41 protein-coding genes and 2 pseudogenes (1 of these 43 only partly in view) are annotated in these 56,303 nt (G+C 70.5%); 28 read left to right on the forward strand and 15 right to left on the reverse strand.

What is annotated here, in order from left to right; genetic code table 11:
• Window positions 1-1,350, reverse strand: the 5' portion of a protein-coding gene (locus ACFU53_RS01405) for a helix-turn-helix domain-containing protein (RefSeq protein ID WP_383984652.1). The gene continues 792 nt to the left of window position 1, outside the view; only the first 1,350 of its 2,142 coding nucleotides appear in the window; the start codon lies at window positions 1,348-1,350; the stop codon falls past the left edge of the window.
• A gap of 455 nt (window positions 1,351-1,805) precedes the next feature.
• On the opposite strand from ACFU53_RS01405, the gene ACFU53_RS01410 reads away from it, so the two are divergent.
• The 5 genes from ACFU53_RS01410 to ACFU53_RS01430 all read left to right on the forward strand — a co-directional run bounded on the left by ACFU53_RS01410 (window position 1,806) and on the right by ACFU53_RS01430 (window position 7,796).
• Entirely contained in the window at window positions 1,806-2,537 is a 732-nt protein-coding gene (locus ACFU53_RS01410; RefSeq protein ID WP_383984655.1) for a TnsA-like heteromeric transposase endonuclease subunit, read from the forward strand.
• A 38-nt stretch (window positions 2,538-2,575) separates the two neighbouring features.
• Window positions 2,576-4,741, forward strand: a complete 2,166-nt coding sequence (locus ACFU53_RS01415; protein WP_383984658.1) for a Mu transposase C-terminal domain-containing protein — start codon at window positions 2,576-2,578, stop codon at window positions 4,739-4,741.
• Between the two features lie 82 nt (window positions 4,742-4,823).
• Window positions 4,824-5,855, forward strand: a complete 1,032-nt coding sequence (locus ACFU53_RS01420; RefSeq protein WP_383984661.1) for an ATP/GTP-binding protein — start codon at window positions 4,824-4,826, stop codon at window positions 5,853-5,855.
• A 155-nt stretch (window positions 5,856-6,010) separates the two neighbouring features.
• Window positions 6,011-6,685 (forward strand): hypothetical protein, encoded by a 675-nt coding sequence (locus tag ACFU53_RS01425; RefSeq protein ID WP_383984664.1) that lies wholly within the window; start codon window positions 6,011-6,013, stop codon window positions 6,683-6,685.
• Between the two features lie 223 nt (window positions 6,686-6,908).
• Window positions 6,909-7,796: a hypothetical protein gene (locus tag ACFU53_RS01430; protein WP_383984667.1), complete on the forward strand. Its 888-nt coding sequence runs from the start codon at window positions 6,909-6,911 to the stop codon at window positions 7,794-7,796.
• Window positions 7,797-7,901: 105 nt separating this feature from the next.
• Here ACFU53_RS01430 and ACFU53_RS01435 read toward each other — a convergent pair whose 3' ends face one another.
• The 3 genes from ACFU53_RS01435 to ACFU53_RS01445 all read right to left on the reverse strand — a co-directional run bounded on the left by ACFU53_RS01435 (window position 7,902) and on the right by ACFU53_RS01445 (window position 10,044).
• Complete coding sequence (locus ACFU53_RS01435) at window positions 7,902-8,513, reverse strand: hypothetical protein (protein WP_383984670.1); 612 nt, start codon at window positions 8,511-8,513, stop codon at window positions 7,902-7,904.
• A gap of 67 nt (window positions 8,514-8,580) precedes the next feature.
• Window positions 8,581-8,886 carry a hypothetical protein gene (locus tag ACFU53_RS01440; RefSeq protein WP_383984673.1) on the reverse strand — a complete coding sequence of 102 codons (306 nt, stop codon included), beginning with the start codon at window positions 8,884-8,886 and terminating at the stop codon, window positions 8,581-8,583.
• A gap of 426 nt (window positions 8,887-9,312) precedes the next feature.
• Window positions 9,313-10,044, reverse strand: coding sequence for a hypothetical protein (locus ACFU53_RS01445; RefSeq protein WP_383984676.1), 732 nt, complete (start codon window positions 10,042-10,044; stop codon window positions 9,313-9,315).
• Between the two features lie 532 nt (window positions 10,045-10,576).
• On the opposite strand from ACFU53_RS01445, the gene ACFU53_RS01450 reads away from it, so the two are divergent.
• On the forward strand, window positions 10,577-12,376 hold the full coding sequence (locus ACFU53_RS01450) for a hypothetical protein (protein ID WP_383984679.1): 1,800 nt from the start codon (window positions 10,577-10,579) through the stop codon (window positions 12,374-12,376).
• 9 nt (window positions 12,377-12,385) lie between these two features.
• Here ACFU53_RS01450 and ACFU53_RS01455 read toward each other — a convergent pair whose 3' ends face one another.
• Window positions 12,386-12,535: a hypothetical protein gene (locus ACFU53_RS01455; RefSeq protein ID WP_383984682.1), complete on the reverse strand. Its 150-nt coding sequence runs from the start codon at window positions 12,533-12,535 to the stop codon at window positions 12,386-12,388.
• A 90-nt stretch (window positions 12,536-12,625) separates the two neighbouring features.
• Window positions 12,626-13,981, reverse strand: a complete 1,356-nt coding sequence (locus ACFU53_RS01460; protein WP_383984685.1) for a hypothetical protein — start codon at window positions 13,979-13,981, stop codon at window positions 12,626-12,628.
• Between the two features lie 467 nt (window positions 13,982-14,448).
• Between ACFU53_RS01460 and ACFU53_RS01465 the strand changes: the two genes are divergently transcribed.
• The 4 genes from ACFU53_RS01465 (at window position 14,449) to ACFU53_RS01480 (ending at window position 20,781) form a co-directional block, all read left to right on the forward strand.
• Complete coding sequence (locus ACFU53_RS01465) at window positions 14,449-15,735, forward strand: hypothetical protein (RefSeq protein WP_383984688.1); 1,287 nt, start codon at window positions 14,449-14,451, stop codon at window positions 15,733-15,735.
• A 108-nt stretch (window positions 15,736-15,843) separates the two neighbouring features.
• Window positions 15,844-19,218, forward strand: coding sequence for a DEAD/DEAH box helicase family protein (locus ACFU53_RS01470; protein WP_383984691.1), 3,375 nt, complete (start codon window positions 15,844-15,846; stop codon window positions 19,216-19,218).
• A gap of 75 nt (window positions 19,219-19,293) precedes the next feature.
• Entirely contained in the window at window positions 19,294-20,244 is a 951-nt protein-coding gene (locus ACFU53_RS01475; protein ID WP_383984694.1) for an SEC-C metal-binding domain-containing protein, read from the forward strand.
• Between the two features lie 180 nt (window positions 20,245-20,424).
• Window positions 20,425-20,781, forward strand: a complete 357-nt coding sequence (locus ACFU53_RS01480; protein ID WP_383984697.1) for a hypothetical protein — start codon at window positions 20,425-20,427, stop codon at window positions 20,779-20,781.
• Window positions 20,782-20,977: 196 nt separating this feature from the next.
• Here ACFU53_RS01480 and ACFU53_RS01485 read toward each other — a convergent pair whose 3' ends face one another.
• A complete protein-coding gene (locus tag ACFU53_RS01485; protein WP_383984700.1) occupies window positions 20,978-23,191 on the reverse strand; it encodes a DUF262 domain-containing protein in 2,214 nt (737 codons plus the stop codon).
• 148 nt (window positions 23,192-23,339) lie between these two features.
• Window positions 23,340-24,251, reverse strand: a complete 912-nt coding sequence (locus tag ACFU53_RS01490) for a zinc-ribbon domain-containing protein (protein WP_383984703.1) — start codon at window positions 24,249-24,251, stop codon at window positions 23,340-23,342.
• Window positions 24,252-24,508: 257 nt separating this feature from the next.
• On the opposite strand from ACFU53_RS01490, the gene ACFU53_RS01495 reads away from it, so the two are divergent.
• Both ACFU53_RS01495 and ACFU53_RS01500 read left to right on the forward strand, forming a co-directional pair.
• Window positions 24,509-26,383, forward strand: coding sequence for a hypothetical protein (locus ACFU53_RS01495; RefSeq protein ID WP_383984706.1), 1,875 nt, complete (start codon window positions 24,509-24,511; stop codon window positions 26,381-26,383).
• Entirely contained in the window at window positions 26,383-28,035 is a 1,653-nt protein-coding gene (locus tag ACFU53_RS01500) for a UvrD-helicase domain-containing protein (protein WP_383984709.1), read from the forward strand. The genes ACFU53_RS01495 and ACFU53_RS01500 overlap by 1 nt, the downstream gene beginning before the upstream one ends.
• A gap of 109 nt (window positions 28,036-28,144) precedes the next feature.
• On the opposite strand, the gene ACFU53_RS01505 is transcribed toward ACFU53_RS01500, so the two are convergent.
• Complete coding sequence (locus ACFU53_RS01505) at window positions 28,145-31,264, reverse strand: hypothetical protein (RefSeq protein WP_383984711.1); 3,120 nt, start codon at window positions 31,262-31,264, stop codon at window positions 28,145-28,147.
• Window positions 31,265-31,580: 316 nt separating this feature from the next.
• Here ACFU53_RS01505 and ACFU53_RS01510 point away from each other — a divergent pair, with 316 nt between their 5' ends.
• Window positions 31,581-31,745 (forward strand): hypothetical protein, encoded by a 165-nt coding sequence (locus ACFU53_RS01510; protein WP_383984714.1) that lies wholly within the window; start codon window positions 31,581-31,583, stop codon window positions 31,743-31,745.
• 108 nt (window positions 31,746-31,853) lie between these two features.
• Entirely contained in the window at window positions 31,854-34,682 is a 2,829-nt protein-coding gene (locus tag ACFU53_RS01515) for a dsDNA nuclease domain-containing protein (RefSeq protein ID WP_383984717.1), read from the forward strand.
• A 352-nt stretch (window positions 34,683-35,034) separates the two neighbouring features.
• Here ACFU53_RS01515 and ACFU53_RS01520 read toward each other — a convergent pair whose 3' ends face one another.
• Both ACFU53_RS01520 and ACFU53_RS01525 read right to left on the reverse strand, forming a co-directional pair.
• Complete coding sequence (locus ACFU53_RS01520) at window positions 35,035-39,474, reverse strand: AAA family ATPase (protein WP_383984720.1); 4,440 nt, start codon at window positions 39,472-39,474, stop codon at window positions 35,035-35,037.
• Window positions 39,471-40,364 (reverse strand): endopeptidase, encoded by an 894-nt coding sequence (locus ACFU53_RS01525; protein WP_383984723.1) that lies wholly within the window; start codon window positions 40,362-40,364, stop codon window positions 39,471-39,473. The genes ACFU53_RS01520 and ACFU53_RS01525 overlap by 4 nt, the downstream gene beginning before the upstream one ends.
• Before the next feature lie 168 nt (window positions 40,365-40,532).
• On the opposite strand from ACFU53_RS01525, the gene ACFU53_RS01530 reads away from it, so the two are divergent.
• Both ACFU53_RS01530 and ACFU53_RS01535 read left to right on the forward strand, forming a co-directional pair.
• A complete protein-coding gene (locus tag ACFU53_RS01530; protein WP_383984726.1) occupies window positions 40,533-40,874 on the forward strand; it encodes a hypothetical protein in 342 nt (113 codons plus the stop codon).
• 360 nt (window positions 40,875-41,234) lie between these two features.
• A complete protein-coding gene (locus ACFU53_RS01535) occupies window positions 41,235-41,807 on the forward strand; it encodes a hypothetical protein (protein ID WP_383984729.1) in 573 nt (190 codons plus the stop codon).
• 114 nt (window positions 41,808-41,921) lie between these two features.
• Here ACFU53_RS01535 and ACFU53_RS01540 read toward each other — a convergent pair.
• The 4 genes and pseudogenes from ACFU53_RS01540 to ACFU53_RS01555 all read right to left on the reverse strand — a co-directional run.
• Window positions 41,922-42,546, reverse strand: a pseudogene (locus ACFU53_RS01540) (transposase); the annotation flags it as partial.
• A 247-nt stretch (window positions 42,547-42,793) separates the two neighbouring features.
• The gene (locus ACFU53_RS01545; protein WP_383984732.1) at window positions 42,794-43,498 is read right to left on the reverse strand and encodes a restriction endonuclease; all 705 of its coding nucleotides are present in this window, start codon (window positions 43,496-43,498) and stop codon (window positions 42,794-42,796) included.
• On the reverse strand, window positions 43,495-43,845 hold the full coding sequence (locus ACFU53_RS01550; protein ID WP_383984735.1) for a hypothetical protein: 351 nt from the start codon (window positions 43,843-43,845) through the stop codon (window positions 43,495-43,497). Before ACFU53_RS01550 ends, ACFU53_RS01545 begins: the two co-directional genes overlap by 4 nt.
• Before the next feature lie 788 nt (window positions 43,846-44,633).
• The gene (locus tag ACFU53_RS01555; RefSeq protein ID WP_383984738.1) at window positions 44,634-45,626 is read right to left on the reverse strand and encodes a ScbA/BarX family gamma-butyrolactone biosynthesis protein; all 993 of its coding nucleotides are present in this window, start codon (window positions 45,624-45,626) and stop codon (window positions 44,634-44,636) included.
• A gap of 263 nt (window positions 45,627-45,889) precedes the next feature.
• On the opposite strand from ACFU53_RS01555, the gene ACFU53_RS01560 reads away from it, so the two are divergent.
• The 12 genes and pseudogenes from ACFU53_RS01560 (at window position 45,890) to ACFU53_RS01615 (ending at window position 56,184) form a co-directional block, all read left to right on the forward strand.
• Window positions 45,890-46,615, forward strand: coding sequence for a ScbR family autoregulator-binding transcription factor (locus tag ACFU53_RS01560; protein WP_383984741.1), 726 nt, complete (start codon window positions 45,890-45,892; stop codon window positions 46,613-46,615).
• Between the two features lie 54 nt (window positions 46,616-46,669).
• Entirely contained in the window at window positions 46,670-47,368 is a 699-nt protein-coding gene (locus ACFU53_RS01565) for an HAD family phosphatase (protein WP_383984746.1), read from the forward strand.
• Between the two features lie 148 nt (window positions 47,369-47,516).
• Window positions 47,517-48,247, forward strand: a pseudogene (locus ACFU53_RS01570) (SDR family NAD(P)-dependent oxidoreductase).
• A 248-nt stretch (window positions 48,248-48,495) separates the two neighbouring features.
• Window positions 48,496-49,077: a TetR family transcriptional regulator gene (locus tag ACFU53_RS01575; RefSeq protein ID WP_383984749.1), complete on the forward strand. Its 582-nt coding sequence runs from the start codon at window positions 48,496-48,498 to the stop codon at window positions 49,075-49,077.
• A gap of 151 nt (window positions 49,078-49,228) precedes the next feature.
• Complete coding sequence (locus tag ACFU53_RS01580) at window positions 49,229-50,275, forward strand: NAD(P)/FAD-dependent oxidoreductase (RefSeq protein ID WP_383984752.1); 1,047 nt, start codon at window positions 49,229-49,231, stop codon at window positions 50,273-50,275.
• A 74-nt stretch (window positions 50,276-50,349) separates the two neighbouring features.
• Entirely contained in the window at window positions 50,350-50,646 is a 297-nt protein-coding gene (locus ACFU53_RS01585; protein WP_383984755.1) for a 2Fe-2S iron-sulfur cluster-binding protein, read from the forward strand.
• 53 nt (window positions 50,647-50,699) lie between these two features.
• Window positions 50,700-50,957 carry a hypothetical protein gene (locus ACFU53_RS01590; protein ID WP_383984758.1) on the forward strand — a complete coding sequence of 86 codons (258 nt, stop codon included), beginning with the start codon at window positions 50,700-50,702 and terminating at the stop codon, window positions 50,955-50,957.
• A gap of 8 nt (window positions 50,958-50,965) precedes the next feature.
• Window positions 50,966-52,195 (forward strand): fatty acid desaturase, encoded by a 1,230-nt coding sequence (locus tag ACFU53_RS01595; RefSeq protein ID WP_383984761.1) that lies wholly within the window; start codon window positions 50,966-50,968, stop codon window positions 52,193-52,195.
• Between the two features lie 48 nt (window positions 52,196-52,243).
• Window positions 52,244-52,705 carry a cobalamin-dependent protein gene (locus ACFU53_RS01600; protein WP_383984764.1) on the forward strand — a complete coding sequence of 154 codons (462 nt, stop codon included), beginning with the start codon at window positions 52,244-52,246 and terminating at the stop codon, window positions 52,703-52,705.
• On the forward strand, window positions 52,702-54,186 hold the full coding sequence (locus ACFU53_RS01605; protein WP_383984767.1) for a methylaspartate mutase: 1,485 nt from the start codon (window positions 52,702-52,704) through the stop codon (window positions 54,184-54,186). Before ACFU53_RS01600 ends, ACFU53_RS01605 begins: the two co-directional genes overlap by 4 nt.
• Window positions 54,186-55,148, forward strand: coding sequence for a quinone oxidoreductase family protein (locus tag ACFU53_RS01610; protein WP_383984770.1), 963 nt, complete (start codon window positions 54,186-54,188; stop codon window positions 55,146-55,148). The genes ACFU53_RS01605 and ACFU53_RS01610 overlap by 1 nt, the downstream gene beginning before the upstream one ends.
• 79 nt (window positions 55,149-55,227) lie before the next feature.
• A complete protein-coding gene (locus ACFU53_RS01615) occupies window positions 55,228-56,184 on the forward strand; it encodes a DMT family transporter (protein WP_383984773.1) in 957 nt (318 codons plus the stop codon).
• Window positions 56,185-56,303: the final 119 nt, after the last annotated feature.

The following is a 56,303-nucleotide window of genomic DNA, read 5'->3' on the forward strand; positions in this document are numbered from 1 at the left end:
ACGGATGTTGTTGCAGTCGGCGACGTAGGGCAGGTTGACGGCCAGGCAGACCACGTATGCGCACTCGGCTTCGGCAGGGGTGGGGGTGCGCCACCAGTTGAGGTCTTCGACGGCGAGGCTGTCGGCGGCCGCCCGGCCCGCGGCGAGATGGTGGCCGGCCGGTGCCTCGCACGGTGCGGGATCGACGCACTCGGTCAGTGCGCCCGGTGCGCCCGGGCACAGCAGGGCCCCGGAGACGGGGTGCTGGCGCGCTGGCGGGCGCAGGTCGCTCATCAGCCGGTGGCCGCAGTCTCCGGGCGTGCCCAGCGGGGTGCGCAGCAGGCTCGTGTACTGGCCCAGCAGGCTGGCCAGTTGGGCCGCGTCGAGGGTCTCGGGCAGCTTCCACGCGTCGCGGTACAGGGCGCCCCAGGCGGTGACGGCCAGGTGGATGCCGTCGCGGTGGGGGTCTTGGTTGCTGGGGTGGAGGGTGGACCAGGGGCCGAGTCCGTGGGTGTCGGTCTGCCAGCCGATCGCCCGCAGCTGCTGCAGCAGGGGGTGGTCGCTGCGCGGATGCCGCTGTGCCCAGGCGGGCGGGGCCAGCGGCAGGGCCAGGTGGGCGGTGGCCGCCTCGGTCAGGACGAGCAGCGGGCCGACGTCCAGCCCGGCCCCGGGTTTGACGGCGGGCGTGCCCAGGCCTGCGGTGACGGCCCAGGACAGCAGCTCGGTGCAGTTTTCGGCGGCAACTGGGCGTCGGTGGCCGTCGGGGTAACGGGCGGCAAGTCCCTGCCCGCCGTCGGTGTCGATCACGGCGAGGGGGCCCTCGCTGGTGCGGCGCCCGACGGTGAGATAGTCCAGGCGCGCGGCGGGAACAGCCGGCGGGAAGACTGCTGCTAGCTGGATGGAGGCCGGTGCCACCCTCTGTGGCGGTACGGAGGGCGCCGGCGGTGAGGCGGGGCCGGGGCACCGGGTGCCCAGATGCTGGGGTTTGCCGCCGACGCGCTGGCCGGTGGGTTGCCTGCAGCGTCGGCACGGCTGGTCGGTGCCGGCCTGGGACGGGATCTCGCGGTGGATGGCTCCCAGAGCGGGCCAGTCCGGTGCGGTGGTGTCCGGATACGCGGGCGCGGAAGTCTGCGTGAGCCGTGCGTGCAGCCCCGCCAGCAGGTTTCGGTAGACATCGGCGTTGTGGCCGCGCGGGGTGGTGGTGCCGTTCTCCCAGTCCCGGACGGTGGTCTCGGTGACCGAGCAGGCGTCGGCCACCTGGTGCAGGGACAGGTCGGATTCCCGCCGCAGCCTGCGCCGTTCGTCGGGGGTGGGCAGGTCGCGCGGTGCGGCGGCAGGCAACATCGCGTCCGTGGGGAAGAGTTCGTTCACGGCTTGTCTCAACTCCTTGGGCGGTGGGGGCAGATGGCGGCACGGGGGCTGTTGCCGGCGGGAGCGCTTGGCAGCGGAGCATGCCAGGGCCCGAACACGGTGCGTGGGCCCGCATGAACGTTCTGCCGCCGGATGTGACGATCTGACCTGCGCCGATGTGCCGTGATTCGAACCCGTTCGGGTGAGGCGCGCGTTGGCGGTCGCCTCACGCCCCCTGCCGGTCCCGCCCCACGCGGCCGACGCCGTGCCGCGCACCGGCCCGGCCGGCGCGACAGGTGGTTCGTTCACACGATCGAGCGAGGCGCGCGCCGGACGCCCGCGCCTCGCTCGTTCGAGCGTGTTCGAGCCGGTTCGCTTCCCTGACGGAGGGTCGGGCCGTCACCGTGTTCGACACCGCCCGGATCGATCACACGGGCGACGTCCATGTTTTCGCGATCCGTGAAAAGGGGTGTGCTGTGCGGGATGTGGTGTGGGCCGAGTTCCATTCCCCGGCCGGGCGGCTGGTGCGGCGGCCGGTGAGCCAGCTGCTGCGGGAGGCGCTGGAGGAGCGGGAGCCGGTGTGGAAGCCGGTGCAGTACCGGGGCAAGCAGGCGATCGCGACATGGTGGCGGCCGGCCGGGGCGGCCCGCCATGCCGGCTGTGCGACGTTGGAGGCGCTGGCTGCGGCCCGCGCGCTGGAGTTCGATCCCGAGGTGGCCGCCTTCACCGCGTGGCCGGTGCGGTTGAGCTGGGCGGACGGCGGCGGCGCCCATGTGCCGGACTTCTTCGCGCGGCTGGCCGACGGGCGTGCCCGTCTCGTGGTGCGCGCTCCGGGCGGCACTGCGGGCGAGGACTGGCCAGGGGTGCTCCGGCTGCTGGATGCCGCCGGGCTCCAGGCCGGCTGGCAGGTACGGGTGCACACCCCGGCGGACACGTCGGTGACGGAGGCGGAAAACCGGCGGCGTCTGTCCCGCTACCGGCATGCGCGTCTGGCGGATACCGAGGCGGCCCGGCTGCTGCACGCCGCGTTCGCCACACCGAGACCCCTCACCGAGGGGGTGGCGGCCACCGGCCTGCCGGAGCTTTCCGCCCTGGCGCAGGCTCATCACTTGATCTGGAAGCAAGATCTGCGCATCGACTGGAACCTGCCGTTCGTGCCGGCCCGGTCTCTGGTGTGGTCGTCCACGGCATCCCGGGCGGTGGCGTGATGGCCGCGCCGTGTGTGTCGGCTGCACGGCCGGGCGCCGTGACGGTGGGGGACGCGGTGCGCTGGCGGGGCAGCAGCTACCTGGTCGCGGCCCTGCAGGGCAGCAGCGTGCATCTGCTCAGCCACGGCGCCGACGGCGAGGACGCCGTCGTCCTGCTCGATGCGCTGCTCGGCGCGCCGGACTTCGCCCAGCTCGCCTCCCCCGACGACAGCATGGGCGGCCGGGCCGTGCCGGCACGGGAGGGCCTGGCGAGTGTGGCCCTGCTGGAGGGACTGTCGCCAAAGGCGCGGGAGGAGGCCGAGTTCTGGCTGGACCACGTACTGGAGGTGCACACCGGTCTGCCCGGTTTCGCTGCGCCCGGCTGCGAGCCCCGTCCCGGGTACGACCCGGCGCGCACGACGCTGCGTGAACGGTACGCGCTCAAGGCGGCCGAACTGCAGGCCGCGCACCACCAGGTGTCGGCGGCGACGGTGGAGCGCAAGCGGCTGGCCTGGCTGGCCGAGGGGGTGTGGGGGCTGGTCGACAAACGCAGACTGCGGGCGCCCGGCAGCCGCGGCCGCGTCGACGAGCGGGTCGTGCGGCTGCTGCGGCAGGTGTACGGCCGGCTGAAGAAGAAGTCCACCGGAACCAAGTCACGGCTGTTCGAGCTGCTCAGGAGGGCCTGCGTGAAGAAGTTCAAGAAGAGGGAGGCCGGGCGGCTGCTGCCGTCACGGGCCACGTTCTACCGGCTGCTGAAGCGTCTGGGGATCGCGTGCGGCAGTAGCAAGGACACCGTCCGGCAGCGGGAAAGCGATGGCAGCCGCCCGCAGCCGCCGTTCACACGGGCCATGGCAATCGCGCCGGGTGAGCAGGTGCAGATCGACACCACCCAGCTCGATGTGCTGGCCCTCGATGAAACGGGCCGGGCCGTCTCCGTCGAGCTGACCGCGGCCATCGACGTCGCCACCCGGTCGATCCTGGCGGCGGTCATCCGTCCCAAGTCCAGCGGCACCAAGACCGGTCCCGACAGCCGCCGGCACGGCGGCCGCGCGACCAAGGCCGTCGACGCGCTGCTGCTGCTGGCCCAGATGTGCACGCCGCAGCCGGTGCGGCCGGGCTGGTCGCGCAGGGCCCACGCCGAGGGCTCGGGACTGCCGTATGCGCAGCTGGTTCAGGCCGATGAACGCATGCGGGACGCGGCGGCCCGGCCGGTGATCGTGCCGGACATGATCGTCATGGACAACGGGAAGGTGTTCGCCGGGCGGGCCTTCATGGACGCGTGCGCCTATCTCGGGATCTCGGTACGTCCGGCCTGCTACCACTCCCCCACCCACAAGGCGATCATCGAGCGGACCTTCGGATCGGTGAAAAGCCTCTTCAGCCAGTTCCTCACCGGCTACACCGGCCGGGACTTCACCCACCGCGGCAAGAAGGTCGCATCCGAACGACTGTGGCGCCTGGACCAGCTCAACGACCTGCTGCAGGAGTGGATCGCCACCGGCTGGCAGCAGCGCCCGCACCAGGAACTGCGCAACCCGTTCCTGCCGTCCATGGCGCCGCGCACGCCCAACCAGATGTTCGCCGCGCACGTGGCCAGCAGCGGTTACGCACCCGTGCGGCTGACCGCAGAGGACCGGCTGCGGCTGCTGCCGACCGCATGGGTGCGCGTCACCGACGCAGGCATCCGGCTGCACCAGCGCACCTACGACAGCCGGGCGCTGAACGGCTATCGGGGCGCCGCATCCGGCTGGCCGGGCAAGAAAGAGCGCTGGCCAGTGCGCTACCACCCGCACCAGCCCGAAAAGGTATGGCTGCAGGACCACCGCACCGGCACCTGGGCGGAGGCCGACTTCATCCACCAGCGGGTGATCGGCGACGAGTGGAGCGAGCACGTCTGGGACCAGGCCACCGCCGCCCACCTCGAGCAGGGCGGCAGCGCCAATGACGAGCGTGCCATCGCCCGCGTCGTACGCTCCCTGCTGGAACGCGCCGGCCGCGGCCCCGCCCGCACCACCGAGCCCGCGCCCGCGTCCCTGGAGCGCGGCCCGCAGGTGGGTCCCGCGCCGCGCCAGAACCCCTACGCGGGCATCCCCGCCCCCGTCTTCGGCCGCATCCCGGCCCTGCCCAGCATGGACGTCGACCCGAGGCGTTTGTCCCTGCCCGCCGCCCACGACCCGGCCGGCCAGGACGTGCCCGGCAGCAGCCTGTACGGCGAGAGCGCTTAGAACCCGTCCACCCCTTCCCGCCGTGGCCGGTGCGAACCCGCCCGCCCCGGCAGCTTCTCTGACGATCGAAGAAGGCTTCGAGGTGCCCCTTTCTCCCCCTGCTGCCGGCGACGGCGAGCGGCCTGAGCGGCCCACCGTCCGCGTCGGCTGGCAGTCCTACGTCCACCGCATCGTCGTACCGCCCGAGTTGGGCGACTGTCCGCCCCCAGACACTCCCGTCGACGCCGGTGATGCGCGCCTGCGCTATCACGCCACGATGCGCACGGTGCAAACACCCGCGTTGAAGAAGGCCGTTGTCCTGGCGAGGCGGCTGTGGCTGGCCAGCGGCTCACACAGCGAAGGACCCCTGCACCTGGCCATCGACGGCCCCGGCGAGACCGGGATGACGACCGTGCTGCGGCAGATCGGCCGCGCCTTCGAAGGCATCGTCAGCGACCAACTGCCCGCCGACCGCACCCGGATCCCGGTCATCCACATCAACGTGCCCCTGTCCCCGGCCAGCAAGCTGGACTGGTCCATTCCCTTCGCCGACTTCGTCGGCCACCAGCACACCAAGGATCCCGAAAGCGGCCAGCGCAGCACCGACATGACCGGCCCCGTCTGCCATGTCATGAAGACCCGCGGCACCCGCCTGGTCCTCGTCGACGGCATCGACCGGCTGGAGAACTCCGAGCTGAAGACGGCCTTCGACTACTTCGGCTACCTCGCCGGCGAGTTCGGCGTCTCCTTCGTCTACTGCGGCCCCGGCGCCCGGGACATCGCCAACGCCGCCCGCCGCGGCAAACGGGCTGAGGCACCTGCAGGCGGAGCAGGCGGCATCCCCGCTCTCGCGGTCAACCCGATCCCCTACAGCCCCGATGCCTACGACATCTGGCACGAGGTCATCAAGTTCTTCGATCAGGACCTGCGCCTGCACCGGCACAGCCCCGGCGACCTCCTCGCCCTCGCCGCGCATCTGCACGAACGCACCGGCGGCTACATGAAGCCGCTGTCCTACCTGATCTGCCAGGCGGCCCAGGAAGCCATCGAGACCGGCGCCGAAGCCATCACCAAGGAGCTCCTCGACAACCAGCTGGTCGGGCGTTTCGAAGATGATCCGATTCTGCAGATCTGACACGCATCTCCTCAGATCATCCGCTCGTTGCACTCCAGGTAACCCACGGGCCGCTGCCGACACCATGGCCTGCACCGACAGACGTGCGCCGCGCGGCGCCTCTGCGCCGACGGCGATCCTGCAGCCCCCTCCCCCACTGAAAGAGCTTCTCCCCCATGGCCCAACGCAAAGCCAAAGCTGCCCGTCCCCGCCGGACACCCGCCATCGTCGTGGCGGACACAACCGAGATCGGCGCCTCGCCCGGCGTCCTCGTGGTCAGGACCGGTCCCTTCACCAGGACCCCCAAGGTCTTCACCGTGCCCGCCGAGATGGTCGGTTCGTTCGTGCCGAAATTGCACGATGCCGCCTGTGCGGCGGAAGAGGAGTACTGGGACCTTCTGCCCACCTTCCGCACCGGGGCCGCCAGTGACGACGCCGCCGAACTGGCCAGGGCCAAGGAGAAGTGGCTCCTTTCCCAGCCCTGGCAGCGGGAACAGCAGCGGGTCCTGGGCACAAAACCCGATCGCCTGTTCTTGATGGACTACGCGGGACACGTCGGCGTCGTCGCCGCTGCACCCTACGCGGCAGCACCCCATCTGCTGATCTTCGATCCGCTGCAACTTCACCGCCTGGCTCCCGTGATCCAGCAGTCCGCCGCCCAGGCACGGCACAGCCTGCCGGACGCCGTGGCCGACCCGGCACAGCGGCTTGCGGCAACACAGCGCGAATGGGCTTCGGTTCCCTGGCCGCGCACTCCCGTCACCCTGCCCGCCCAGCAGCAGGCAGAGAGAGTCATCACGGGGCTGCGCACCGAGTTCCTGCGCCGGGCCCCGCTTCTGAAGGAGCGCTGAGCGCTCCCGGACAGCCGCCAGCTCCGGGCCCACAGCCCCCGGCTCCCACAGCAGGGCGGTGCACGGCCGATCACCACTGCCCGGCCCGTCGAGGGGCTGCGGCCTCTTGGTCCCGCCGGGCAGCAGACGGTCCCCTTCCCCATCTCTCGGCCTTCATTGCCTGCTGGTGCGGTACGCCTTCCCAGCGCCCCGCCCTCCCCCAACTCAGAACAGGAAATGCCTGATGGAGCAGTACCGCACATTGCTGGAAGTGCGCTTCCCGGATGACGACTGCCAGGACGGTCCCTGGCAGCGCTACGACGAGGTGCTGGATCCTTACTACTCGCAGGCCCCCTGCAGCGAACAGGTGTACTTGGACGACAGCGAATGGCTCCCCGACACTATCCAGGAACGCGCCCAGGACGATCTCAACGAGGCTTTCGACATCGTCATCGACGAGCAGTATCTCGCGCGCGTGGTACTCAATGGCTCCATGGATGTGCGCGTCCGGCTTGTAGAAGAAGGTTCGGGCGACACTGCTGACAAGGTCATCGCCGTATGCACGCCGTCCCCCGAGCAGGAGGCCCGGGCATATCTGGGATCGGCCCTGAGCGGCTACGACGCCGTACGGGAGGATCTGCGCCGTCGGCTGCTGCAGGCACACCGGGCAGGCGTCAGTGCGGAGGAGCTCATCCGCAGGACCGCGGCACGGATCGAACCCGCCGAAATCCAAGGCCTGTTCGAGGCGAGCCGACTGGCCGAGGCGGCACGCGCTGTCATCGCCCGCTGGGAGGACCCGGAAGACCGGGCAGCGGTGAGCATCGGAAGGAACAACTCTGTCCTCGTCCTACTGCGGACCTCGTTCCAGCAGGAAATGAACTACGAGGACATGTGCCGCAGCGACGGCGAAGGGTACGAAGACTGCAAGGACGGCGACTTCTGGGGTTACAAGGAGGGCGTACGTGATGCCGAAGCGCTGCTGCAGCTACTGGCCGAGCACTATACGGTCACCTGCGGCAACCGCCCGGCGACAGCGTCCGACCTGGCCCCGCTGGATCCCGTCCGGTGGGGCCGGGTAAGGATCACTCCCAAGCCGGGGTCGGGGCAGGCCTCGTCCATGCCCTCGCCCTGACACATCGCCACGGCGGAGGGCCTGGGCCAGGCCGGAAGTATGACTGCCCAGCCCAGGCCGGGCCCTCACCCCGGCACGCCCCCTCGTTCAAAGCAATTGCTGTGATCAGAAGGGGTTTTCTGCCGAGATACCGCGCTGCGGGTGGGCGAGCCGGGACACTTGGGCAAGTTGCAGGGCCAGTTGGCGGCGATGCACGTCGTCGTACGGGACCACACGCTCACGGACCGCCAGGCCGCGGTCGAGCAGGTGGAATCCCGCAGCCTGCACCAGGCGGTCACGCTCCGAGTCCTCATTGTCGACATCCGCGGCGGCGAGGCGGCACCCCGCGCCGAGGAGCTCCACCGCCTGTGTGGCCAGGTACGCTCCGAGGCCGAATCCCCTCCATGCCTTCTCCAGTTGGACATTGAGGAGGACCAGCAGATCGCCGTGTCCTTTCAGGCCGAGTCGACAGAGCTGGCTGTCGGGGTTCGCCCAGGCCGCGCAGAGGCGCGCGGCCAGGCTGTCGAGATGGTATTCCTCGCCGTGAACGCTCCCCAGGGTGTAATCCTCCTGCCCCCAGTCCAGCCGCGCCAGTGCCAGCTGGCCGATCCGCCCCAGCGCGGGCTCGGGGTCGTCACCCGCCGGCCGGTGGTGCACGCTCACGCTCCACCACTGGGCGTCCTCCTGCGCCCACCAGGGCGACAGGCGGTCCGGCTCGCAGGAGAACTCCAGCTTCAAATCCCCTGGGTTTCCGGGCAGTTGCAGCGGATCGAGAGGGCCGATCCGCCGTGGAACGCCGCGCCGCTCACTGACCGGTCGCCCTGCGAGGCCGGGGGGCCACGGCGCGCTGGAGACGCTCCTGGTCAGCGTTGATCTCTGGTTCTTTCTCTTCGTAGTACCAGTCGTCGGCGCAGTCGGCGTCGGCGAGATGGAGCCTTTCAGCGAAGTACTGGGCGTGCTCGGCGGCGGGCAGGCCGACCGTGACCGCGGCCCGCATGAGCTGCGTCATGAGACCGCCTTCGACATGGTGCATCCAGTCCCGCTCCTGGCGGTGGTGCTCTGCGAACAGGCCGGTCTGCTCGCGGACAGCCTCGCCACCGCCCGCGATCATGTGCGCATCGCACAGCGTCCGGTAGCAGGTGGGCCTTTCAGGGCACAGGGGCTGGTTACAGAGCCGGTGGGCGTGGCCCCAGGGCCCCTCTCCGAGATGGAAGCGCCGCCGGGTGTCGCTGATGACTACGCCGTCCGGACCGGCGGTCTCGACCGAGAGCTTGTGCCGCTCGAGTCCCAGACAGCCCGACTGCCAAAAGGTTGACGACGGCCAGAACGCTGGTGCGGGCGACCTCGGTTCCCAGGATGGCCGAGTGATAGACCACGGTTTCATGGCTGCGGTGCGCGGGGGTGCGGGAGGACTCCTCGATGAGGTCCCAGGCCGAGAAGGGGGCGGCGGTGGGGGTGCTGGGTGCTGATACGGGCGGGCAGGCGGGTGCAGTGCTGCTCACGGCGTGGCTCCGTTGTGGTGTGGGGGCGGGAGGGGTCAGAGGTGTTGCATGGACGGGCAGGCACAGTGCGAGCACGGCTCGCCGTCCGCGGCCTTTCCGGGGTGGCACGACCAGTCGTGTCCGCACAGGCAGAGCAGCCCGCCGTGGACAGCGGAAAAGGAGCACACGTTGCAGGCCGCGCTGTCCGGCTGGGGGCTGGCCGGCGGGGCGAGCAGCACCTCGGGGAGGCGTTCGAGCAGTTCCCGCGGCAGGCCGCAGCGGCCCTGGTTGAGGATGATGTCGGTCAGTTCGTGTTCGAGCCATGCCCGGGCCGGGTCGGGAGTCTTGGCGATCAGCCAGCTGCGGAATCCCGCCGGGGCGTCGTCGAGCAGCACGGTGTCCCCCTGCCGTGCCTTGTCCAGGATGGCTGCGAGGCGGGCAGCGAGTTCGGCGCCGAGCGCCAGTCGGTCCCCTGTGGCCTTGCGGGCGTGCAGCCGCACCCCGGGCTCGGGCCGCACCGTCAGCACGTCGGGCAGGCCGGCGCCGTCGGCGCCGTCTTCCGGGCGGGTGTGCCAGGGACACGGCGTGCTGAGCTGGCTGACGTACCAGTCGCGGAATGCCAAGGGGTTGGCTTGGTCGCGCGACCATCCCCAGTCGACTACGCAGCCGCACTCCTGCTTCAGCGGCGTCCAGGCGATCGGTGCCGCAGCCGTGGCGGTGACTGCGTGTCGGCCTGGGTGCGGGCGGTGCGGCCTTCGGCGCGGCTTGTTCTTCTTCGTCCGTCCCATGTCTGCCCCTGCCGTGTCTGATATCGCTGACCAGTTCAGTCGGCGAATGTCTGTATCGACCGGTCAACGAGCGCTGGGATGAAGAGCAGTGGATGTGACCGTATTCTCGCTACTTCGTGTGATCGTCGAGCATTCGCGCGACACCGTGCGCCGGGACAGCGCCCTCTTCAAGGGCGGACGCTGCCTGTGTTCGCGGGGCCGGGGCGTCTGCACCGTGATGACGGCGCGTCAACCGCCAGCACCACGCCGCGTTGACGCCCCTCGACGCACCCGCCGCAGCGGTAGGACAGCCCGCAACGGCAGAGCCAGAGGTGCCGGCCGCAGCTCAGCGCCCCGTGGCCGGTCACCGGCGAGTGACTACCCCCGCATGATCATCCGTGTGAGTGAGCTGTGGCGGTACCCGTCACGCGCGGCCAGGGCCGTTCGTTGGCGCCACCGCACTCGGCCGTTCGGGCCGAGCGGAGGGAGTTGTGCAACTGTGCGGCGGTCTTTCGTTATCGAGCGTCACGAATTCGAGGTACAGGGCTCCTGGGTGCAGCAGGTCTTCACCAGTGTGGTGACCTTGCTCGTGGGCTGTTCCGGGTCCGGTAAGTCGACGGGGTTCGAGTCGCTGCTGTATCCCTTGGGGCTGAACACCGGGAAGATCATGCACGCGGTGCGGTCGTGCACGCAGGTCCGTCTGGTCTTTCGTGTCGGCGACACGCGGTGGCAGGCGACCCGGCCGGCGGTGCACCGCGGCGGCTATGTGTCCTTCGAGAATCTCAGCGACCCGGCGGTCGGCAAGGTCCGTCGGCCGGTCGCCCGCGGGCGCGGCGGCGAGCAGAGCGCCAGCGAGTTCGTCATGGAGTTGCTGGGGATCCCGATCCTGGGCAGCGGAGGGGGCCGAATCGGACTGGCCGAGGTGGAGCGGTGGATGGCACTGCGGCAGTCCACCATTGCCACCGCCTACCTGGGTGGAGGAAGCGACGCGGTCCGCCGGTTGACGGGACGGGTGCTGCTGGGCCTGCACGACGAGCACATCGACGCCCTCCAGCAGCGGTTCCAGGAGGCCAAGTCGGCCCACGCACAGGCGAAGACGTCGGCCGCGGCGATGCTCGCGGCGCGCCGCGATGCCGGGCTGCCCGGCCCGATGGACCTGGAGGCGACCGAACAGCTGTGGAAGCAGGAGCACACGGCCGCAGCCGAGCGGGCGAAGCAGGCCCAGGGGAAACTGAGCAGGCATCAGCGGCACGTGGCCGAGCTGGACAAGCAGCGCGACCAGGCAAGGTCGGCACAGCAGTCGGCGCGCCGCCATACCGGCGCGGTGGAGGAGCGGCTGCGCCAGGCCCAGCGCCATGAGGGCCGTTTGGAAGGCCGCCTGGAGGGACTCCGGCAGCAGGCGTCCGTGCCCCAGCACTGCCCGCAGTGCACTCAGGTGCTGCGCGCGGACGGCCTTCCCGAGGACCACTGCCGGGTGTGCAAACAGCCGGACGCGCTGTACGCGCAGCGCCTCGCGGACCAGGCGGCCCTCCTCGCGGAGGCGGAGCGGGCGCTCGCCTCGGCGCGGCAAGCCTGCGGGCGGCTGGAGACCGAGCTGACGCGGGCACAGGAGACGGAAGACACGGCCCGGAACACGGTGCGGGCGGCCGAGCAGGCGATCGGTGACTTCACGCGTTCCACCCTCGACCCGTGCCGGGCGGGCGCCCTGACACACGAGAAGGAGGCCGCTCACCTGGCCGGGCGCCTGGAGCAGCTCCAGGAACGCATCAAGGAAGTCGGGGTACTGGCGGCGCTGGAAGCCGAGCGGGACCGGCTGCAGGAGGCCAAGGACCAGGCGCACCAGATGTGGAAGGAGGCGGAGAAGAAGCTCGCCACAGAGCTCAAGCAGCTGGTGGAACGGTGGTCGCACCACTTCCTGGCCCGGCTCAGGGCGGTCAACCCTGATGTGCGCCACGCCCACATCGACCCCGAGACGTTCCTGCCCCACGTGGACGGGCTGGCCTTCGACGACCAGGCGGTGGCCGGCGGCCCGCAGACTCTGGCCAACCTCTGCACCATGCTCGCCCTGCGCGACCTGGCACGGGCGGTGCCGACGGTGCTGCTCCCGCTGTTCTTCATGGTCGACTCGCCGCTCAGCGGCCTGGGCGGACAGGGGCTGGACGGGCAGATGGCCGAGCGGCTCATGCAGCAGCTCGCCGACGCGGCCGCCGACGCGGATACGGACGGAACGCCGATGCAGATCATCGCCGCGGTCAACGATCCCCTGCCCCGGCCACTGACCGGGGTGCGTGAGATCCGCCTGGACCGCAACAACCGCTACATCCCCGCCCAACTCGATCTTGAGGCAGCCTGACCGGCAGGATCAGTGCAGCTGGGCCGGCGGCTCCTCGCGTCCGTCGGCCGGCTCGTCGCTGAGCCGGCACGCGGCGCGGGTGTCGTAGTTGGGAGCCGGCAGGCGCCGGTACACACGCTGCTGCTGCGGCTGCCAACAGGTCAGCCGCAGCAGGGCCATCTGCTGTTTTCTCCCAGAAAGCCTGCCGTGCGCGGGCCGCTCCTCACCCGCCCCTTCGTCGAGCGGCGCCTGTTCGCGCCCGGTGGGCGCTCAGGGGGCGGTCGTTCGAGGAGCCGCCGTGGCGCTCAGGTAGTGGGTGTACTGCTCTTCGGTCAGGCGCTGTCCCGACCAGCCGCTGCAGAACGAGCACATAGGCCCGTTCCATTGCCAGAAGTCCTCCAGCTCCAGCAGTTGCGTGAGGGAGATCCGTTCCAGGCGCGGGCCCAGTGACCTCGCGTGCTGGCAGGCATCACCGACCCCGTGGGAGCGGCCCGTGTACCGGCCGTGCAGGTTCGACCCGTACACCCACACGTCGGCCAGCGGCCCCAGCCGGCTGGGGTCCTCCCGAAAGGGGCGGACGTCGAAGGAATCGGCGGAGAAGGTGACCGCGTCGGCAAAAGCCTTGTGCAGCCCGAAGTGGACGTCCCGGATCTGCTCGCCCAGCTCTCGCAGATCCGTTTCGCTCGTCACGTCGGCGGCCACGGCCAGCGCTGTCCGCTTGTCGCGGCTGTCCCACCCAGCCTGCCGGCAGCGGCCCTGCAGATAGAGCAGGGTGTCCTGGGCGCGCACACTCCCGATGGTCTCCAGCCAGCCCTCCCGGACCTGCAGCCGCCGGTCCGACACGGCCGCTCCCCTCACTGCCGCGGGCTCCGGCTCCGGCTCCGTAACGATCGTGAGTGAGGCGGCTTGTGGACGGTAGGCCTGCGAGAGCTCGAGCAGTTCCTTGCGCCGCTGGGCCAGCAGGTCGCCGGGCTTCCGCAAGGCGGGATCCAGCAGGTAGACGCCGTCCTTGAAGTGGGTGAACCCGATGCTCTCCCACAACGCAGCGATCTTGCGGCGGGCCTGTTGCCGGTAGGACTCGGACACCTTCTCCCGGTCATCGGGCCATTCGGCCATGCCGGGTTCGGCTGCCACCGCGCAGCAGCCGCCGGACAGACGACGGATCGCCTCTGCCGCCAGGACGGGAGCGAGTCCGAAGCCGCGCCACGGCCTGTCCAGGAAGACCCGGTCGAGGATCAGCAGGTCACCGACCGGGCATTCGATGGCCTCGTCAAAGGCGTCCGTGTACTGCCCGGTCCGGGGGTCGAAGACGGTCGAGGCGATGGATTCCAGATCGGCCGACTCCGAGTCGGCGGCCTCCCATCGGTTGTCCGCGGTGTAGTCCCGCAGCCGGCACAGGAGCAGGTAGCCGATCTCCGTGCCCTCCTCGACGGCCCGCTCGCAGGCTTCGCTGCACCCCTGGGGGCACTCCTCTTCCTCGCCGTGGAAGAGGCGCACCGAGACGCGCCACCGCTCCAGGGTGTCCTCGAAGTCGTAGGGCTCGATGGAATGGTCGTGCGTGTGGACCAGGCGCAACCGGGCCGGGTCGCCAGGCAGTTCACGTGCCGGACGGCAGGATGCAGACATGTTCGGGAAGGGTAGTGGGCAGGTCTGACAGCCGCCGTGGATGCGACCCAGGATGAAGAGACCGGTGCCCGTCCGGAGCGCACCTGACGCAGGCACCCTGTGGGCGCTGTCCTGGTCTGCCGGGGACAATGTTGCGGAAAACGCCTTACGCGGACGTGCCGACCGGTTAGGGTCTTGGGCGGACCCGGGTTGTCGATCGCATCGACGGCACCAGTCACTTCTCGATTCTTGCGCTGTCCGGAGATGCGGCTGCACCGCGACTACCAGCAGCTTTTCCTGTCATGTGCGGTCGGCCCGGGGCCGGCCGCGGTCGTTGGAGTGCTCCTGTGACAGCCCCACCGGTTTCGGCCGTGCCCCGCACGTTCCTGTGCGAACACGCAAGCAGCAAAAGCCGTGTCCTTGTCCTGTTGGCCCATGCGGACGGGCCCACCTGCGCGCAGGCCGTGTTCACCTGCCGGGATGCCCACGTGGCGCAGCGCGCGGCCCGGCTGCTGTCGTCCGCCGCCCTCGACGGGGCCCTCACCGAGCAGCAGGAGATCACGGCCCACAAGATCGCCACGGCTCTGCCGGATGCGCCGGCCGCGTCCTTCCGTCAGGCCCTGGAGCGTGCTCGTGCCGGCATGTGGCCCAGCGCCGCTCCTGCGCTGTTCTCATGGCCTGCCGACGACCCGCTCGATGGGCTGGCGGAGGACGAGCCTGAGTTGCCTGTCTCGGCGACCCGTTCGCCGAAGGATGCCCGGCTGGCCGATCTGCCGGGCCCGGTGGTCCGGGTGGTGCAGTTGCGTGAGTTCCATGTGTACGACCAGGCCAAGGTGCTCGCTGCCGCGGCGGCGGGCGGCTGGGAGCCGATGCCGGAGGAGGAACTGGGCGAGGACGATCCGCACGACCTGGTGGGCGCGGTCATGTTCGCCGCGGAGAGCACGGGAGAGCTGCCCGGCATGGACTGGCTGACCGATGCGCAGGAAGGCCGCCTGCTGCTGTCCGCGCGGGGAGACGAGGTCGCCGACTGGTCGACCGAACCCGTCCGCATCAACTTCGGTACCGGCTGGCGGCTCCGGCAGGCCGCCAACCCCTATGCGGCTCCCCCGCGAAACCCCGGCGCCGCTGAGGCTGTGCCCGAGGAGCCGCAGCCGGACTTCGCCTCGCTCTACGCCTTGCCCGCGGCGTGCGGCTGCGAGGAGGAGGACTGTCAGAAGTGCCACTGGACGTTCACGCCGCGCACGGCCGATCTGCTGTTCAGCGCACTGAGCGAGCTTGCCGAGGCGGCCTACGACGACGCGGCCGAGTTGGGTGAGCGTCCTGTCACCGAGGACGATGACGGTGCGTGGGGCTTCTTCTCCCGTCTGCCGCAGGTGACGTGGCGCCAGAACAGGCAGTGGCGGCGCGGTCTGGCCCGGGCCTGCGACGATCTGGCAGGCGACCTCCAGCGCGGCACATGGCCCCGGCCCACCTGCGCAGCCGAGGAGATGGTCCTGCACCTCGCCCTCGGCGAGGCGCAGGACCATCTGGAAGCCGGTGACGACAACCCGCATGCGGCGCTGCCCACGCACCGTGACGACTACGACTTCGACGCCTGCTCGGATTTCTTCTTCCAGGACCACGACGTGCTGTGGCTGTACGACAGCAAGTACGACTCCGATGCAGCGGACGGCACAGGGCCCTCTCCCGTCCCGCCCGCCCTGCATCCGGACAACTGGTTCGAGGACTTCCTCAACGTCCCTGCGCGCTCCCCCGAGCGCGGACACCGCCGCTGAGCCGCCGGAACGCCCCGGCTGCGTGAGCCGATTCCACACCCCTCGCATAAGCCTCCCCCTGCCCGGCCCGTGCGGCGGTCGGCAGACCCGCAACAGAGAGCACCCCGGATGAACCTGAACACGCAGCCCGTGTGGGCCGAAGAGAGATTCGAGCGCAACAAGGTCCGTCAACTGCTGGTCCCTGGCGGCGAGTTGGAGGTCACGGACGAGGACGGGCTGCTGCGTGTCTCCAACGTCTACGGCCGCTGGCCCGCCATGCGCACCGCAGGAGAAGAAGGCGACGGGCTGACGGCCGAGCTGCCCAGCCAGCCCGGCCGCGAGGTGCGCTGGCAGGGCAGCCGGGCGGCACACGCACCGCAGACGGTGGTCGAGTCGTACCGGGGAGCCATCGGCTTTCGCCCCTACGACGAGCCGCGCAGCCTGCGCCGCCCGCAGATCGGCGCCCTGCACGCGGTGATGGGCCACTGGGCCTCGGGCCTTACCGATCCGGGCATCGTGGTCATGCCCACCGGCACCGGCAAGACCGAGACCATGCTGGCCCTGCTGGTGGCCGCGCGGATGCAACGGCTGCTGGTGCTGGTTCCCAGTGCGGCGCTGCGGGACCAGATCGCGGGGAAGTTCGAGACGCTCGGCATCCTGCAGCAGGAGCAGATTGTGACTCCCGCCGCCTTGCGGCCGCGGGTGGGCCGGCTCGAGCATGGGTTCAAGAACCCTGACGAAGCGGCGCGGTTCGTTGCGGCCTGCAATGTCGTCGTCGCCACCCCGCAGATCCTCAACAGGAGCGTGGGAAACGTACGGACGGCGCTGCTGTCCTCGTTCTCCCATCTGATCGTGGACGAGGCGCATCACTCTCCCGCGGACACATGGGCGCGGGTGATCGATGACTTCTCCGACCGTACGGTGCTGTTGTTCACCGCCACCCCGTTTCGGGAGGACGGCCGCAGACTGCCCGGCCGCACTGTGTTCCGTTTTCCGCTGCGGGAGGCCCAGCGGCTGGAGTACTTCAGGCGTATCAACTACCGGGCGGTGTTCGGTGTCGAGGACGTCGACCGGGAGCTGGCCGAGCTGGCGGTGGGCCAGTTGCGCGCCGATCTGGCGGCCGGGCACGACCACTTGCTGATGGCTCGGGCCGAGAGCATTCCGAAGGCCGAAGAACTCGGCGTGCTCTACCGGGAGTTTGCGCCCGACTTCCATCCCACCGTGGTCCACCAGAACGTGGGCGTCACGCGCCGCAAGGCGGCCGTGCAGGCGCTGCGGACGCGCGACTGCCGCATCATCGTCTGCGTCGACATGCTCGGCGAGGGATTCGATGAGCCCGCCCTGAAGATCGCGGCCATGCACGCGGCCCGCAAGAGCCTGAGCCCCATGATCCAGTTCATCGGCCGGTTCACCCGGGCCGCGGGCGGGCTGGGTGAGGCCACCGTGTTCGTCGCGCAGGAGCCCGTCGGCGCCTCACCGCTGCGCCGCCTGTTGCGCGAGGACGCCGACTGGAATCTTCTGCTGCGCGACCTCACCGACCGCGCCACCCTGGCCGCGGAGGAGACCAGTGCCTTCGACACCAGCTTCACCGGTGCGCCCGAGGACGTGGCGGTCAGCGTGCTGCAGCCGAAGATGAGCGCGGTCGCCTACCACGCGGCCACCACGCAGTGGCGGCCCGAGGCCGCCCTCACGCTCTGCAAGGACAACGAGCGCGTCCTGGACGACAAGATGGCATTGGGCGGCGAGGACTCCTCCGTCGCCTGGTATGTCATCGAGCGGCGCACCCCGGTGCGCTGGGGCGCCCCGCAGGAGTTGGAACAGGTCGTCTACGAGCTGATCGTGCTCTACTTCGACACCACCCGGCGGCTGCTGTACATCCACGGCTCGGAGAAGTCGAGCACCTACAAGGACCTGGCCGAGGCGGTACTGGGCGAGGGCTGCGAGCTGATCAACGGGGCGCGCACCTACCGGGTGTTGGCCCGTCTGGAGCGGCTGGTGCCGACCAATGTCGGGCTCAAGGACGCGCGGGACTACTTCACGCGTTTTTCCCTGCACGTCGGCAGCGACGTCTCGCAGGGCTTCGACACCGCCCAGGAGCACAAGAGCCAGACCCACATCGCCGCATCCGGATTCGACGACGGCGACAGCGTCTCGGTCAGTGCCGCGGCCTCGGGCCGGTTCTGGTCCCCCACCACCGCCCCGAGTCTGAAGGCGTGGACCGACTGGTGCGACCAGCAGGGCACCAAGCTGCTGGACAGCACCATCAACCTGGAACAGATCGTCGACGGGTTCATCATCCCCGAGGACATCACCGCACGGCCCCCGTACGCGCTGCTGGGCGTCGAGTGGCCCTGGCAGGTCTACCTCGGCTCCCGTGACCGGTACACCCTCACCTACGACAACCGCGGCTACCTGCTGACCGAGGTGGACTTCGAGGTCGACGACCACTCCCCCACCGGCCCGTTCCTGTTCTCCCTGACCACCCCCGCCTGGAGGGTGGCCTACCAGGCCGACTGGGACACCAAAGGCCTGGTCTACCGACCGCGCGAGCAGGACGCCGTCATCATCGCCAGTGGGCCGACCGCCCAGCCGCAGCCGCTCGAGGAATGGCTCAACGCCCACAAGCCCGACCTGTTCCTGGAGGGCGACCGCCTCATCGACGACGAAGGCAAACTCATCGCCCCGCGATACGCGCGCCGCCCCTACGACCCTTCCCTGCTCACACCGCTGGACTGGCTGGGTGTGGACCTCAGCAAGGAGTCGCAGAAACCACAGCGCCTGACGGACTCCATCCAGTACTACATGTCGGCCCACCTGCAGGCCACCGGATCCTTCGACGTCCTCATCGACGACGACGGCAAGGGGGAGGCGGCCGACCTCGTCGGCCTCAAGGTCGACGGCCGCTACCTGGATGTGACGCTCGTGCACTGCAAGTACTCCTCCAAGCCCGATCCCGGCAAACGACTCAAGGACCTGTACGAGAGGTGTGCGGCCAAGCCATGCGCGGCGCCAAATGGCGCCGTGGCAACGCCCTGCCCCTCCTGGACCATCTGCACGGCCGGGCCGTCAAGTACGCCCGGCGCACCGGCGGTGTCTCGCCCTACGAGGTCGGGGGGTCCAAGGAGCTGTTCGCCATCCGTGATCAGGCTCGCCTGCTGCGACCCCGCTTCCACACGGTCATCGCCCAGCCCGGCCTTCAGGCCGGTAAGGCCACCGACGAGCAGCTCCTGCTGCTCGCGGGCGCGGAGAAGTTCGTCCGGGACACCAGCGCCGGCGACTTCACCGTCTACTGCAGCCGGTAGATACACGGGCCAGCTGCGCAGCGGGCAGCGGGCAGCAGGCGCTGCCTTGCTTCCACTGCCTATTCCGGGCGGCGGCACGTCGGTCGTGGTCCGTCAGGTGCAGGCAGGGGCGGCTCGGGCCAGGTGCAGGGTTCGAACATCGTCTCTTTGTGAGACGTCTGCCGGTTTGCCGTGCAGGATGGCTTCTTGTCGCAGGGCCTGAGCGTGAATCGGGCTGAGTGTGAGGGGGACGAGGGTGAGTCACACGCCGCAGGGGACGGTTGCGTTGCCCCGCAGGATGAGGCATCTCGAGGTCGACCGCCGGGGATACCCGGTGATTGCGACGGTGGAACGCAGTCCGGAGGAGGTGGACTTCGGGGCCATCAGCGAGCGGCGGAAGCTGGCGCTGGCCACGTTCGACTGGTGTGCGGTGTGCGGCATGCCCTTCGCGGGCGAGTTGCGCTGGCAGATGGTCTTGCGCGACGGACCGTTGCCGACTGCCGTCATCAGCGGGGAGGCTCCGGTGCACGAGGTGTGCGCCCTGTATGCGGCGCAAGTGTGCCCCTACCTGTTCTCCCCTCACTCGCGTCTGGGGGACGAGATACGCAAGGGAACGGTGCGCGATCCCGTGGTGCGGTTCGCGGGCTTCGAGTCCACCAGTGCGGTAGCCGCTCACGAGTCGCAGCTGCAGCCCGGCATCTACACCCTGCACTTCGAGCACCGGGGCCAGACGGACGAGTTCTCCTACCGCGTCCCGGACGAAATCCGCGGGCGGTTCGCCGATGCTCTGGAACGGGAGAAAGAACTGCCGGTCAGCGATCCGGAAGGCGAGCTCATCCGGCTGTTCAACCGGCTGGATGAGGGAGGCGAGGTGGCCGGTGCGGCGCTGGCGGCGGGAGCCGCCTTCGCCAAGGACATCTTCGAGGTACAGGGATTTACCCCGTACCGCGGCAAGAGCTACCCGGCCGTCGCCGCACTGATGCTGAAGGGCACCGAGCAGGAAATCCGCGAGTTCTCCGACGGTTCCAGCGACGAGGCATACCGTGCCATCGGCCCCTGGGTACTCGAGCGCGCCGGCCAGTTTCCCACCGCGCTACAGCACTGGCGGGCCCGTGGCCAAGACATGGTCCGCCGCCCCGGTCCTTCCGCACCGCAGGGACCCGGGCGCAGTGTGGCCAAGAACGCGCCCTGCCCCTGCGGATCAGGCCGCAAGGCCCGCCGCTGCCACCCTTCCGGAATTGCCGGCTGACAACGCCTCACGCAGCTTCCCGGCTGGACAGTACGCCGCAGGCTGGATGGTCACACCGGCTGGCACTGCCCTGCACCGGTCTCGGTGTCCCCCGTCTGCCGCACGACGGCGTTGCGCACCAGGGCGACGAGCCGTTACAGGAACACAAGCGTCAAGGGCGAAGAACGGGAGAGGACTGCGATGTCGTACGGCGGAGGTCCGAACTGGCCGATGATCCGTGCCAAGCAGCGTGCCGAGAGCGAGGCCGACCATGCGCGTCGCCTCAGCGCGGAACTGCAGGCGTCGGCATCCGAGTGGCAGGCGAAGTTCGAGGCGCTGGCCAAGCGCGTAAGGGAAGCCGCGGATCGTGCCGGCGGGGAACACCAGCAGGAAGAGGGCTGCTGGTGCCGCTCCTGCTGGGATGCAGTGATCGCCACGATCGTTGAGGGTCCTCCGACCGCTTCGACGACCACCGGACCCTCCGGCAATGCCGCCAGCACGCTCTCCTTCTCCTTCGACGCCCTGTTCGGCCGTTCCACCCCACCAGGGCGCGGCTGACATGCCGTGGTGGGCGCCGCTGGACCGGGCACCGTGCCGCCGCTCGGCAACGAGAGCGCCCGCCCGTCCCACAGCCCTTCGCACCGGGGGTCGCCTGGTGGGCCCGGAGGATCGGGGTGGCGCCAGCATGCCGTCAACTTAAGCCCTCCGCAGATGAGTTCGGCGCGACAGTCAAGATTGTCTGGCGGGAGGGGCGCTACAGGGCACCGGACGCCACCGCGCGATCGCGTACGGTCCGCAGGCTGATGCGCACCCCCACCTCGTCTTCGATGTGCCATTCGTTCATGCCTTGGCAGGTCTTGGTGCCGCGGGCGACAGCGCCGGCTTCGTCGACCCGGCCGTAGGGGGTGCCTCCGGTCACAGTGAGGATGATGCCGCCCTCTTCGTCGATGGTGGCCCAATGATCGGCGGAGCGGTAGGTGAGCACGATGCGTGTGCCGGCCTTGAGGATCTGGGCTGCGACCATTCTGGCGACATCCGTGCGACGGCGCCCGGCTGTCGGCCTGCGTCTCGCGACGGCCGGCCGCGTTTGGGCGGCTGGCTCGTGGGAGCCGTTGTGCTCGCTGGGCAGAGTGGCGGGCAGGCCGAGGCGCTCAGGGTTCCAGATGTGTTCGAACAGGCACAGATACAGGTTCTGGCGGGTCTGGACGACAGTGGTCATGGTCTCCTTGAGTCCGAAGGACCTGAGGACTCTGTCAAGTTTGTGGGTCTTGATGAAGTCGCGCAGCAGCGGGTTCCGTTGGTCGTAGCCGGGGGCGATGATGCCCAGCAGGACGTTGCTACGGGCGTAGTAGGCGGCCTTGCCGTTGAGGGGCAGGTCGTTGATGCTGGAGTTCTCGCGTCCCATCAGCAGGCCGAGGCCGCCGAGTTGGTTGCGGCGGCTGCGGAAGACGACAGCGTTGGGTATCTCCTTTTCGACGCGGTGGTGGTGGTTGGCCCACAGGTGCTCGATGTGGAAGCGGTCCCGGTCGAGGTAGGCGAGTACGTCGTGCGGCCGCTGGCAGGCTTCTTCGACGTAGGCGGTGGCCCGGGCCAGCAGGTAGCGGATCTGGTGTGAGTTGTTGCCCCGCAGCCCTAGAGTGACCGCTTCGCGTACCGAGCCGCCGTCTTGCACAACAAGCTCGCCCAGTGCGGAGGCGACGTCAGCCGGGGTGCGGCAGCCACGCAGGAGGGGAACGAGGGTGTCGTGGACCAGGGCGTCGGCGTCGGCCGACTGCACGGGCATGTCCTGCAGGACTCTGAGGGCGTACCAGCGGTCCATGTAGAAGGCGACGAGGCGTCCTTTGTCCTTGGCGTCAGAGGGCTGGTCGTCGGGATCGATGGCGGCGAGGACGGCGATTGCCTGGCTGCCAAGTCCGTTGCGTTCGTTGAAGAGCACCGCCTCCAGTCGGTCGCCGTCCTTCTTGAGTCCGCGGCTGGCCGCGAGGAAAGGCCGGAACAGTCTGGCCGACTTCAGCAGGTCCTGGACGAAGCGCAGGAAGTTGTCGGGACGCTTAGGCACCAGTTGCAGGTGTGCGGCGTTCTGGCGGACCCACACGTTGAGGTTGCTGTCGATCTGCCGGCGGTCGTCGTCCTGGCCCTCGCGTGCGCAGCGGGCCAGGAGGAAGGCTTTGATGAAGCGGGATGCGGCAGTGGGGTCTTCTCTGTCGGTGGCCAGTTCCCGGATCATCTCGTGCCATTGGGTATTGAGCTGGTCTTCGTTCGCTCCGACGTGGGACAGCAGGTGGCTCTTGAGGAGGTCCACGGCGGTGAGGCGGGCGCCGCGGTCGTTCATCGTCTCGAACATGCGGTAGCCGTGATCGGAGTTGGCCGCCCGGATGCCGACCAGGACCACCCGGTCAAGCAGCCACTCGGTGAACCGGTGGAGGTTCTCCGTGTCGAGCTCTTCGGCAAGCTGGGATTCGATCTGCTGGCTGCGTGCCCACAGATTGCGGCGGGAGAGCGAGTCCCCGGCGCCGGTTTCGTACTTGCGGACCGCGACGATCGCCCGTAGGACGGGTTCATGATCGGTGATGCCGAGCGAGAAAATTTCTCCGTCGATCGTGATCACCCGGTTAAGCCGGTCGATCGCTCTGGCGTCTCCGCGCTCCTGCGCCGCAAGCCGCAGCTGCAGGAAGAGCAGGTGCAGCGTGACAAACCGCTGCTGCCCATCGACCAGCTGGCGTCGGTTCTTCGACGGCTCGTAGTAGACGAACGGCCCCAGAAAGTACTGTGGTGCTGTGTGCGGTCGGCGCAGGTACGCCGGGTCCGTCGACCAGTTCTTGAACGATCCGCACAGATCCCGCAGCAACGTGCGGACTTCGGCTTCCCCCCAGGTGTAGTCACGCTGGTAGTAGTCGATCTCATAGGTCACGTCACGAAACAGTTCCTTCAGGCTGAAGCCCTGGGACCTGATCTCGTCTGAACCCATGACACCACTCCCCACCTGCCCGGCGTATCGCCTTATGCTCCCAACTCTCCCTGGCGCCGTACAGACAGCGTGCGTGCAGGCACTGCGCCCGGGCTTGCCCGCCCGAACAGCCGACGAAGGACACCGGTCGACCGCGGCGCCGTGCTGCCTACGACGCCACGTCCACCGCCGACACCTCGGGGCCGGCCACGGCTTTCTGCCACAGCTGCGCGCCCTTCGTGAGCGCCGCAGTGGCCTCGGCCGGTGTGAGCTGCCGCCAGGAAAGGCCGCGGCGTCGCAGTACGCCGCCCACCGCCTCCGCCCAGTCTTCGGGGTTTACTCCCGGCCCGGCCTCATGGTGAGCGAATCCGTGCACGGGGACGGGCGGCAGCCCGCGGCTTCGGATGCGTTCCACGTCGAGTCCGGCGGCGAGCGCTGCCGCGGTCTTCGCGGTGTCCCGCTCCAGGCTTCCTGGCCTGCCGTGGGTCCATTCCGGGTCCAGGTCGATGAGCAGGCCCGGGGCCGGCTCGGGCAGGTACAGGTCGAAGCGGTCCTGACGGCGCCCGGGCAGGCGGAGGCGATGGTCCAGTTCCACGGTGAGCCCGGAGGCGGCCTGGACGAGCATGGCGACGTTGCACTCGAACGGGGAGCGGCCATGGCCGGTACAGTCCGGGCAGCCGCGCCCATTGGTGCGGTTGGCGAGCGTCGCCGGCCAGAAATGCCCTTGAGCGCACTCCCACTCGCACAGGTCATGGGACTGCGGGCGCAGGGTGTCCGGGCCACGGTCGGGTCGGCTGAGGTTGCGGCGGAACTGCCGCGTCAGCGCAGGATCCACCTCGGCCAGCGATTCTCCCGGGCCGTGAGCGCGGTTGCGGCGCTTCCAGCACTCAGGGCATCCCGAGGGTTTGACGGTACGGGTGCGGAACTGCAACCGGGCGGGCCACTGGTGACCGCATCCTTCCGCCGGGCAGCGCCACTGGCACCGGTCCGTGGAGGACAGCGGCAGGTCCTCCAGCGCCGTGCCCGGGCTGGACAGGTTGGACATGAACTCGGCCTTCAGCCGGGCCCGAACTGCAGCCACTTCGGTAGCCCTTCGCCGTCTTCCCATGACAACAGATCCTGACAGCCGTCACTGACAACGTCCGTCCACGGGCTCGGCCTGTCCTGTCGGGTACCCGGCAGCGGACCGGGAGAGCCACGTCTCGTGCCGGGGCAGCACGTTCGTGTCCGGTGATTCGGTGCAAGGGGCAGACTGCAGGTACATGACGTGTTAAAGATGCTTGTGTGCGTGTAACACGGGTGCTGATTGAAGGCTTCAGGGGTTGGGGACGCCTTGATGTGCGTCCGGGCAGTCATGTGTTGGTGGCGGGGGTCCCCCGCTCCGGACGTACCGATCTGATCACCGCCCTTGCCCGGGTCCTGGATCCGGATGCCGCGCGTGGTGCCGCACTGTCCGATCTGCATCAGCGGCCGGTCCTCCTGGACGGTGCCGACGACGCTGCGCCGGCTGTGGCAGGCGGTGACGCGGTCGAGGGGGAGGCGGAAGCCGTCGCCGAAGTGCCAGCCGCCGATGCCGCCGGCACGGAAGGTGCAGCGGGACAGGACGCGTCCGGCGACAACGTCGACACACGGGAGCCTGCCTCTGCGGTGCTGCAGCGGGTGGAGGCCGCCCAGGTCGAGGTGACGCTGACCGATCTCGATCCCGATGTGCAGCAGTTGCTTGACGGAGTCCTGGAGCCGCTGGAGGACTCCGGGTGTGCGAGTGAGGATCCTGATGCGTCTGCGGATGCTTCGCTGTGCGCGCGGCTGGCCTATCGACTGAGCTATGACGAGGAAGCCGAGACGCTGGAGTCGGTGGTGTACTTCCCGGCGCGCAGCAACCCGGCGCTCGGCCAGTACTCCCGGGTTCCGGCCGCCACCCGGCGGATGCTGCCGGTGGTCACCCTCGATGCCGGCCAGCCCCTGCAGTTGCGTGCCGGTGCGGGTTTGCGGCGCATCCTCGACGAGCGGGACGCAAAGGCCGGTGCCGCGGCCTTTGATGCGCTGGCCCAGGCCGTCGCAGAGGCCGTGGCAGCGCTGTCGGCCAGTCCGGCTGTGGCCGAAGCCGTCAACGCGGTACTCGCGGTCGGCGGGACAGGGGAACGGATCGGCGATACTCCGGTCACCGCGGAGCAGGTCGGCTTCCGCACCGAGGACGGGTCGGTGGCCGCACTGCTGCGGACCCTGCGTGCGGCGCTGCACTTGGACGCGGGCGGCATGCTCGGGCTGGCCCAGCACGGCAGCACGGTCAGCGCGGTGTTGTCGATGGCCGAGGCGATGCTGCTGGCCACCGTGCCCGGAGCCGTGGTGCTGGCCGACGACTTCGGTGACCAGCTGGATGCTCCGGCCACCGAGCATCTGGCGGCCCTGCTGCGCGCCCGCTCCGGGCAGGTGTGGCTGTCCACCCGGCGGCCGGAGGCCGCCCGGGCCTTCGAGCCCACCGAGGTCATCCGGCTGGTGCGGCACGGCGGTGTCCGCTCCCACCATCAGCTGACCAGGATCATGGACCGCAAAGCACTGGTCGCGATGCGGCAGTGGCACACCCAGCTTCTGGCCGCGCTGACCGCCCCCACGGTCGCCATCACCGAGGGCCCGCACGACGTGGCCGTACTCAGCATGGTCGACCGCCGCCGACCTCCCTCCTCCCTGCCCCTGTCCGCCCACGGGATCCGTCTGGTCGCCTCCGGCACCGGAGGCGAGGGGGGCATCAGCCAGATTCCCCGCGTCGCCAGCCTGGCACGCCAGCTGGGCTTCCGCGTCCTGGCGGTGATCGACCGCGACAAAGCCAGCGCCCAGACCACCGACGAGCTCACCAAGATCCAGGCCGCATGCGACGCGGTGATCCGGCTGCCTCCCGGCGCCATCGAGCGAGCCATTGCCGACGGCCTGCCACTGGAGGCGCTCGCCGACGCCAGCGCCACGCTCACCGAGTACGGCATCCCCGACCCCATGGTCGGCCAGCTCACCGAGGCCGCGGTGACCAACCTGTGCAAGGTGATCCATAGACAGGGCCTGCACGAACAGTTCCTCGAAGCCCTCTACGCCCAGCCCAACGCACCACACCCGCCGGTGATCTCCACGACGCTGGCCCTGCTAGAACTGGCCGCCGACCCCTCCTACAGCGGGCCGCAACTGATCGATGTGACCGCCGTGTCCCGGCCGGCGGGTGCCTGATGGCCTATCAGGCACGCGAGGACCAGCGTGCGGTGATCGAGAGCGTTGAGCAGGTGCTGGTAGTCAGCGGCGGCGCCGGCACGGGCAAGACCACTACCGCGGTCGCGGCCGCCCGCGCCCATCTGGAAGCAGCGGACGAACAGTTGCTGCGGCTGCGGCAGGAGGCGGCCCGGCGCGGACAGCGCGCCCAACTGCCGGCTGCGACACAGGTGTTGTTCCTTTCCTTCTCGCGCACCGCCGTCGCCCAGATCATCGACCGGGCCGCGAACGTCATCGGAGAGCTGCGGCCGCGGCTGGAGGTGTCGACCTTCCACGGCTTCGCCTGGAGGGTTATCACGGGCTTCGGCGCGCACCACGGCTTTCCGCCTCCCCAGAGCGTGCTCAGCCAGGCCAACCAGACCGTGCCCGGGGCCCCTCCCGGGCTGACGTACGACCAGCTGATGCCGGCCGCCCGCCGACTGCTGGCCCTTAACACGGTCCGCGACCACTACGCCGGGCGCTACACCCTCGTCATCTGCGACGAGTTCCAGGACACCGACGCCACCGAGTGGGCCTTCCTGCAGCAGATCGCCCCCGCAGCGCGCCGCATCCTGCTGGGCGATGTCAACCAGAGCATCTACGAGGGCTCGTTCAAACCCGGGGTGAACCCCGCCGCCCGGATCGCGGACGCCATGGCCCTGCCCGGCGCCCGCCGCATCGACCTGCAGGCCGCCAGCTACCGTGACCCCTCCGGTGTGCTGCCCGCCGCCGCGGAAGCCGCCCGCCAGCGCCGCTTCACCGACCCCGCCCTCCGCGCAGCCGCCCAGCAGGGACGTCTTACCGTCACACGGATCACGGACGACAGCGGCTACGCGCAGGTCATCGAGCTCACCCGGGCTGCCCGCCAGAAGAAGCACACCGTCAGCATCTTCACCCACACCAACATCGCCACCACCTCCCTGTCCGACGCCCTCACCGCAGCCGGTGTGATCCACGAACAGGTCGGCTTCACCGAGGCCCATGCAGAAGCCCTCTCGGCCCAACTCGCCCTCATCCACCACGCGCTCGGGCAGAAGCCCGCCCAGGTGCGGCGGGCGCTGGCCGTGTTCGTCACCGCGTGCCTGCGCGGCCGAGGACTCTCCGATCTCGCACAGCAGATGCTGGACAGGTCCAACCCCGCGCTGGAGCGTGCCTTGCGTGCGCTCGCGCAGGATCTTCGCTCGGCGGGAATCGGCCCGTACGCCGACGTCGACCGCCTTGCCGAGCTTGTCACCGGCGCCTACGCACGCATCGGAACCTTCCGCGGCCAGGAGGCCTGGCTCCAGGCCGCCCCCACCACCCGCCGCGCACTGCGCCTGCTCAAGGAAGACCAGAGCATCACGGCGGTGGCCGAACAACTCCACCGTGCCCGCGACGAGACTCTGGTGGGTGACAGCCGGCCGCGTCCGCGGCCGGTGCAGGTGATGAACCTCCACCAGACCAAGGGACGCGAAGCCGACACCACCATCCTGCTGCTGGCCGACGACGAGTACTACGGCCCCGAAGGCGAACCCTTCCCCATCGGCTCACGGCTGCTCTACGTCGTCATGACCCGCGCCCGCCACCAGGCACACCTCGTCGTCCCGGCCAACTCCCACCCTCTGTGGGCACCCCTCATCGCCACCCTGGAATAGCCCTCCTCCGCCAACGAGACCCGCCCGCAGCCGCGTGACCAGCGCGCCGGCCAGACGCGGCGGCTTGTCCAGCCCCAGAGCGTGGACGACGAGTCCGGCGGGAAGCGCTCTACGTGTCAATGAAAGCCGGCAGCCGCGCGGTCCGTTGGGCTGCCTGGCGGACTTGGCGGTTGACGTCCTGTCGCATCCGGGCGAGCAGGCTGTGTCCGTCGGGCAGGTTCCGGGCGAGATTGACGCGCACGCGCCAGTCGGGGTCGTCGGCGAGGAGGTTCCTGCACAGGCTGAGGCCAGTGCTGTCGGCGTTGCTGAGGGAGGTCGCCAGGCAGCGGATCCATGGCTGGTGGTGGACAGCCAGGGTGGTCAGCGGGGGAAGAAGGCGCGGTGCGAGGTGATTGAGGGCTCGCGCGATCAGCCGCGCTTCCGCGTCGGTGGCATTTCGGAGCTGGGTCAGGGCCAGGGTGACGATGCTGCCCGCCGTGTCCGGGTCGGTGCCCGCCAGCCGTGCGGCACTCACCAATGCCTGCTGGGGCAGCAGGGACGGCCCCGTCCGAAAGCGGAAGCGGTCCAGAGGGTGCTCCCGCGTGAGTTCCTCGCCCTGGCCGGCCGCGAGTTCGCCGCGGGCAGCGCGGAAGGCGAGGTCGACGTACGGCTGCTGCTGGTCACGGGGCAGGGCCGAGGCGGCCACGGTCATCGCGTCAAGGACCCAGCGCTGTCCGCCCTGCCCCGTGGGCTCTTGCACTTGTGCGGCGAGCCGCGGAGCCCAGGGCGTGAGCACGGTGGGCGGCAGCACCTGTTCGCCCAGCAGGACCAGTTCCGCGGGGCCGAGCTGCGGGCGGTCGCCGGGCTCGGCGCCGGGGTCCCGGCCGAGCCGCCCGGCGATGACCTCGCGGCACACGACCGGTTCGGCTCCCGCCAGAAGGAGCAGGCGCAGCGCGTCGAGGCTGCCTTGGCGTGCCGGGGCCGTGCAGGCCTCGGCGACGATCTGCGGGTGGCGGCTGAACAGGTCCTCGCCGTGGCTGACGACGGTGCTGATGAGGTCGCTGTTGCTCAGCACGGCCCGGGTCAGCCGTTCCACGGCTGCGGGCGCCTGCGTGCCGTGTGCCTCGGAAACCGCGGCCAGGGCCCACGCCTGTGCACGTGCCGTGGTGAAGCGGGCGGGAGCAGCAGCCGGGTCGGCCAGGGATGCTATGCGCTGTGCCTGGGCGGGTGTGGCCGCGGGGGCGAGTTTGGCGAGGGTGCCCCAGGCGGCGTCGGTGAGGGTGGCCAGGCCGGCCCCGCGGGCGGCGTCAGTGGCCGCTTCCTGCAGGGCGGCGTCGATCCATGTCCTGGCTGAGGTGTCGGTGAGCGCGTCGGCCATGCGTTCAGTGATGGCGAAGGCGCAGGTACGCTCCCACACCGGGCGGCCGGCCAGGTCCTCGGGTGCGGGCCAGTCCAGTGCCTGGGCGGGCAGGTCCGGGACGAAGGTGCGCACGGCCTTGGCTGTGCCGGCTGCGCCGGAGTTCATGAGGTGGGTCATCGCCGCGGTGGTGTTCCCGACGTTCATGTGCAGCCGGGCCAGGAGCTGTTCGGCCTCGTTCTGGTGTCCCCAACTGCCCATGGCGACGGCACGCCGGCGATACTGCAGCAGGTGTTGGCGGGCGTCGTGGAACTTCTCCCGCACCAAGTCGAACATGGCCGATGCTCGAGTGTCCGCGGTGGCAGGCAGGACGCTGTCACGACTGGCCTGGCGCAGGACCTGCTCGAAGCCGTGGGCACTGAAGATCTTCTCGCGTTCGCTGAGGGCCTGGGCGCTGCGGCTGAGGACCAGGCGCTGGGCGGCGAGCCACTCCCCGGCGTCCTGGTGGGTGCGGGCGGCCAGCGCGAGTTCGACCGCGTCGTAGTAGCCGTCGACGGCACCGTGCGTGTCTGCGGTGGTGGCCAGGAAGCGGGCGCGGCGGGCTGCGAGCAGGCCGCGGACGGGAATGGGGTAGGTGTGGCGGGCGGTGCGGTGCAGCTCGCGCCAGGCGTCGCCGGTGGGGTCGGCGTCGGCCAGGCAGGCCTGCAGGCGGGCGGTGTCCAGGTCGCTGGTGCCGCTGATCTCGGCAATCGCGGTGAAGCGGTGTGCCCGCTGGGTCACCAGCTCAGTGCGGCGCTCGGCCAGAGCGTGCTCGGCGAACAGGGTGGCTGCCTGGAGCACGCTGGGATCGTCGTCCAGTTGGGCGTCGAGGTGTGCGGCGACACCGTCGAGGGTGACCCGGTGCTCGAATTCGAACTCGGCCAGGCTTCCCAGGGTGTTCACCGTGCGGATCCGCGCATCGTCCGCCTCCACCTGCTCCTCCGCCAGGCGGATGAGAGTGGCGCGGGCCTCGACGGCACGGCCCTCGACCAGATCGCGGGCCATACGGGCCATATCCACACGCACGGCCGCGTCGGGGTCGCCGGCCGCGTGCAGGGCAGCGGCCTGCCGGGCGCGCAGAGCCCGGGCGTAGGGGCGGTACAGGGTCTGTTCGAGCTGTTCGGCGATCCGGCCGTATGCGGCGGCGGCCGTCGCGGGATTCTCCTGCCGGGCCTGGTCCGCGGCGGCGAGGTCCCCGTCCAGCCCGAGATGGGCTACCGGGCCGCGCAACAGGGCCTGCGCGTTGGGTCCCTCGTTCGCCTCCGCGGGCGAGAGAATGGGCGCCGGGGGCGCCGGGCAGAACAGCTGGGTGGTGGCCGCCCCGAAGAACGCGGTCACGATGTCCGGGTGCGGGCGCAGCAGGTCCGACAGGCTTTTGCGGTTCCACAACTCGATCTGCAGGTCCGGGTACGTGCCGCGCAGCTCGAACAGCTTCTCGCTGATCTCCGTGCGGTTCGCGTCGTGGGTGGTGACCACGACCAGCCGGCGTGCCTCGAAGGGCCGCTTGCCCCGCGCATAGCGGCCCACCGCGTGTTCGAGGTCGTACGGAGTGAACTCCTTCAGGCGTTTGGCCTGGAAGACCGCCGCGTTCCTGCCTGTCACACCGACGACGTCGATGCCGTGCTGGTTTTGTCCCCGCTCCCCGTAGAGCCAGGTCTCCTCCCAGCCCTCCACCCGCCGTGCCAGCCACGCCACCAGGTGCTCGACACTCTCCCACTGGAGGTCTCCGGTGTTTAGCAGGTGCGGCGCCGACACCGTCAGCGGCCGCGCCGTCGCCGACGGTGCCGCCAGCAGTTCGTGGTCCCCCTCCATCCTGCGGACCAGCCCGTCGCCCGCCGCTACCTCGTCAGCCATGGCAACGACCCTATGACCCGCCGCTGACAACGCCCCGCCATGCACGGCGGCGAAAGCTGCCCAGCAGACAGGGCAGTCGGCCGTGGCTTCCACAACGGCTCACGGCTGCCCCGCGTCATCGCGCCCGCCGCTGCACGCCTCGTCGTCCCGGGCAACTCCCGCCCTCTGCGGGCACCCATCGTCGCCGCCCTGAAGTAGCCTTCCCCGCAAACATGCCCTCGCCCGCTGCCACACCCAGCCGCCTGGCCGGCGCGCCGGCCACACACAGCAGCTTGTACAACCAGGCCGACGCGCAGAGGAAGAGGAAAGGGACAGCGTGCACAACGACCCCGACTCCGTCGCGTCGTTGCTGCGAGCGAGGTACAGGCGACGGCTGCCCTGCCGTCTCGACGAGCTGACCGGACCGGAGCGCGGGAGAGTGGGACTGCCGCTGCACATCGCGTGGTCGGGGCTGCGGGCCCTCGATCTGGACCTGCCCTAGCCGGTGCCGGCCGTCGTCTGGCGCCGGTCGCGCGGCCTGCACCCGCATGACGGGGTGTCACTATGCTGCGGCCGGAGGGGACCGGCCTACAGAGGGGATCATCGGGGGATGCAGGATCCAGGCTGTCTTCCGGCGCCTGACGACACGGGCTCGGCGACCGAGGAGCGTTTCACCTACCAGGCGCAGGCCGCGCTCCGTGGGGTGTTGGAGATGCTGGCGGGTGGCGGAGTGGTCCACGTGACGTGCGAGCATTTCGAGGATGTCCTGGTCGCCCGGGCCGACGGCACGGTGACGGGCGATGTGGTGCTGTGGGACTTCCAGCAGATCAAGTCCCGGGAGAAGCAGGATAGTTGGACCTTGTCCAAGGTACTCCGGAGCAAGGCTCTGGCAAGTCTTCTGCGCACTCATCGGGCCTTGCATGAGCACAGGGACCTTCCGTACGTCCTGACGGTCGGCGTGGAGGGTCCGCTGAGCGCCGAGGCGGATGTGCAGGCCGTCGCGCAGGGACGGGGCGGCGACAGCACGGAGCGGCTGGACCGGATCGCCAGGCATCTCGATGCGGACGCTGCCGAGACTGCGGAGTTCCTGCGGCTGGTACGCATCGAGGAACTGCCGGACCGTTATGAGCTGGAGCGCCGCAACCGCGATGTGTTCCTCGCTCTGGCCCCGCATCTGCGGGTCGGGGAAGTCGAGGCGCTGCACGCGGATCTCCTCAACCGGGTCAGGCTCGCGATGGGCGGGCGCCTGGGACCGCGCTGGCAGGCGCTGGTGACACAGCCCGATGTACCGGAGACGGTCCTGCGCAAGCGCCTGACGCCGCAGAAGCTCCGCGACGTCGCGCTGCGTCTGACCCGCCCGGACCTGGCCGACTACGTGCGCGCGAGCCGGCTCGCAGCACAGACGCATCCCTATCCCGAGGCCGGGCGGGCGGGCGTGCCGTCGCTGAGTTCCGTCTACGTGCCGCAGCGCCTGCACCGGGTCGCCTCGGAGAACGGGCGACAGCGCGACAGTCCGGCAGATCAGTCTCCCGGCGATGTTGCCGATGCCTCCGCGGTTTTGGGACGCGCACCCGTGTGTCTGGTGCTTGCCGGCCCGGGCGGCGGAAAGTCCAGCCTCCTGCGCGCGGTGCAGGCCGACTCGGCCGAACGCTGGCTGGTCCGCGAGGACCAGCGGCTGCTCGGAGTGACTGTGCCGGCCACAGCGCTGCTCGGCTCTCCTCTGCCACGTGCTCTGGCGGCAGCGGCAACCACACAGTTGGCTGCTTTCGCATTGCAGCAGACGCTGTCCGACGAGCTCTTCCTCAACAGGCCCGCCCCGGGCGCCTGCTGGCTCGTGCTGGTCGACGGACTCGATGAGATCACCGACCGGGACGACCGGCAGAACCTCCTGCGCACCCTGGCCAACTTCGCCGCCGGGCCCGACCCCCTGTACCGGTTCGTCGTGGCCACCCGGCCGCTTCCCGGGAAGGATCTCCGCATCCTGGGCCGCGACGTGCCCCGCTACCAGTTGGTGCCCTTCTCCCGCAGTGAACTGTCCAGCGCGGCCCAGCGTGTCCTGGACGGCTTGGGTGTGCCCGACTCCCGGGAGGCGGCGGGCCGGTTCGTCCGCGTGCTGGACGACGCACACCTGACCGGTTTCGCCCGTACTCCGCTCATGGCGACGATGTTGTGCCAGCTGTATGCCGCCCATCCCGGGCAGTCGCTGCCGGCCACCCGGGGTGCTCTGTACGCGAGATTCACCGACCTGCTGCACCGCCGGATGAGCGGCAGGGGCCTGTCGGGGGTGCGGAGCCAGGCCGAAGCCGCCCTTGCGCGTTTCGGCCCCACGGCCGTGTCACGAGCGCATGACCTGCTCGATCAACTGCCGGACACGATCGACAGCCTGGCGTATGGCCACCGCAGCGGTGGCATAACGTCTTGGGTCGGCGCGCTGGCCGCCCTGGACAGCGCGCGGCGCCCCCGCGCCGTGCCGGAGGACGACTGGAACGGTTTCCTGGCCTCGGTCCTGGGGCGCAGCGGGCTGCTCACTCGCTCCGGGGACGGTTTCGCCTTCCTCCACCAGACCCTTCAGGAGTACTGCGCTGCCCGCCACCTCGCGCGCACCCCTTCTGCCCATGCCCGTGAGCTCGACCGGCTGTTCGGCCCGTGGGAGGAGGACTGGGGGTCGACCCCGTGGGGTGCGCCGTTGGACACCGCCTCCTACATCGGCTTCCTCATCGACCCCGGGACCGCCCCGCCCACCGATCCCGCCACCTCCCTTGAGGCGCTGGCGGTGCCCGACAACATCCGCGGGTGCCTGCTGATCGCCACCCAGCTGTCTCTGGGCACCCTGCTCGCCGACACGTGGCAACCCCTGGTCCAGACGGCCGCACAGGCCATGGCAACAGCGAGCGCAGATCCCGACAGCGACGCCACCTCACGCGTCTGGGCGGCGAGCGTGCTGGCGGAACTGGACCTCCAGGAGGGCACCACCGCGCTTGAAACACTGGTGGACGATCGGCTCCTGGACGAGGAGTTCAACGAGGACCCTCACAGCCCGGACTTCAGCGACCGTCTCCTGGCTGCCAGGTCCTTGCTGGAACTGGACCCGGTGCGTGGGAAAGACGCCTGCCACCGGCTCGTCCGCGACTCCCACCTGTACGACTCCGTCCGGGTACGAGCCGCTGAAGTACTCCTGACTGCCGGGGACGAACGCGCCCGCCCGGCCCTGGAGTACCTCGCCGGAGCGGACATCCATTTCGACGACCGCCTCGACGCGGCGAACCGGCTCGCCCCCCTGGATCCTGATGCGGCAGTTCGCGCACTGCACACACTGATCGGCGACTACCGGGGCGACCCGGACTGGCTCGACTGGTGCAAGGCTGCCGCCCAAGCATTGGCCGATCTGGGCGACCCGCGCGGCCGGCAGATCGCCGGAGAGCTCTCAACCGGCCTCTGACACCCGCACCGGCTCCGAGAGCACGTCCTGCCAGGAGAGTTCGTGTTCGTCCATGTCCAGGACGTCGACGTGTACGAGGGCGGACAGCCTCATTCTGCGTGAGGTGAGGGAGCGTCAGGTACCGCTCGAATCGGGAATGCGTACCCCGGCGCTCAAGGAGGAATCGAACAGTTCCGATACCGACCGTGATGACGTCCCGGTAAGTGCCGGCGCCGGAGGCGGGGCACCACCTGCCATCGAGTCTCGTCGGCGCCGCCTGCAGAGCCTGTGGCGCGTGGCCTGGTCCGGGGCCTTCCCCGTTCACGAGGCACAGGGCTGGGGCCGGGCTGTCGGCTTCTGGTTGGACGAGGGATCAGAGGTGGACGGTCGACGCGGCGATCCCTCGGGGGCTGCCGAAGACGATGGTTGGCTGGCTGCCCTGGCCGTGGGCGTCGGGCGGGAGCACCGCGAGTGCGCTGATGGGGGCTGCGGTGATCAGCCGCAGTATCTCTTCGCCGGTCTGGCAGTCCCATGCCCGGATGGTGGTGTCGTCCGTGCTGGCGCTGAGCAGCAGGGGCTGGGAGTGGGCCGGGTGGTGCAGGACGGTCAGGGCGGTCACTTTCCCTCGGTGGCCTTGCAGAACAGGCAGAGCTTCCCTGCGTGGTGTGGCGGGGTTCCACAGTCTGATGACACCGTCGGCGCCGCCGGTTGCGAGGAACGGGTCTGGTGCGGCGGGGAGGGTGATGAAGGCCAGGCTGTGCGTACCGCCGATGCGCTGGGGCAGGCGGGCGTGGGCTGGTTGGCCGGGGTGCAGCAGGCGGACGGTGCGGGTGGCCACCGCCAGTAGGGGTGATTCGCCGGCGGGTGCTGCGGCCAGGGCACGGATGGTGCCGTCGGTGTGCAGTGTGTCCCTGTATGGGGCGTACTCGTCGTCGAGGGTGTAGTAGACGAGACAGGAGTTGCTGAACCCCGCGGCCAGGACAGGGGGTTGGGACGGTGCGGTCGGCAGGAAGAGCAGGGTGCGTGCATGGCTGCGGCGGGTGGGGTCGAACGGTGTCTGCAGGACATGGTGGTCGCCTTCTTCGGTGAGGATGCGAAGGCTTCCGTCGCTGTAGCCGACGGCAAGGGGTGTGGGGCGGTGGCGGGAGGCGTTCTCCGGGGCGGCCAGGGTGGTGATGTGGTGGCCGGGTCGGTCGGGGCCGTCGTGCGGGTAGGACGTCGTGCGCCCGGTTGTGGGAGAGATCTCTGTGAGGGTGTTCGCGTCGTAGCCGGTGATGAGGCGGGGCGGGCCGGTCTGTTGCGGGAGGAGGGCGACATGGTCGGCGTGCCGGTCGGCGCTCCGGTTGTCGTGGGTGTCGTCGCGGGCGGGATCCCAGAGCCGGATGGTTCCGTCCATGGAACCGGATACGACGAATGGTTCCCTGCCCACCCGCAGGACGGCCAGGCCCCGGATGGCCTTGGTGTGTTCGGCGGGCAGTGTGTAGAGCTGTTCTCCGTCGTCGGGGTCGACCAGGGTGATGCTTCCGTCGACACCGCTGCCGAGGACCAGCAGCCCGTTGTAGGCGAGGTCGGGGAAGTGGGCCATCGAGGCCACGGACCGGCGGATGGGGGCATGGGGTTGTGGTCGTCTGGTGACCGGGTCGAAGATCCGCACGCCTTTGCCGGAACGGGAGGCGATGGCAAGACGAGGCTGGCCGTGCCGGTCGGTGAATGCCTGCAGCGCCGAGGTGCCCATGCCCATGCCGGGCAGCTGGCCGGCGCTCTCGAGGGTGTATGCGTCCAGCAGCGGGATGTGTGAGCCGTCTTCTCCGATGGCCAGCAGCGTCTGGCCGTCGGGCAGCGTGATGGTCTCCAGGGCGTGGACGGTGGCGGGACGGCGTTCAAGCGTGCGAGGGCGTTCGCGCACGATGGCTCCGGTGTAGGGGTCCAGCGTGAGCACGCCCTGCGGCGTCGCAACGGCCAGCACGGTGCCCCGGTCCGGTCCGGTGAAGGATGCGATGGCTCTGATGCGGCCGTCCAGCAGGCTCCAGATGCGTCCGGTCTCCGGGTCACACCGCCACAGGCCGGCATCGCTGCCCACCACAAGGAGCGGGGTTTTCCTCCGGCGTGTGCTCAGGACGGTCATGGCGCGGACATAGGGGCCGAGGTTGGTGAAGGGTGCACCGAAGGGGACTCCGGTGCGGGCATCCCACATGGTGACGGAGCCGTCGACGTGACCGGCGGCCACGATGGTCGATCGGTCCGCGCTGCGGAAGGTGACGAGCTGGCAGACGCCGCTGGGGGTGCCCGCGAGGATGTTGTTGGGCGGGCGGAGCCGGTTCCAGCGGGGTACCAGTGACGGCGGCCGGGGCAGGGTGTCGGGGCGCGGCACGGGTTGAGCGCTGTCCGCCTGTTCGGCCAGTGCCAGGCTGTCGGCCCGTGCGGCGGGCGGGGCGTCGGCCAGGAACGGCTCGATGCGGGACCATGCGGCCAGGCGCCGAGTGCCGGCCTGAGCGGTGACGGGAAGTCCCAGGGCGCCGCGGATGCGGCCGTGGGATTCGAACGGCAGGAACGAGGCGGGGATGTGCGCGTCGTCGAGGACACCGCCCGCCTCGGCGTGGGCGATCAGGTGACGGCGCAGGTAGGGATGCGGCGGCTGCTGGGGTGCGGCCGCGAGGAGACGGGAAAAGGCCTGGGTCAGATGGGCGTGTACCTGGGTGCTGCCGGTGTCGGGGGTATCGTCGAAACCGGGCAGGGTCTGCTCGATGAGCAGGGTCTGGGGGGCGGTGCGCAGGGTTTCGCTGACGCGTTCGTGGATGGGCCGGTAGACGGTTCGGCCGTCTTCGACGGCGGTCGTCAGGTATCCGGTGAGGCGGCTGTTGCGTACCAGCCGGATCGTCGCTTCCGGGCTGTCGCAGCCGGGTTCGATGCCGTGGACGGCGGCCGGCCACACGGTCGCCCAGGGCAGTCCGGCGCCCAGTGCGAACGCCGTGGCGCGCAGGACGGCCAGGAGGTCCTCGGGCCTGGTGCGGGTGTGCTGGGCGACGTCCGCGAGGTCCTGCCGCAGCAGTTCCTGGGTGCCCTCGCGCAGTTGGCGGCGCCATGGGGCGTCGGACGGCGCGGGCAGGAAGGCGCGGGCGTGCAGTTGCTGGGCGGCCAGCCGGGCGTCCAGGAAGGAAGGGGTGACTTCCTGTGCGACGGCGGCGGCGACGGCGGCAATGGGCTGGTTGCTGCGGTGGACCAGCCGGGATCCCGTGGCGGGTTCGGCGTGCAGCAGGGCTGCGGTGTAGGCGGCGATGTCCTCTTGCGCACTGTCATCGTCGGTGCGCAGTGGGGCGGTTGCGTCGGTGGCCTGCCGGAGCAGGTCGAGGAGGCCCCGTTCGGCGTGTGTGTCCCTGACCGGCAGGGTGTGGCGGGAGGGGGGTGGTGAGCTGCGGATGCCGAGGATAAGGCGGACCGCGTTTTGGCCGTCGCCGCGCAGGGCGGCGAGGGGGCCCAGGACGTCGGTGATGATGCGGCGGGGGGTCTTCGCTTCGTCAATACCGTCGACGACCACGGTGAGCGGCCGGCCGGTGCGGGCCAGCGTGGTGCGGGCATGGCCGCGCAGCAGCTCGGAGGCGTCCGTGCCGGCCGGCACGGGCTGGCCGGTGAGTGCCCGGTAGAGCGCGGCGGACAGTTCCTGCGGGTCGGTGTTGCGGGCCAGCACCGCGGCGTCGATGGCGCCGATGGGCACCCGCAGTTCCTCTGGGATCGCTGCCAGGTAGGGGCGGTAGACGGGGTTGTCGCAGAAGCGTGGGTCGCTGAGGGTGACCAGGCGGGCGAGCAGCGCGCTTTTGCCGGAGCCGGCCTGCCCGGTGACGATGAGCGTGCTGTCGCTGCCGGCGAGGAAGGCGTTCATGCGGGTGACGAGTGCGGTGCGGCCGGTGAAGTACCAGCCCGCGTCGCCGGACATCTGGCCGCTGGCCCTGGTGATCCAGTAGTCGTCGACGTCGGGCCGTGTCCATCCCAGTTGGCTGCGGGCGTCTTCCAGCAGGGTGGTATCGGTGTGGCCGGGGTTGGGCAGGCAGGGGCTCAGCTCACGGGCGGCGAGACGGCGGCTGACGCTGCGAGGCGGCCACAGGACGTGAATGTCGGCCATCTGCGCTGGATCCCACACCGTGTCCAGGATGGTGTGGAAGTCTTCCCAGCTCAGATGGGAGCGGGCGTAGCCGTTGGCCTCGTCGGCGCAATGGGCGTGGACGGCCGCCAGGGCTGAGGCGAAGGCGCGCAGGCGGGGGGTGCTGTCTTCGTTGCCTGCGGCCAGGACGACCAGCGAGCTCAGGGCATGCCGGTCGGGGTGCAGGGCCTTGAGGGTGCGGTCGAGTTCTTCGGCGAGGCGACCGGAGAAGCAGGAGTCGACCATGACCAGCACGTGCTCGGCCGGAGAGTCGAGGGCCGCGGCGATGAGTTCGGCTGTAGGGAACGCGGTAGCCAGGGGCCGGTCGGTGTGGGTGTCGGGCAGACGGAGGAAGTGCTGCGGTCCCGCAGGGGCCAGGCCGTGGCCGGTGAGGTAGATGACGAGGGCTTCGTCATCCGCTGCGCCGATGAGGTCCTTGTCGATGAGGAACGTTCTCAGGTCATGAACGCTTTGCAGTGGTTTGGGCGGGTGGGAGGGTGTGAAGCGGCGCTGGTCGTCCAGGCGAGAGCTGTTCCACCAGTCCTCGACGACGGCGACCTGGGCGTCGATCCCCTCGCGGAAGGCCCTGCGTTTGGCCGGGGTGCCGTCGTCGTAGTCGCTGACGGCGATCACGAGGAGGCGGCGCTCGGAGGTGGCGGGGGCGTGCTCGTCGGTCATGACCAGGTGGCGGTGACGGCGCGGGCGACGGGGAGGGTGCGCAGGTACTTGACGGCGGCATGCGGATCGAGGCGGCCGTTGTCGACCTCGATGTCCCTGATCTGGTCCGCCGCCAGGGCCAGGCCCGCGGCGCCGGTGACGGCATCGTCCGGGTCGAACACGTTGATCCACCGCAGGTGGGGTGCGATCTGCGTCAGCCGCCCGTCGGTGATGCCCATGCCCCGCTGGACGGTGGGGATGGCCAGGGGCGAGCCGCAGGTGACGAAGGTGTGCACGGCCGCACCCGCCGTGCCGGGCGCGGCGATCTCACCGTGGCGGAGGAGGTCGTAGGCGATCACGCTGCCCAGGGAGTGGCCGATCAGGACCGTGGTGTGCGCGTCGGCGCTCTCCAGGACGTGTTTGCGGACCAGGCTGGCCAGGTCGGGTTCGGTCAGGTAGGTGTTGACCTCGCGCAGGGACCGAATGAGTTTGCTGACCCGGCCGCCGGGCTTGCGCCGGTCGTAGGCGATCGCACGCTGGGTGATGCTCGGCGGCACCTTGACCAGCCCGAGCGTGGTGGGGTCGACCTGCGCGGCGTAGGCGCGTTCCTGAGGGGTGAGCAAGTCGTCCAGGGCCTGGACGATGAAAGCCTCCTCGTCTGCGGTGAACGGTGTCGCGTCGTCAGGGAACGCCTCCCTCGTGCTCAGTCCGCCCTCGTCATCGGCCAGGAGGGCCGACCAGTGCGGCACCTTCAGCACCGGGGCGAGCATGCTCTCCGTCGGGGGCGTTGCACCGCCGTGGAGCAGTTTCACACCGCGATCGAGGGCATCGCGCCAGCTCTTGGTCAGCTCCCGCTGTGATGTCTTGCCCTGCCCGATCCCGTGCACCCCGAGCACGTACTGCTGCCCCACCCGCTCCCCCGCCCTCTCCCCTTGGTCTGCTGTGCTGAGAGGACACTCTACGGGTGCGACCGCATCCCAACCGGAGCACCAACCCCTCTCACGTGGGGAGTTAAAGCACGCGCGGCTCCGTAGAGTGTGTAGCCCTCCCCCTCCAACGAGCCCCGCGCGCCGGGGAAGATGAACCCTGTGCACGACGACCCCAGCTCCATCGCAGCGTTGCTGCGAGCGAGGTATCGACGACGTCTACCCGCCAGCCTCGACGAGCTGGTCGGACCCGAGCAAGGGAGGGTGGAGCTGCCGCTGCACATCGCGTGGTCCGGACTGCGCACCCTCGATCTAAACCTGCCGCGCCAGCGCATGAGCCTGTACAGGACAGTGCTCGCCGAAGGCATGCGTGACGACCTGTGCCGCTTCCTCAACAAGGACATCCTGCTTGAGCTGTGGCCCGTGCTCCACAAGCTCATCAGCAGGGCCATCAAGGACGTCTGGGAGGAGGCATTCCCCGAGCTGCGACCATGATCCCCCTCCGGCACACTCCCCCAACACCCCGCAGTAGGCGCTCTCACCGCAACTGCGGCAGTCTCACCCAACCTGCAGGACTACAGGTCAAACGGCCCGAGCAGGGTCCAGAACCCGTCGCAATCCATCTGCGTCACCGCAGGATCAACGGCGCAACAACGGTGCGACCTCACAGCCGTAGGTGCGCACAGGTGAGACTTTGGCAACGATGGCGTCGCCGCACTCACGGCATGAACGACCGGCCTGCGGACCTGAGGTGAGCCCCGGCCGTGTGGAACCGGGCGCTCGGGGCCGCACGTCCCCCCGTACATGCTGATCATCCTGGGGATACTCTTCGCCGTCGCGCCCACCGTTGTCTGGATGACGATCGCCCGCACCCGCCCCGTCGGCTTCGCGATCGGCGGCACGCTGCTCTCCGGAGCCTGTCTGCTGATCAGTGTCCAGCAGGGCTGGATCGACGCCCCCAGACCCGACGCCCATCTCGTGTTCACGGCTCTCGCGCCCCTGCTCATCGCCTGCGGCGCGGGACTGGAAGGACGGCACGAGAACTCTCCTCCCCCGGAATGGACCTCCCGCCGCAACGGAGCGATCGGCTTCCTGGGGACGCAGTTCGCCCTCACCCTCGTGGTCGGCCTCCTGTACGCGCTGATGATCAGCGAAGGCTCGGACGCCCCGCCGTCCAAGGCCCTCCCCTCATTGCAGCCAGGCATCAGCATGGTTAACGAAGGCACCAGCTGCGGTTCCGGCGGCTGCTGGCGCGCCGCGACGGTCACCAGCGAGGACGGCCTGTCCCGCCCGGAGATCATCCGCGAACTGGGCCTCCAGCAGGAGAGCTGCCGCTCCAGCGGCTGGCTGCTCGACTGGCGTGACGTGTGCGTCGGAGCCAGGGACAACGGCGAGAACGTCACCATCTACGCCAGCTGGGGATACTGAGAGGTCGTGACCTAGTAGGACTCCGTTAGGTTGCTCTGGTTCTTGGGTGTGGGCTGGTGGTGGCTGTTCTGGGCAGGGGGCGGTGGCAGGTGGTGCAGGTGCCGGTCCAGCAGTTCAGCAGGTCCTGGATGGTGTCGAGGATCTGGTAGAGGGTGAGCCCGCCGTATCGGCTTTTGGGGCCAGGCGCTGTTCGGTGAGGAACGCGTGGGCGGCGGTGACCAGGGTGACGGGATGATGCCAGCCTGCCCAGGAGCGTCCTTCGAAGTGGTCCAGGCCGAGGCCGTGCTTGAGTTCCCGGTAGTCGTGCTCGATGCGCCAGCGGATCTTGGCCAGACGGACCAGTTCGGCCACCGGGGTGCCGTCGGGCAGGTTCGACAGCCAGTAATCGGTGGGTGCTTCGGCGCCTTCGGGCCATTCGGCCAGCAGCGTGACCTCGGGCAGGACACCGTCCCACAAACCCTCCTGCGCGGTGGCGGCGGCCTGGGCCAGGCGGCGGGACCTGACCCCGGCCGGCCGCACCCGCAGTGCCAGAAACCGCGAGCGCATCGGCCCGCGGGAGCCTTCACGCCAGGTCACCTCGGTGAACGCCTGCCGCCCCCCGGTCCGCCGCGAGCGCGGCCACCGAGGACTGCTTGTCCCGGTAGCGGGGCCGCGGCCAGCGGCCGTTCCCGGACCACGCCGGGGCCGTGGGCTGCGCGTCATGGGGGTGCACGGACACGTCCGAACGGACCGCCACGACAGCTCGCGCGGCCGGCTGGTTCCTCGTCGTTGCTGCCGTCCGGGTCCTCTGGGGTCGGGTAGCCCGCGGCGCGCAGTTGGCCGAGCGCGGCGTCGAGGGCCTCAGGGTCAGCGTCCTTGCTGAGCTGGTGTACCCGGGTCGGCGACGGCCCGGCCGCCTCAACGATCTCCGCAAGGGCGGTAAGTCACACGGTGGAGTCCACTTGCCGTCCCACCGTGGCAGGTTCCACCAAGGCCGCAGGAAGGCGCTATGACAGTGAGGACGGCCGGCGGGGCGGGGGGAGCGCAGAGAGCAGTTCCCACAGCGGGCGCGAACCCGCAGCCCAGGAACCGAGCAGCTGGCGGTCGACGAGGTGCAGCCGTTGCTGGCGGGCGAAGGTACGGCCGGGCTGGGTGATCCTGGCGTTGGTCACCATCACCACGACATCCGCCTTGTGGACCGGGCGTCCCGTTCCGTTGAGCACCTGCAGTTCCGGGGTGCCCACGGCGGCGCCCCGCTCACCGTGGCGGCGGTGCTTGCATTGGATGACCCACCGCCGCCCCTGCGGATCGGTCGCTTTCACGTCCGCACCCAGGTCTCCCTGGCCGCCGACCTGAACGGCGTCGGCGCAGCCGTCCCGGCGCATCAGGTCCCGGACGGCGTATTCGAACTGCTGGTGGGACAAGCCGTCCATCTGTGCCAGCCCGTAGCGCAGAGCGCGCGCCTGGGCCTGTCTCCACTGCTCGCGTTGCGCCCGCTGCTGCCACCAGGCGATGCCGCCCAGGACAGCGAGGACGGCAGCGACAAGCAGCAGCCACCAGTGCGTGAGCAGCCAGTTGACCACCGTCACCACCAGGCCGACGGCCGCCACCACGACCACGCACAGGACGACGAACTGCGTTTCCTGCTGCTGCCTGCGCCGACGGCTGGGGCGCCGTGCGGGGCGCCGCCGGGCCGGCGGGCGCCGGGTCATCGCTCACCGGCCAGGGCGGAGAGGTCGATCGGGTACGACACGCTCGGCGTGGGCGCCGCCCGCTGCAGCGCGGGCATGTCGAACTTGACCGGGTACGACACCGTCGAGCGCGGCACGGCTGTCTTCGGTGCGCTGTTGGTGGAGTGCTCGAAGAGGATCGGATAGGTCACGGGCGGTTCGGGCGGCGTGCTGTCCGCTTCGGTTGTCGTTGAGGCGTTGCCGATGGCGAGCACGGCCAGGCCGAAGGCGGCGAAGATGGTCATCTCCCGGCGCGCGCCCGGCGCCCATCGGGAGTGTCCGCGTACTGGCGTTCCGTCGGAGCGCACGTACGGGCGGACAAAGGGCATGTGGTCCTCCATTTGATGGTGGGTGTCCGTGTCGCAGTCATGTTGGAGCCCAGCACTGACAGCCGATCAGCCGGATACGCTCAACAGCCCTTGTTTTAGGGCGAGTTCAGGACATACGTATGCCCACCCGGAAGTGTGCTGGGTTCTTTGCGGACGTGCCGGGGGGCAGGGTGCGGCGCCAGGTGGCGTGACAGCCGTGAGCCGGTACGAGTGGCGGCTCCACCAGGGCGATCCGGTCGTCGGTGGCTCCGTGGCATCTGGCGGAGCCACCGACGGTGCGACGACTCATCTGTGCGGGCAGAGAGGGTGGCGGAATCAGCCATTTCCAGGATTTGTCACTCGGAGGTGACGAAGTGGACGTGGCAGCTGTGCCGCGAGCTGCGCAAGGATGGATGCGGCTGCCCGGGGCGGGGGCTTGAGACGCTAAGGATGGATGCGGCTGCCCGGGGCGGGGGCTTGAGACGCTGCGGGTTCCCGGAACCCACCCCGAGGCGGGCGCTCTCGCCCAGTAGCGCAAGTCCAGTCCGGAGCAGGCATTTTCTTCCTGTTGGGGTCCAACTTCGGTTGCTGCGCTTCAATATGGGTGAGAGCGCCTGAAGGTTCCCACCGGCAAGATACTCGGACCGACGCTGCACCACCTGACCCCGCTGTAGGCCTTCTGCGACGAGCTGCTCGCCGAGCTGCTGACCGTCGGCAGTGACGACGACGTGGCCATGGTGGCCGTGCGGCTGCCCGCCGCTCCCTGGCGCCCGCGCCGTCGCCCCTGCCGCCGCGGCCCCGGCCCGGGGTCAGGCCCCGGGAACCGCCGTCGGCGTCACGGTCGCCGTGAACGCGCAGGCCTCGTTCTGCACCGCCGTGACGCGCACCGGTGCCGCACCAGAGCCGTCGTCCACGGGGCCGCGGCGGTCGCCGGGCAGGCCGCCGTCGCCGCGGCCGGACTCCTCGCCGGACGGCCCGACGTGGATCCAGCAGGGCGCGTCGAGTTCCACGTACTGGGCGAACTCCGCCTCCATGGCCGTGGCGATCACCGGCCGCGGGTGGGCCTGGGCGTGGGTGGCCTGCCGGGCCGCTTCGAGCAGGAGCATGCCCGGGGCGTGGTCGACGGGGTGGTCGAAGAGCGCCGGGTGGGTGAGGTCGACGCGCAGTTGATGCAGCGTGGGGGAGTTGGTCGGGGACAACACGACGTCCGCGAACCCGGTCCGGGCGACGGAGGCCGGCGCGGTCGGCGGGGCGAGGGGGATGGCGCGCCGGTAGGCCTCGTCGATGTCGGCGTAGGGGCCACGCAGCCGTGGGTAGACGGCCGGTGACAGGTCGGCGAAGCGGGTGAACGCGGTGCCCAGCGGATGGTCGTCGAGGGACAGGTCGACTTGCATGTCGACGGAGACCAGCCGGCCGGCGCGACGGATCACCTTCGGGCAGGTGACCCGCATTTCCACCTCGGCCGGGGCGTCCGACACCGCCAGCGCGGCCGGGTCGATCTCGTACCGGAAGCGGCTCCACACCTGCCGGTGGCCGAAGGGGACGTCGTAGGCGACGTGGCTCAGCAGCGGCACGCACTGGCGGACCGACTCCGCCACGAGCATCGGGTCGTGGAATCCTCCCACCGGCCCGTAGAAGGGATGGGTGAGCGGCCACCGGGCGGTGACGCGGTGGCGGTCCGGTCCGGCGGGGCTCCAGCCGGTCAGCAGGACCTCGGACTGCGCCGACTTGTGCACGTACTCGCGAGGAACCGCGGTGGCGGACGAGGTGTGTATCGCCGGGTTCGAGGCGGTGATCGACATGTGGAAATCCCCCAAGGAAGTGTGTGCTGTGCACCGTTGTGGCGTGCGTACAGGCGTTCGCTCCTCGGAAGAAAATAAAGAGTGCTCGTTTTGTTTTAGGTTTCCTTGCGGCAAAGGAACAGTCAGTGACGAGTAAAACAGCGAGGAGAAAGCATGAAGAGTCCACTCATCGCGGGCAAGTGGGAGGCGAGGTTCCGATACGGCTGGCCCAGTGGCGATCAAGCGAGTAACGTAGGGAACGTTCTGTTTCTTTGGGGGTTCCGATGGCTCAGCAGCCGAAGCAAGAGCGTGCTATCCAGACCCGTGAGTCGCTGCTCCGCGCGGCTGCAGACGTCTTCGACGAGGTGGGTTTCGCCGGCGCCAGCATCAGCCGCATCCTCAAGAGGGCCGGGCTGACCGCCGGGGCCCTCTACTTCCACTTCGACTCGAAGGAGGACCTGGCGCGCGCGGTCATGAACGCGCAGCCCCAGTCGATCATCCCGTGGCTGGAGTCCGAGGGACTGCAGCGGCTCGTCGACATCACCATGGTCTGGGCGTACCAGCTCCGGGTGGACCCGCTGCTGCGGGCGGGCGTGCGCCTCACCGGCGAGCAGGGCTCGTTCGGCGTGAAGGACGCCACTCCGTACCAGGAGTGGAGCCAGATCATGACCGAGTGCCTCGAATCGGCCCGTGAGAGGGGCGAGTTGCAGGCCGGCGTCGAGCCCGCCGAGCTGGCCGACTTCGTGGTCGAGGCGTGCACCGGCATGCAGACGTACTCGGCTGTCGCCAGCGAGGCGCGGGCGGACCTCTCCGACCGCGCGGTACGGATGTGGCGGTTGCTGCTGCCCGGGGTCGCCGTCCCGGCCGTCGTCGCTCGCACCGAGGTGAACCCGGACCGGGTCCGGGACCTGCTCCGGGCGGCGAGCACCGCGGCCACCGCCGCGAACGGACAGGTCCGGGAGGGCGTCGAGGAGTCCGTGGGCGGGGAGAGAACCGGCGCGGCCGACTGAGGCCGCGCTTTCCAGTACCGCGGCCGAGCCCGCGGTCTCACCGAGGGGGATCACATGAGTCAGGGTCTGGCGCATCTGCGCCTGGGGGCGGTGAACATCGACGGCGTCATGCTGAACGACACCTTCAGTCCGGTCATCCACCACTTCCTGGTGAGCCGCGGCTGCGTGTATACCGCCGAGCTGGAGCGCACAATCTTCTCCCAGCCCCGCGCGGTCGCGGGGCTGCTGCTCGCCGAGGCGGTGGGGGGCTCGATGAGCGGCGAGGAAGCGCTGGAGGCGTACTTCGAGGAACGGGCGCGGTATCTGAGAACCCGTCCGGTGCGGGTGAACGAGGGCGCTGTCGCCCTTGTGGGGCTGCTGCGCGGCCTGGGGTTGCGCACCGTCTGTTACGGCGGTCTGGGCAAGGACCACTTCGACACCTTCCTCGGCGAGCACGCTGCACTGTTCGACGGGCCCGGCTACATCTGCACCGACTCCTTCCGGCCGGGCCTGCACGAGATCACCACCGAGTACTTCGGTGTCGAGCACGACGAGGTTCTGATCGTCGACGACGTCGCCCGGGTCGCCGAGGAGGCGCGGCTGCTCGGCATGCCGTTCGTCGGCCACCCGAGCCGCTTCGAGCACAGCTTCCAGCGGCAGTTGATGCGCGAGGCCGGGGTGCGTCACCTGGTGGACTCGCTGCACGCGATCGACGAGGACCTGCTGCGGACGCTCGACAGCGAGGCGGCGACCGGCACGGCTTGGGCAGCCTGACGGCCGTCACCTCCGTTCCACGAGGCACACGGCGAGGTCTGCGCCCGCGCGGGGCACGGATCTCGCGCACATGCAACCGACTTCACGACGGCAAGGGGGCACAGTGGGCATGAGTGGTGCAGGGCGGCTGCTGGACGGCAAGGTGGCCATGATCACCGGGGCGTCCAGCGGCATCGGGGCGGCGGCCGCCCGGCTGTTCGCCGAGGAGGGGGCCGCAGTGGTGGTCGTGGCCCGGCGCAAGGACAAGCTGGACGACCTCGTCGCGGAAATCCGCGCAGGCGGGGGGCGGGCCGTCGCGGCGGCCGGTGACGTCACGGACCCGGCCGCCGCCGAACGGGCGGTGGCGGTCGCCGTCGACGCCTTCGGCACCCTGAACGCGGCGTTCAACAACGCCGGTTACGCCACCGCGGGGACGCCGCTGCACGAGATCGACGACGCGACGTACGAGCGCACCGTCGACGCAATCTGCGCGGCGTGTGGAACTGTCTGCGGCACCAGATACCGGCGATGCTCGCGGGTTCGGGGGGCTCCGTGGTGAACACGTCCAGCGTGGCCGGGATGAAGGCCACCGGCGCCTCGGCCGCCTATGTCGCCGCCAAGCACGCGGTGATCGGACTGACCAGGGCGGCCGCGCTGGACTACGGGCAGCGGGGCATCCGCTGCAACGCGCTGGTCGTGGGCAGCACCCGCACCGAGATGATGGAGGGTGTGCTGCAGGCGTGCCCGGAGCTCGAGGAGGTCTTCATGGCCGACTCGGTGCAGCGGCGGATCTCCGCGCCGGCCGAGGTGGCGCAGGCCGCGGCCTGGCTGTGCAGCGACCGTTCCTCGTTCGTCACCGGCACGGCGATGGCCGTCGACGGCGGTTCGACCGCGGTGTAGCCGTGCGACGCCGTGCGCCTGTGGCCGGGCTCCGCCCAGCCGGGACAGGCGTACGGCGGGCACCGGCGCCCTCGGATCCCGAAGAGCCCCTGTCTCGGGGGATGGCCGCGCCCCCTTCCTGTGAAAGAATAGCGAACGATCGCTTTTCTTTCAGTGGAAAGGCGGGGACGTCTCCGGCAGGCCCACACGGTCCGGCCGGGGCTCGGCCCCGAGGGAGGAACGAGGAGATGGTCGTTCAGGAGAGGGCGGTGCGCACACGCAGGGGGCTCGTCCAGGCCGCCGCCCTGGAGATCGACCGGGTCGGCTACGAAGGAGCCCGGCTGTCCCGGATCTGCGCGTCAGCATCCGTCTCGATGGGGGCGCTGACCTTTCACTTCTCCTCCAAGGCCGCCCTGGCCGACGCGGTCCAGGAGGAGGGCCGGGCGATCTCCCGGGCGCTCGTGGGCCGGGTCCTGGAATCGCGCGAGCCTACGCTGCGCGCGGTGGCCGAGCTCACTGTCGGGCTCGCCGGGCTGCTGGAGGAGAGCGTCGTCGCGCGCTCGGCCGCGCGGCTCGCCAGGGAGCGGCCGGAGGAGCCGGACCGGTGGACGCAGGTCTGGCTGCCGGCCGTGCAGGACCTGCTGGAACGCGCCCGCGAGGACGGCCGGCCACGGCTCGCGGTCCACCCCGAGGCGGTGACCGCCCTCGTCAGGTACCTGCTGACGGGCGCCGAGGTACAGATACGCGGCGCCGGAGCGCTGGTGGTCGGCGCGGGTGCCGGGAGGGTGGCCGACCAGGTGGAGGGGATCTGGCGGCTGGTCCTCGACGGCACGGCGGCTCAGGGCGGCTGACCCGGCTCTCGATCGTTCTGTTTCGACAGGAAACGACTCAGCATAGAAAAACATAGCGAACATTCTGTATGGTTTCTTGGTGTGAGGGCGAGCGCCGCCCTCACACCGCGTATCGACAGGTACGCGTCAATCGAGGCAGGGGGAGCGTGAGATGCCAGCAGTCGTGAGCGCCGTCGGCCGGCCCGCCGAGGCGGCGGTGGACGTCGCAGTCGTGGGCGCGGGACCCGCCGGGCTGTACGCCGCGTACTACGCCGGGTTCCGCGGCCTGTCGGCGGTGGTCGTCGACGCGCTCGACGAGCCCGGCGGCCAGGTGTCCGCTCTCTATCCGGAGAAGCTGCTGTACGACGTGGCCGGCCACCCCGCCGTCAAGGGGCGGCAGTTGATCGACAACCTGCTGGAGCAGGCCGCCCCGTTCGGTACGCGGTACCTGCTCGGCCGGACGGTGGTCGGCCTCGCCCGCCGAACCGGAGGCTGGACCCTGAGCACCGACGACGGCGGCAGAGTGGACGCCGGAGCCGTGGTGATCGCCGCCGGGCTCGGCAGGTTCGTGCCCCGCAGGCTGCCCTGCTCGGTGCCGTACGAGGGCAGGGGCGTCGCCTACCACGTCCCGCGCCCGCAGGCGCACGCAGGACGGGACGTAGTCGTGGTCGGCGGCGGCGACAGTGCCGTGGACTGGGCCCTGGCCCTGGCCCCGCTGGCCCGCAGCACGACCCTCGTCCACCGGCGGGGCACCTTCCGCGCCCACGAGTACAGCGTGCGGCAGCTGTACGCCTCCGCCGTCCGGGTCGTCACCGACGCCGAGGTGGTCGCCTGCCACGGTACCCAGCGGCTCGAACGGGTCGGGATCCGGCGAGGCGACGAGGCGTTCACCCTGCCGGCGCAGGCGCTGGTCGCCGCCCTCGGCTTCACCTCCGGCCTCGGTCCCGTCGCCGAGTGGGGAATCGACCTGGAGCACCGCAGGATCCGGGTCGACCGGTCCATGAGCACCAACCTGCCCGGCGTCCACGCGGCCGGCGACGTGTGCGCCTACCCGGGCCGCGTCCCGCTGATCACCGTCGGCTTCGGCGAGGCCGGCACCGCCGTGAACCACGCGGCCGTGACCCTGCGCCCCGGCGAACGGCTCGCGCCCGAGCACTCCTCCGACGCGTTCCCCGGTGCACGCGGCCGCGCGGCCGTCCCGTCCGCGTCGGCCGCGTAGCACCGGCGCCTCGGTCACCGCATCGCATCCCGCGCGCCGGGATGCCCCACCCGCCTCAAGGGGGCTGCACAGCAATGCCGCTCAACAAGCTCACCCTCATGCCCGACAGGGTGGAGATCCTGCTGCCCGAGGGCTCCTGCCTCACGGACATCGAGTACGAGAGGCCGGAACAGCTGATCCCGTTCGGCTGCCGCTCAGGGGCCTGTGGCGCCTGCGTCATCGAAGTCCTCGACGGCTCCGCGTCGCTCGGGGAGGCCGATCCCGACGAGAGGGACTTCCTCGAGGACCTCGGCCGGGCCGACGGGAACCACCGGCTCGCCTGCCAGTGCCGCCTCCTGGGCGCCGCGACCGTCCGCGTCGTGCAGCAGTGAGCGCGGGCCGGCACGACACCGCCTCCCCCCCACCACCTCCGTGGAGGAATCCCATGCACCAGCACACCATGATCCCCGGCGTCGTGGACGGCACGGTCACGTCCTCCGTGGACGCCGACGGCAACGTCTCGTTCCGGATCGCGATCCGCGAGAGCGGCCTCCGGCCCGAGAAGGCCGACCACATCGAGGTCGTCCTCACCCGGCAGGACGCCCGTGCCCTCATGTCGGCCCCCGAGCGGTCCGCGCCCGTCGCCTGCTCCGTCGGCGTCCGGCTGAACAGCGCGCCCTTCCCTGCCCTCTCCTCCCTCTAGGAGCCCCGATGGCACTGCTCGACCAGCAAGGCATCTCCGCCCCGACCACCGGCACCCCGCCCGCCGCCGCGGCCCGTGATCCGCGCGAGTCCATGACCGTGCTCCCGAAATTCCTCCAGTTCCCGCTGACGATCCTCACCGGCAAGGCGCTGCCCGGCCAGCGGTCCCCGGGCTGGACGCCCGCCTTCCACCTGGTGACGGCCACGACGTCGATGGCCGCCGGTGTCTTCCTCAGCACCCTGGCCTACGTCCTCGGCGGGCCGTTCCTGCTGCTGCTCGCGGCCGGCTGGGCGGTGACGCTGCACGGGATGCGCAACCTGCGGATGATGATCTACCACCAGTGCTCGCACCGGAACATGTACCGCCGCCGCGAGCCGGACCGGGCCATAGGCCACGCCGTGTCCAGCCTCCTGATCATCCAGAACTTCCAGCGCTACAGCCGCGAGCACGTCAGCGATCACCACGCGCTTGACCACATGACGCTGAAGGACCCCACGGTCCAGGCCTTCCTGGTCAGCCTGGGCCTGCACCCGGGCATGACCCGCCGCCGGATGTGGCGCCAGCTCCTCGGCAAGCTGCTCTCCCCGCGCTTCCACTTCGCCTTCGCCGTCTCCCGTGTGCGCTCCTTCTGGAGCGAGTCGGCGCGCACCGAGAAGGTGGCGGCCGTCACCCTCTACGGCACGCTCGCCCTGGTCACGGCGGCGACCGGCACATGGCCGGCCCTGCTCGTCGTCTGGTTCGTGCCGCTCGTCCCGCTGTTCCAGGTCAGCAACACCCTGAGGCTGTGCGTCAAGCACACCTTCCCCGAGCCCGGCCTCGAGGACCGGCGCAGCCGGGCGTACTTCGCCTCGCTGACCAACGCCATCTTCCTCGGCGACCCGGCCCCCGCCCCGCAGTTGCCTGCCGGGCTCCGCGCCCTGGCGTGGACGCGCTGGGCCCTGCGGCTGCTGTTCGTGCACGCCCCGTCCCGCTACCTCGTGCTGACCGGCGACACCGTGGTCCACGACTTCCACCACCGTCACCCGCGCGCCGCGGACTGGCCGAACTACGTCTTCGCCCGCCAGGAGGACGCCGAACGCCTCGCGCCGGGGCAGCCGCCGTACCACGAGGTCTGGGGTCTGGTGCCCGCGATCAGCCACGTCTTCGACTCGCTGGCCGCCGCCGACCCCGAGGAGTTCGACGTCGACCGGCTGAGGTCCGTGAGCAAGCGGGAGCTCTTCGCCGCCTTCGACGACTGACCGCACAGCCACCCGCACCCCACCAACGACCCCGAACCAGGAAGCTCGATGCGTACTCCGCCGAACCAGCACTCCGCACCTCGTACGGTCGTCCTCGGCGTGGCGGCCAGCGACAGCCACGCGGTCGCCAATCACCTCATCGCCCACTCCCTGCGCGGCCTCGGCTACCACGTCGTCAACCTCGGCACCTGCACGGCCGTCGAGGAGTTCGCCGAGGCCTGCGAGCGGTACCCGCACGCCGAGGCCGTCGTCATCGGCAGCCTCAACGGCCATGTCCACGAGGACCTGCGCGGTCTCGACCAGGCCAAGCGGTCGGGCCGGATCACCTGCCCGGTCGTCGTCGGAGGCAACCTCTCCGTGGGCAGCCACAAGGACGCCTCGGCCCACGACCGCCTGTACGCCGCCGGAGTGGACCACATCCTGTCCGACGCCGCCGAACTGCCCCGCCTGCTCGACCGGTTGCGGCTCGCCCGCCGCGGTGCCCGGCTCACCGACCTGGCGGCGTCATGAGCGTCAGGTCCGTCCCGTCCGCCGGCGCCCGCTCCGTCACCGTCCCGCCGGCCTGCGCAACCTCACTGCCCACTCCGTCCCAGTCCGCCGCGTACATCGCCTCGCTCGGCAAGCCCACCGCCGCCGAGATCCTCCAGGACTGCAAGGAACGGGGCCGGGTGGCCCTGCAGCCGCGCTGCGGCGTCGGCGGCCACGAGGAGATGAAGCGGCTTCTGACGACCTTGGAGGAGGAGGCCCGCCCCGACATCCTGACACTGACCATCGACTCCCACACCCGCCTCAAGCGGTTCGGCGAGGCCCGCCGCACCCTGCACCTGCGGCCGGCCGACCTCAACGGCTACCCGCTGGTCGCCCACGGCTGGCAGCGCGGCCGTGAACTGAACGAACTGGTCGACGCGCCGCTGGAGATCAGGCACGGATCCCCCGACGCCCGCCTCCTCTTCGACGTCTCCGTCGCCTCCGGCATCACCTCGTTCGAGGGCGGCGGCATCTCGTACAACCTGCCCTACTCCAAGGCCGTGCCGCTCGCCGAGTCCCTGACGGCCTGGCAGGACGTGGACCGCGCCTGCGGCGAACTCGCCGAGCACGGGGTGATCGTCGACCGGGAGCTGTTCGGCACCCTGACCGCGGTGCTCGTGCCGCCATCGATCAGCCTCGCCGTCAGCGTGCTGGAGGCGGTGCTCGCCACCCGGGCCGGTGTCCGCTGCGTGTCCGTGGCCTATCCGCAGGGCGGGCACCTCGTCCAGGACGTCGCGGCGCTGCGCAGCATCCCGGTCCTCGCCGAGCGCTACCTCCCGGCCGGCGTCCAGGTCCACGCGGTGCTGCACGAGTTCATGGGCGTCTTCCCCCGCAAGCGCGACAACGCCGAGGACCTCATCCTCTACGGGGCGCTGGCGGCCCGGCTCGGCGGGGCCTCCAAGCTGATCACCAAGACGTACCAGGAGGCGTACGGCATCCCCGACACCGCGGCCAACGTGGCCGGTCTGCGGCTGGCCGGCCGGGCCAACTCGCCGCTGCTGGACTTCGTCAGTGTCGACGACGGCCAGGTCACCGAGGAGCAGGGGTGGATCCTCGACGAGGTCGCCGATCTCGTCGAGCCGCTGCTGCAGCGCCCCGACCTGATCGAGGCGGTCGTCGAGGCGTTCGCCGAGGGGCGGCTGGACATACCGTTCAGCGCCAGCCGTTCCGCCCGCTCCGACATCATCCCGCGGCGCGACGCCACCGGCGCCATCCGCTACCGGACCATCGGCGCCCTGCCGTTCGCTCCGGCCCGGCTGCGCCGCAACGAGGAACTGCTGCACGCCGTGGACGGCCCCGGCGAACCGGGCATCGACACCCTGATGGCGGGCCTCACCGGCGACATCAACTACTTCCGCGGGCTCTTTCGCGAGTCCGAGCCGCACACCGGCGCCCACGGACCCGAGCGGTCCCCGAACGCGACGGCCGCCACCCCCACCGCACCCGGCGAATCGAGGAACTGATGCGTGCCCTGCAAGTGACCCGCCCCGGCGGACCCGACGCCCTCGCCGTCACCGACCTGCCCCGCCCCGAGGCCGCGCCCGGCCAGGTCGTGGTCCGCAACGAGGCCGTCGGTCTCAACTTCATCGACGTCTACTTCCGCGACGGCACCTACCCGACGGCCTATCCGTTCGTCCCCGGCCAGGAGGCCGCCGGAGTGGTCACCGCCGTGGGCGACGGCGTCACGGACTTCGCCCCGGGCGACCGGGTCGCGTACGCCACCCAGCTGGGCGCCTACGCCGAGTACACCGCCGTCCCCCAGGCCAAGCTGGTGCCCGTTCCCGACGGCGTCACGCTGCCCGACGCGGCAGCGGTCCTGCTCCAGGGGCTCGCCGCGCTGTACCTCAGCGGTACCACGCACCCCGTGGCGGCCGGGGAAACCGTGGTGGTGCTGGCCGCCGCCGGGGGGCTGGGGCAGCTCCTGGTGCGGCTGGCCGCACACCGCGGCGCGCGGGTCGTCGCCGTCGCTTCCACCAAGGAGAAGCGAGAGGCCGCCCTGGCCGCGGGCGCCCACCACGCCCTGCCCTATGAGGACTTCGCGGCCGGGGTGCGCGAACTCACCGGCGGCGAGGGCGCGCACGCGGTCTACGACTCGGTGGGCGCGGCCACGTTCGAGGAGAGCGTCAGGGCACTGCGCCGCCGGGGCACCCTCGCCGTGTGCGGGCTGTCCAGCGGCCCGCTCCCGCCGGTCGACGTCGAACTGCTGCGCACGGCGGGCTCCCTGTACCTGACCCGGCCCACCCTCGCCGACCACGTCCCGGACGCGGCCTCGCTCAGGGCGTCGGCCGCCGAGCTCTTCGCGCACGTCGCCGACGGCGTGGTCCGTCCCGGCGTCGGCGAACGGCTGCCGCTGGCCGAGGCAGCACGGGCCCACACCCTGCTGGAGAGCCGTGCCACCACCGGCAAGGTCCTCCTCACTCCGTGACGCACCGACCGGACCCCGCCACCAGCCGTACCCCGAGCCGTACCCACAGCCGCTCCGGAAGCGGAGGAAGGACGACATCATGAGCGTCGACGTAGGCGCCGAGGTGAGGGCGGCCCCGTCCGGCGGCACCGCCCGCCAGGGCATCGGGGCGGTCCCGGCGCCGGTGCTGATGCTGGTCGGGATGGTGAGCACCCAGCTCGGGGCCGCCTTCGCCAAGCAGCTGTTCGGCACCGTGGGACCCGCCGCGATGACCGTGCTGCGGCTCGGCTTCGCCGCGGTGGTGCTGCTGCTGTTCTGGCGGCCGTCGCTGCGCCTGGACCGGCGCACGACGGGGGCGGTCGCCGTCCTCGGCATCGCCATCGCCGGCATGAATCTGTGCTTCTACCTGGCCATGGCCCGGATGCCCGTCGGGGTCGCGCTGACCGTCGGGATGGCGGGGCCGCTCACCGTCGCGGCCCTGTCCTCGCGTCGGACCCGCGACCGGCTGTGGGCGGTGCTCGCCGGGTGCGGCATCGCCCTCCTCGGCTGGCAGGGCGGCGCCGCCGGGATCACCGGGCTGCTCATCGCCCTGGCCTGCGCGGTGTTCTGGGGCGCGTACGTGCCGCTGTCGGCCAGGGTCGGCGCGCTGCTGCCCGGCGGGGGCGGACTGGCGCTCGCGATGGCCTTCGGCACGCTGTGCGCGCTGCCGGCCGGGCTGTTCGAGGGCGGCTCCGCGCTGGCCGACCCGGCGGTGCTCGCCTTCGGCTTCGGCGTCGCGATGCTGTCCTCCCTGGTGCCGTACACCTGCGAGATGGAGACGCTGCGCCGGGTTTCCGCGCTCGTCTTCGGGGTGCTGCTCAGCCTGGAACCGGCGATCGGCGCCCTGGTCGCCCTGCTCGTCCTGCACGAGACCATCTCGCCGCTGCAGACGCTGGGCCTCGCGGCCGTCGTCGTCGCGTCGATCGGCGTCATCCGCGGCACGCGCGGCGCCCCCGTCGGGCGGGACGCCACTTCACGAGACATACCGGACTCACGAGAGCAAGGACTCCGCCAATGATCGACACGGGCAGGAACGCGGCGCTGGTCGGCCGGCCGGAAGCCTTCGAGCAGCTGAGGACGCTGGTGGACTCCGCGCTCGGCGCGCTCCACGACGCCTCGCTGAAGCGTGGCGGGCCC

Origin of the sequence: Streptomyces sp. NPDC057474 (assembly GCF_042802555.1) — a bacterium.
Lineage (GTDB): Bacteria > Actinomycetota > Actinomycetes > Streptomycetales > Streptomycetaceae > Streptomyces.

Excerpts from the sequence above, each read along its gene's own strand:
- ACFU53_RS01425 (WP_383984664.1), top strand. The coding sequence starts at position 6,011 with ATGGCCCAACGCAAAGCCAAAGCTGCCCGTCCCCGCCGGACACCCGCC.
- ACFU53_RS01430 (WP_383984667.1), top strand. The coding sequence starts at position 6,909 with ATGGAGCAGTACCGCACATTGCTGGAAGTGCGCTTCCCGGATGACGAC.
- ACFU53_RS01440 (WP_383984673.1), bottom strand. The coding sequence starts at position 8,886 with ATGATCGCGGGCGGTGGCGAGGCTGTCCGCGAGCAGACCGGCCTGTTC.
- ACFU53_RS01445 (WP_383984676.1), bottom strand. The coding sequence starts at position 10,044 with ATGGGACGGACGAAGAAGAACAAGCCGCGCCGAAGGCCGCACCGCCCG.
- ACFU53_RS01455 (WP_383984682.1), bottom strand. The coding sequence starts at position 12,535 with ATGGCCCTGCTGCGGCTGACCTGTTGGCAGCCGCAGCAGCAGCGTGTG.
- ACFU53_RS01460 (WP_383984685.1), bottom strand. The coding sequence starts at position 13,981 with ATGTCTGCATCCTGCCGTCCGGCACGTGAACTGCCTGGCGACCCGGCC.
- ACFU53_RS01470 (WP_383984691.1), top strand. The coding sequence starts at position 15,844 with ATGAACCTGAACACGCAGCCCGTGTGGGCCGAAGAGAGATTCGAGCGC.
- ACFU53_RS01475 (WP_383984694.1), top strand. The coding sequence starts at position 19,294 with ATGAGGCATCTCGAGGTCGACCGCCGGGGATACCCGGTGATTGCGACG.
- ACFU53_RS01480 (WP_383984697.1), top strand. The coding sequence starts at position 20,425 with ATGTCGTACGGCGGAGGTCCGAACTGGCCGATGATCCGTGCCAAGCAG.
- ACFU53_RS01485 (WP_383984700.1), bottom strand. The coding sequence starts at position 23,191 with ATGGGTTCAGACGAGATCAGGTCCCAGGGCTTCAGCCTGAAGGAACTG.
- ACFU53_RS01500 (WP_383984709.1), top strand. The coding sequence starts at position 26,383 with ATGGCCTATCAGGCACGCGAGGACCAGCGTGCGGTGATCGAGAGCGTT.
- ACFU53_RS01505 (WP_383984711.1), bottom strand. The coding sequence starts at position 31,264 with ATGGCTGACGAGGTAGCGGCGGGCGACGGGCTGGTCCGCAGGATGGAG.
- ACFU53_RS01515 (WP_383984717.1), top strand. The coding sequence starts at position 31,854 with ATGCAGGATCCAGGCTGTCTTCCGGCGCCTGACGACACGGGCTCGGCG.
- ACFU53_RS01520 (WP_383984720.1), bottom strand. The coding sequence starts at position 39,474 with ATGACCGACGAGCACGCCCCCGCCACCTCCGAGCGCCGCCTCCTCGTG.
- ACFU53_RS01530 (WP_383984726.1), top strand. The coding sequence starts at position 40,533 with ATGAACCCTGTGCACGACGACCCCAGCTCCATCGCAGCGTTGCTGCGA.
- ACFU53_RS01535 (WP_383984729.1), top strand. The coding sequence starts at position 41,235 with ATGACGATCGCCCGCACCCGCCCCGTCGGCTTCGCGATCGGCGGCACG.
- ACFU53_RS01545 (WP_383984732.1), bottom strand. The coding sequence starts at position 43,498 with ATGACCCGGCGCCCGCCGGCCCGGCGGCGCCCCGCACGGCGCCCCAGC.
- ACFU53_RS01550 (WP_383984735.1), bottom strand. The coding sequence starts at position 43,845 with ATGCCCTTTGTCCGCCCGTACGTGCGCTCCGACGGAACGCCAGTACGC.
- ACFU53_RS01555 (WP_383984738.1), bottom strand. The coding sequence starts at position 45,626 with ATGTCGATCACCGCCTCGAACCCGGCGATACACACCTCGTCCGCCACC.
- ACFU53_RS01560 (WP_383984741.1), top strand. The coding sequence starts at position 45,890 with ATGGCTCAGCAGCCGAAGCAAGAGCGTGCTATCCAGACCCGTGAGTCG.
- ACFU53_RS01565 (WP_383984746.1), top strand. The coding sequence starts at position 46,670 with ATGAGTCAGGGTCTGGCGCATCTGCGCCTGGGGGCGGTGAACATCGAC.
- ACFU53_RS01580 (WP_383984752.1), top strand. The coding sequence starts at position 49,229 with ATGCCAGCAGTCGTGAGCGCCGTCGGCCGGCCCGCCGAGGCGGCGGTG.
- ACFU53_RS01585 (WP_383984755.1), top strand. The coding sequence starts at position 50,350 with ATGCCGCTCAACAAGCTCACCCTCATGCCCGACAGGGTGGAGATCCTG.
- ACFU53_RS01590 (WP_383984758.1), top strand. The coding sequence starts at position 50,700 with ATGCACCAGCACACCATGATCCCCGGCGTCGTGGACGGCACGGTCACG.
- ACFU53_RS01595 (WP_383984761.1), top strand. The coding sequence starts at position 50,966 with ATGGCACTGCTCGACCAGCAAGGCATCTCCGCCCCGACCACCGGCACC.
- ACFU53_RS01600 (WP_383984764.1), top strand. The coding sequence starts at position 52,244 with ATGCGTACTCCGCCGAACCAGCACTCCGCACCTCGTACGGTCGTCCTC.
- ACFU53_RS01605 (WP_383984767.1), top strand. The coding sequence starts at position 52,702 with ATGAGCGTCAGGTCCGTCCCGTCCGCCGGCGCCCGCTCCGTCACCGTC.
- ACFU53_RS01610 (WP_383984770.1), top strand. The coding sequence starts at position 54,186 with ATGCGTGCCCTGCAAGTGACCCGCCCCGGCGGACCCGACGCCCTCGCC.
- ACFU53_RS01615 (WP_383984773.1), top strand. The coding sequence starts at position 55,228 with ATGAGCGTCGACGTAGGCGCCGAGGTGAGGGCGGCCCCGTCCGGCGGC.